At 69.1% G+C, this 55831-nt stretch carries 55 protein-coding genes and 1 tRNA gene (2 of these 56 running past the window's edge); 24 read left to right on the top strand and 32 right to left on the bottom strand.

Annotated features, from left to right (window positions below):
- Positions 1-223, bottom strand: the beginning of a protein-coding gene (locus QWY84_RS14885; RefSeq protein WP_290203607.1) for a hypothetical protein. 413 nt of this gene lie to the left of the window's left edge; 223 of the gene's 636 nt are visible here — the first part of the coding sequence; it begins with the start codon at positions 221-223; the stop codon falls past the left edge of the window.
- Positions 224-384: 161 nt separating this feature from the next.
- Between QWY84_RS14885 and QWY84_RS14880 the strand changes: the two genes are divergently transcribed.
- Positions 385-2730: a helicase-related protein gene (locus QWY84_RS14880; protein ID WP_290203606.1), complete on the top strand. Its 2346-nt coding sequence runs from the start codon at positions 385-387 to the stop codon at positions 2728-2730.
- Between the two features lie 117 nt (positions 2731-2847).
- The gene (locus QWY84_RS14875; protein WP_290203605.1) at positions 2848-3906 is read left to right on the top strand and encodes an EAL domain-containing protein; all 1059 of its coding nucleotides are present in this window, start codon (positions 2848-2850) and stop codon (positions 3904-3906) included.
- 129 nt (positions 3907-4035) lie between these two features.
- Here the strand turns inward: QWY84_RS14875 and QWY84_RS14870 are convergent, their stop codons facing one another.
- From QWY84_RS14870 to QWY84_RS14855, 4 genes are all read right to left on the bottom strand, one after another.
- Positions 4036-4410, bottom strand: coding sequence for a phasin family protein (locus tag QWY84_RS14870; RefSeq protein WP_290203604.1), 375 nt, complete (start codon positions 4408-4410; stop codon positions 4036-4038).
- Between the two features lie 154 nt (positions 4411-4564).
- On the bottom strand, positions 4565-5551 hold the full coding sequence (locus tag QWY84_RS14865) for an NADPH:quinone oxidoreductase family protein (protein WP_290203603.1): 987 nt from the start codon (positions 5549-5551) through the stop codon (positions 4565-4567).
- A complete protein-coding gene (locus QWY84_RS14860) occupies positions 5548-6603 on the bottom strand; it encodes a tRNA-queuosine alpha-mannosyltransferase domain-containing protein (protein WP_290203602.1) in 1056 nt (351 codons plus the stop codon). The genes QWY84_RS14865 and QWY84_RS14860 overlap by 4 nt, the downstream gene beginning before the upstream one ends.
- Complete coding sequence (locus tag QWY84_RS14855) at positions 6600-7808, bottom strand: ABC transporter substrate-binding protein (RefSeq protein ID WP_290203601.1); 1209 nt, start codon at positions 7806-7808, stop codon at positions 6600-6602. Before QWY84_RS14855 ends, QWY84_RS14860 begins: the two co-directional genes overlap by 4 nt.
- A gap of 230 nt (positions 7809-8038) precedes the next feature.
- Here QWY84_RS14855 and QWY84_RS14850 point away from each other — a divergent pair, with 230 nt between their 5' ends.
- The 5 genes from QWY84_RS14850 (at position 8039) to QWY84_RS14830 (ending at position 12645) form a co-directional block, all read left to right on the top strand.
- The gene (locus QWY84_RS14850) at positions 8039-8704 is read left to right on the top strand and encodes a cysteine hydrolase family protein (RefSeq protein WP_290203600.1); all 666 of its coding nucleotides are present in this window, start codon (positions 8039-8041) and stop codon (positions 8702-8704) included.
- Between the two features lie 133 nt (positions 8705-8837).
- The gene (locus QWY84_RS14845) at positions 8838-9668 is read left to right on the top strand and encodes an ABC transporter ATP-binding protein (protein WP_290203599.1); all 831 of its coding nucleotides are present in this window, start codon (positions 8838-8840) and stop codon (positions 9666-9668) included.
- Positions 9649-10356, top strand: a complete 708-nt coding sequence (locus QWY84_RS14840; RefSeq protein ID WP_290203597.1) for an ABC transporter ATP-binding protein — start codon at positions 9649-9651, stop codon at positions 10354-10356. Before QWY84_RS14845 ends, QWY84_RS14840 begins: the two co-directional genes overlap by 20 nt.
- A 3-nt stretch (positions 10357-10359) precedes the next feature.
- A complete protein-coding gene (locus tag QWY84_RS14835; protein ID WP_290203596.1) occupies positions 10360-11424 on the top strand; it encodes a branched-chain amino acid ABC transporter permease in 1065 nt (354 codons plus the stop codon).
- A gap of 6 nt (positions 11425-11430) precedes the next feature.
- Complete coding sequence (locus QWY84_RS14830) at positions 11431-12645, top strand: branched-chain amino acid ABC transporter permease (RefSeq protein ID WP_290203595.1); 1215 nt, start codon at positions 11431-11433, stop codon at positions 12643-12645.
- 83 nt (positions 12646-12728) lie between these two features.
- On the opposite strand, the gene QWY84_RS14825 is transcribed toward QWY84_RS14830, so the two are convergent.
- Together QWY84_RS14825 and QWY84_RS14820 are read right to left on the bottom strand one after the other, a co-directional pair.
- The gene (locus QWY84_RS14825) at positions 12729-14057 is read right to left on the bottom strand and encodes an ABC transporter substrate-binding protein (RefSeq protein WP_290203593.1); all 1329 of its coding nucleotides are present in this window, start codon (positions 14055-14057) and stop codon (positions 12729-12731) included.
- 188 nt (positions 14058-14245) lie between these two features.
- Positions 14246-15535 carry an aspartate aminotransferase family protein gene (locus tag QWY84_RS14820; RefSeq protein WP_290203592.1) on the bottom strand — a complete coding sequence of 430 codons (1290 nt, stop codon included), beginning with the start codon at positions 15533-15535 and terminating at the stop codon, positions 14246-14248.
- A 332-nt stretch (positions 15536-15867) separates the two neighbouring features.
- On the opposite strand from QWY84_RS14820, the gene QWY84_RS14815 reads away from it, so the two are divergent.
- The 4 genes from QWY84_RS14815 to QWY84_RS14800 are packed head-to-tail and all read left to right on the top strand — an operon-like array spanning position 15868 to position 19026.
- Positions 15868-16527 (top strand): AbiTii domain-containing protein, encoded by a 660-nt coding sequence (locus QWY84_RS14815; protein ID WP_290203590.1) that lies wholly within the window; start codon positions 15868-15870, stop codon positions 16525-16527.
- A gap of 39 nt (positions 16528-16566) precedes the next feature.
- The gene (gene bluB / locus QWY84_RS14810; RefSeq protein ID WP_290203588.1) at positions 16567-17253 is read left to right on the top strand and encodes a 5,6-dimethylbenzimidazole synthase; all 687 of its coding nucleotides are present in this window, start codon (positions 16567-16569) and stop codon (positions 17251-17253) included.
- Positions 17243-18268 carry an ABC transporter ATP-binding protein gene (locus QWY84_RS14805; protein ID WP_290203586.1) on the top strand — a complete coding sequence of 342 codons (1026 nt, stop codon included), beginning with the start codon at positions 17243-17245 and terminating at the stop codon, positions 18266-18268. The genes bluB and QWY84_RS14805 overlap by 11 nt, the downstream gene beginning before the upstream one ends.
- Complete coding sequence (locus QWY84_RS14800) at positions 18265-19026, top strand: ABC transporter permease (RefSeq protein WP_290203584.1); 762 nt, start codon at positions 18265-18267, stop codon at positions 19024-19026. Before QWY84_RS14805 ends, QWY84_RS14800 begins: the two co-directional genes overlap by 4 nt.
- Before the next feature lie 60 nt (positions 19027-19086).
- Here the strand turns inward: QWY84_RS14800 and QWY84_RS14795 are convergent, their stop codons facing one another.
- Positions 19087-19668 (bottom strand): YceI family protein, encoded by a 582-nt coding sequence (locus tag QWY84_RS14795; protein WP_290203583.1) that lies wholly within the window; start codon positions 19666-19668, stop codon positions 19087-19089.
- 17 nt (positions 19669-19685) lie between these two features.
- Positions 19686-20258, bottom strand: coding sequence for a cytochrome b (locus tag QWY84_RS14790; protein ID WP_290203581.1), 573 nt, complete (start codon positions 20256-20258; stop codon positions 19686-19688).
- A gap of 248 nt (positions 20259-20506) precedes the next feature.
- On the opposite strand from QWY84_RS14790, the gene bfr reads away from it, so the two are divergent.
- From bfr to QWY84_RS14770, 4 genes are all read left to right on the top strand, one after another.
- On the top strand, positions 20507-20995 hold the full coding sequence (bfr, locus tag QWY84_RS14785) for a bacterioferritin (RefSeq protein ID WP_290203580.1): 489 nt from the start codon (positions 20507-20509) through the stop codon (positions 20993-20995).
- Between the two features lie 222 nt (positions 20996-21217).
- Entirely contained in the window at positions 21218-21505 is a 288-nt protein-coding gene (locus QWY84_RS14780; RefSeq protein WP_290203579.1) for a hypothetical protein, read from the top strand.
- Positions 21506-21539: 34 nt separating this feature from the next.
- Positions 21540-22226, top strand: a complete 687-nt coding sequence (locus QWY84_RS14775; protein ID WP_290203578.1) for a response regulator transcription factor — start codon at positions 21540-21542, stop codon at positions 22224-22226.
- Entirely contained in the window at positions 22223-23566 is a 1344-nt protein-coding gene (locus QWY84_RS14770; RefSeq protein ID WP_290203577.1) for an ATP-binding protein, read from the top strand. The genes QWY84_RS14775 and QWY84_RS14770 overlap by 4 nt, the downstream gene beginning before the upstream one ends.
- On the opposite strand, the gene QWY84_RS14765 is transcribed toward QWY84_RS14770, so the two are convergent.
- Positions 23538-24146, bottom strand: coding sequence for a gamma-glutamylcyclotransferase (locus QWY84_RS14765; RefSeq protein WP_290203576.1), 609 nt, complete (start codon positions 24144-24146; stop codon positions 23538-23540). The genes QWY84_RS14770 and QWY84_RS14765 overlap by 29 nt on opposite strands.
- A 173-nt stretch (positions 24147-24319) precedes the next feature.
- Between QWY84_RS14765 and QWY84_RS14760 the strand changes: the two genes are divergently transcribed.
- The 4 genes from QWY84_RS14760 (at position 24320) to QWY84_RS14745 (ending at position 27724) form a co-directional block, all read left to right on the top strand.
- Entirely contained in the window at positions 24320-24496 is a 177-nt protein-coding gene (locus QWY84_RS14760; RefSeq protein ID WP_290203575.1) for a PLDc N-terminal domain-containing protein, read from the top strand.
- A 4-nt stretch (positions 24497-24500) separates the two neighbouring features.
- Positions 24501-24998 (top strand): hypothetical protein, encoded by a 498-nt coding sequence (locus tag QWY84_RS14755; protein WP_290203574.1) that lies wholly within the window; start codon positions 24501-24503, stop codon positions 24996-24998.
- 122 nt (positions 24999-25120) lie between these two features.
- Positions 25121-26302: an acetyl-CoA C-acetyltransferase gene (locus tag QWY84_RS14750; protein ID WP_290203573.1), complete on the top strand. Its 1182-nt coding sequence runs from the start codon at positions 25121-25123 to the stop codon at positions 26300-26302.
- Positions 26303-26497: 195 nt separating this feature from the next.
- Positions 26498-27724, top strand: a complete 1227-nt coding sequence (locus tag QWY84_RS14745) for an ATP-grasp domain-containing protein (RefSeq protein WP_290203572.1) — start codon at positions 26498-26500, stop codon at positions 27722-27724.
- 13 nt (positions 27725-27737) lie between these two features.
- On the opposite strand, the gene QWY84_RS14740 is transcribed toward QWY84_RS14745, so the two are convergent.
- The 6 genes from QWY84_RS14740 to QWY84_RS14715 all read right to left on the bottom strand — a co-directional run bounded on the left by QWY84_RS14740 (position 27738) and on the right by QWY84_RS14715 (position 33920).
- A complete protein-coding gene (locus QWY84_RS14740) occupies positions 27738-29741 on the bottom strand; it encodes a hypothetical protein (RefSeq protein ID WP_290203571.1) in 2004 nt (667 codons plus the stop codon).
- A 170-nt stretch (positions 29742-29911) separates the two neighbouring features.
- Positions 29912-31321: a hypothetical protein gene (locus QWY84_RS14735; protein ID WP_290203570.1), complete on the bottom strand. Its 1410-nt coding sequence runs from the start codon at positions 31319-31321 to the stop codon at positions 29912-29914.
- A gap of 236 nt (positions 31322-31557) precedes the next feature.
- Positions 31558-31830, bottom strand: a complete 273-nt coding sequence (locus QWY84_RS14730) for a DUF2845 domain-containing protein (protein ID WP_290203569.1) — start codon at positions 31828-31830, stop codon at positions 31558-31560.
- A 136-nt stretch (positions 31831-31966) separates the two neighbouring features.
- Positions 31967-32929: a sensor domain-containing diguanylate cyclase gene (locus tag QWY84_RS14725; protein WP_290203567.1), complete on the bottom strand. Its 963-nt coding sequence runs from the start codon at positions 32927-32929 to the stop codon at positions 31967-31969.
- Positions 32926-33558 carry a chemotaxis protein CheC gene (locus QWY84_RS14720; protein WP_290203566.1) on the bottom strand — a complete coding sequence of 211 codons (633 nt, stop codon included), beginning with the start codon at positions 33556-33558 and terminating at the stop codon, positions 32926-32928. The genes QWY84_RS14725 and QWY84_RS14720 overlap by 4 nt, the downstream gene beginning before the upstream one ends.
- On the bottom strand, positions 33555-33920 hold the full coding sequence (locus QWY84_RS14715; protein ID WP_290203565.1) for a response regulator: 366 nt from the start codon (positions 33918-33920) through the stop codon (positions 33555-33557). The genes QWY84_RS14720 and QWY84_RS14715 overlap by 4 nt, the downstream gene beginning before the upstream one ends.
- Before the next feature lie 417 nt (positions 33921-34337).
- Between QWY84_RS14715 and QWY84_RS14710 the strand changes: the two genes are divergently transcribed.
- From QWY84_RS14710 to QWY84_RS14695, 4 genes are read left to right on the top strand one after another with little or no spacing between them, the layout of a single operon-like run.
- On the top strand, positions 34338-35411 hold the full coding sequence (locus QWY84_RS14710) for a Leu/Phe/Val dehydrogenase (protein ID WP_290203564.1): 1074 nt from the start codon (positions 34338-34340) through the stop codon (positions 35409-35411).
- Between the two features lie 40 nt (positions 35412-35451).
- Complete coding sequence (gene pdhA, locus QWY84_RS14705; protein ID WP_290203563.1) at positions 35452-36531, top strand: pyruvate dehydrogenase (acetyl-transferring) E1 component subunit alpha; 1080 nt, start codon at positions 35452-35454, stop codon at positions 36529-36531.
- Positions 36528-37505, top strand: coding sequence for an alpha-ketoacid dehydrogenase subunit beta (locus QWY84_RS14700; RefSeq protein ID WP_290203561.1), 978 nt, complete (start codon positions 36528-36530; stop codon positions 37503-37505). Before pdhA ends, QWY84_RS14700 begins: the two co-directional genes overlap by 4 nt.
- Positions 37502-38617 (top strand): dihydrolipoamide acetyltransferase family protein, encoded by a 1116-nt coding sequence (locus QWY84_RS14695; RefSeq protein ID WP_290203560.1) that lies wholly within the window; start codon positions 37502-37504, stop codon positions 38615-38617. The genes QWY84_RS14700 and QWY84_RS14695 overlap by 4 nt, the downstream gene beginning before the upstream one ends.
- 19 nt (positions 38618-38636) lie before the next feature.
- On the opposite strand, the gene QWY84_RS14690 is transcribed toward QWY84_RS14695, so the two are convergent.
- The 6 genes from QWY84_RS14690 to QWY84_RS14665 form a co-directional block, all read right to left on the bottom strand.
- On the bottom strand, positions 38637-39494 hold the full coding sequence (locus QWY84_RS14690; RefSeq protein WP_290203558.1) for an ABC transporter ATP-binding protein: 858 nt from the start codon (positions 39492-39494) through the stop codon (positions 38637-38639).
- Positions 39495-40568, bottom strand: a complete 1074-nt coding sequence (locus QWY84_RS14685) for a FecCD family ABC transporter permease (RefSeq protein WP_290203557.1) — start codon at positions 40566-40568, stop codon at positions 39495-39497.
- Positions 40565-41608 (bottom strand): FecCD family ABC transporter permease, encoded by a 1044-nt coding sequence (locus QWY84_RS14680; protein ID WP_290203556.1) that lies wholly within the window; start codon positions 41606-41608, stop codon positions 40565-40567. The genes QWY84_RS14685 and QWY84_RS14680 overlap by 4 nt, the downstream gene beginning before the upstream one ends.
- On the bottom strand, positions 41605-42522 hold the full coding sequence (locus QWY84_RS14675) for an ABC transporter substrate-binding protein (RefSeq protein ID WP_290204049.1): 918 nt from the start codon (positions 42520-42522) through the stop codon (positions 41605-41607). The genes QWY84_RS14680 and QWY84_RS14675 overlap by 4 nt, the downstream gene beginning before the upstream one ends.
- 5 nt (positions 42523-42527) lie before the next feature.
- Positions 42528-43349, bottom strand: coding sequence for a siderophore-interacting protein (locus QWY84_RS14670; protein WP_290203555.1), 822 nt, complete (start codon positions 43347-43349; stop codon positions 42528-42530).
- A gap of 65 nt (positions 43350-43414) precedes the next feature.
- A complete protein-coding gene (locus QWY84_RS14665) occupies positions 43415-45454 on the bottom strand; it encodes a TonB-dependent receptor domain-containing protein (RefSeq protein ID WP_290203554.1) in 2040 nt (679 codons plus the stop codon).
- 141 nt (positions 45455-45595) lie between these two features.
- Here QWY84_RS14665 and QWY84_RS14660 point away from each other — a divergent pair, with 141 nt between their 5' ends.
- Positions 45596-46642: a helix-turn-helix transcriptional regulator gene (locus QWY84_RS14660; protein WP_290203553.1), complete on the top strand. Its 1047-nt coding sequence runs from the start codon at positions 45596-45598 to the stop codon at positions 46640-46642.
- Positions 46643-46724: 82 nt separating this feature from the next.
- Here the strand turns inward: QWY84_RS14660 and QWY84_RS14655 are convergent.
- The 10 genes from QWY84_RS14655 to nuoG all read right to left on the bottom strand — a co-directional run.
- Positions 46725-46801 (bottom strand) — tRNA-Met (locus QWY84_RS14655).
- A gap of 78 nt (positions 46802-46879) precedes the next feature.
- On the bottom strand, positions 46880-47200 hold the full coding sequence (locus tag QWY84_RS14650; protein WP_290203552.1) for a DUF2818 family protein: 321 nt from the start codon (positions 47198-47200) through the stop codon (positions 46880-46882).
- A 3-nt stretch (positions 47201-47203) separates the two neighbouring features.
- Positions 47204-48649, bottom strand: coding sequence for an NADH-quinone oxidoreductase subunit NuoN (gene nuoN, locus QWY84_RS14645; RefSeq protein WP_290203551.1), 1446 nt, complete (start codon positions 48647-48649; stop codon positions 47204-47206).
- A gap of 72 nt (positions 48650-48721) precedes the next feature.
- Positions 48722-50236 (bottom strand): NADH-quinone oxidoreductase subunit M, encoded by a 1515-nt coding sequence (locus QWY84_RS14640; RefSeq protein WP_290203550.1) that lies wholly within the window; start codon positions 50234-50236, stop codon positions 48722-48724.
- Between the two features lie 78 nt (positions 50237-50314).
- Positions 50315-52303, bottom strand: a complete 1989-nt coding sequence (gene nuoL / locus QWY84_RS14635) for an NADH-quinone oxidoreductase subunit L (protein ID WP_290203549.1) — start codon at positions 52301-52303, stop codon at positions 50315-50317.
- Positions 52304-52306: 3 nt separating this feature from the next.
- Positions 52307-52612 carry an NADH-quinone oxidoreductase subunit NuoK gene (gene nuoK, locus QWY84_RS14630; RefSeq protein ID WP_290203547.1) on the bottom strand — a complete coding sequence of 102 codons (306 nt, stop codon included), beginning with the start codon at positions 52610-52612 and terminating at the stop codon, positions 52307-52309.
- Positions 52613-52616: 4 nt separating this feature from the next.
- Positions 52617-53264 (bottom strand): NADH-quinone oxidoreductase subunit J, encoded by a 648-nt coding sequence (locus QWY84_RS14625; RefSeq protein WP_290204048.1) that lies wholly within the window; start codon positions 53262-53264, stop codon positions 52617-52619.
- Between the two features lie 52 nt (positions 53265-53316).
- A complete protein-coding gene (nuoI, locus tag QWY84_RS14620) occupies positions 53317-53805 on the bottom strand; it encodes an NADH-quinone oxidoreductase subunit NuoI (protein ID WP_290203546.1) in 489 nt (162 codons plus the stop codon).
- A 12-nt stretch (positions 53806-53817) separates the two neighbouring features.
- A complete protein-coding gene (gene nuoH, locus QWY84_RS14615) occupies positions 53818-54840 on the bottom strand; it encodes an NADH-quinone oxidoreductase subunit NuoH (protein WP_290203545.1) in 1023 nt (340 codons plus the stop codon).
- 117 nt (positions 54841-54957) lie between these two features.
- On the bottom strand, positions 54958-55831 hold the end of the coding sequence (gene nuoG, locus QWY84_RS14610) for an NADH-quinone oxidoreductase subunit NuoG (protein ID WP_290203544.1). The gene runs 1535 nt beyond the window's last position; 874 of the gene's 2409 nt are visible here — the last part of the coding sequence; its start codon lies off the right edge, out of view; it ends in the stop codon at positions 54958-54960.

Raw genomic sequence — 55831 nt, 5'->3', positions numbered from 1 at the left:
CGCCGAGCAGCAGCAGCGACCCCAGGGCGAGCTCCCGCAGCAGCGCGTTGATGGGCTGAAGCGTCTGCAGCCAGGCGACCGCCGTGCCGTCGAACGTGCGCGGAACCAGCAGGACGAGCACGGCGAACAGGAAGCTCACCGCGGCGAACGGCCAGACCCGGGCGATGACCGCCCGCAGGAAGGCCCCCGGCGGCAGGCGCGCGATATCCGGTGTCGACAGCATGCAATCCTCCCTGGGAAACGCGGCGCAGCGGGATCCCCCCGGCCGTGTACGGAGTATGCCCGGCCCTGCCTTCCCGGGCCAAGCACAACCGACGGCGCCGCGCACCCGGACCGGGGTGTGTACACTGGCCAGCCGCCCGGCAGGCTGTGTAGCCTTCCCGCATGACCTCGACGTCATCATTGCCCATCGACGTCCTCCGCGACGCCTTCGACGAGGCCGGCCGGCACGGGCACGTGGTGGTCACCGCGGCCACCGGCACCGGCAAGTCCACCCGTCTTCCCGTCTGGGCGGCGGCGCACGGGCCCGTGCTGGTGGTGGAGCCGCGGCGCATCGCCGCCACCAGCCTGGCGGCGCGGGTTGCCGGGGAGCTGGGCTGCCGCCACGGCGGCCGGGTGGGCCACGCCGTGCGCCTGGACAGCTGCCACGACGACACCACCGAGATCCTGTTCGCGACACCGGGCATCGTTCTCAACTGGCTGGGCGCCGGCAGGCTTGCCGCTTACCGTACGGTGATCCTCGACGAGTTCCACGAGCGGCGGTGGGACACGGACCTGCTCCTGGCGCTGCTGCGCGACGCCGGCGAGCACTCCCTGGTGCTGACCTCCGCCACGCTGGACGGCGAACGCCTGGCGGAGCACCTGGATGCGCGCCTGCTGGAAGCGCCCGGGAGCAGCCATCCCGTGACCGTTGAGCACACCGGAACGAGCCCCCGGGACATGCCCTCGTCCAGGGACCTGGAGCAGCGGATCGCCCGGGACGTGCACCAGGTGCGGCAGCGAACCGACGGCGACGTGCTCGCGTTCCTGCCCGGACGCCGGGAGATCGCCGGCACGGCGCGCCGGCTGGCGTCGGAGGATGCCGACGTGGTGTGCCTGCATGGCTCGGCCCCCGTCGCGGACCAGAAGCGGGCGCTGCACCCGGGCGACCGGCAGCGGGTGATCCTGGCCACCAACGTGGCGGAGTCGTCACTCACCGTGCCCGGGGTCACGGCCGTGGTGGACAGCGGCCTGGAGCGCCGCACGCTCCAGCGCAACGGCCGCACCGTGCTGGCGCTGCAGCCGGTCTCCCGCGCCAGCGCGGAGCAGCGCAAGGGCCGGGCCGGCCGCACGGCCCCGGGCCTGTGCCTGCGGCTGTGGGGCGGCCAGGCGCCGCTGCAGGCCAGTACGCCGCCGGAGACCCGGCGCGAGGACCTCACCGACCTGACCCTGGCCGCCGCCGTGGCCGGACGGCCCGTGCGCGCACTGCAGTTTCCCGACCCGCCGCGGGAGGAGAGCCTGAGCCGGGCCGAGCGCTACCTGCGGGCGCTCGGCGCCATCGACGCGGACGGCCGTGCCACGGCAACGGGTCAACGACTGTTTGCCCTGCCGGTGGACACGGCGTTCGCCGCCCTGATCCTGGCCATGCCGGACGCCGAGGCCGGGGGGTTCATGGCCGACCTGGCCGCTGCGCTCACGACAGGGCGGGGACTGGTCCACCCCAGCGGGGAGGAGGATGCGCGCGCGGAACTGACCGAGGCGCTGGGCCGGCGCTGCGACGCCACGCTGCTGGTCGCCGCCCTGCGGGGCACGCGGCTGCCCGGCGTCACCGTCGCCGACGGCCCGCGGCGGGAAGCGCTGCGCCTGGCGGCCCAGGTACGCTCCCTGGCGCAGCTGCCCGCGGTGCCCGCGACACTGGCCACCGGTACCGCCGACCGCGCCCTGGCCGCGGCGGCAGCCGCCGCTCCTGCCATGGTGTTCGTCCGCCGGGAGAAGCGGCGGCAGGCCCTGGCGAACGGCCGGGCGGAGCTCGTGCCCGGACGGCAGACGCTGTTCGGCGCCGACGACGAGGCCGCCTTGGTCCTGGACGACCACAGCGTCCCCGGCCGGGGCACCCGCGAGACTGTGACCGTGGCCACCTGCATGGCGCCGCTGGCCCCGGAGACCCTGATCACCTGGGAGCTGGCCCGGCCCGGGGACGACAACCCGGCGGTACGCGACGGGCGGCTGGTCTGCCAGCGCGCCTGGCGGTACGCCGGGCGCGTCCTGCACCGGGAGGAGGTCGAGCCGGAGGGCGCCGCGGCCCGGGAGGCGGCCGCCGCGCTGATCCTGCAGGATCGTCTGCTCGCCCCGGCCGGCGCCCGCCTCCGGGACGATATCGAGGCCTGGACGCTCTACCAGGAGCTGCACGGGTACAACGAGCCGGTGCCCGAGCCCCATGCCTGGCTGGTGGAGCGGCTCGCCGCACTCGGCGTCGGGCACGGTGACGACCTGGCGCTCATCGAGCCCCCGGATCTGCGCTTCGAAGGCATCCCCGCGTGGGAGCGCGAACGGTTCGACGAACGTTATCCGCGGCGCTGGAGCCTTCCCGGGGTCGAGCTGCGGATCCACTACGACGTCCACCGCAAGCGGGTGACCGCCGAGCCCATGGACGGCTCCGGCCAGCGACAGCCGAAGCGCTGGGAGCTGCCCGCATGGCCCGGGTGGCGCGTGCGCTTCCGCAAGGCCAGCCGCGAGGTGGACATCCGCTGAACGCCGCGCACGGAGAACGCGCAACGGCCCGGCGCCGGCACGGACTGTGATCCAGTCCATTGTCCCGGGCCGCGGGAACGCGCTACGTTTCCGCGCAACGAATGAGGACCCTGATCGATGGCATGCCCCGGCTGTGAAGTCGTTCCCACGCTCGAGACGAATGCGAGCTCCCTGTATCTGGCGCCGAAACTCGCCCATACGCGGACCATGGCGGTCCGCCGGCTGCGCGAGCGCGGCTGGCGGGTCGACGAGCTGGAGGGCCAGGTCATTTCCGTGACGGTCGCCGACGGCGACGCCGAAACGCTGCTGGACGACCTGTCGTCGATGCTCTCCCGGCCGGAACAATCCAACTGCCCCGCCGTGCTGCTTCCCGAGCAGGCGGAGTTCAGCGTCCGCCACCTCGGTGCCATGGAGCCCCTGGGCGTGCTGGTGGCGCGCCAGGAACACATCTGGCTGAGCGATCTCCTCCGCCGCGAGCGCCTGCAGATGCACTTCCAGCCCATTCTCCACGCCGACTCGGGCTCCCGGATCTTCGCCTTTGAATCGCTGGCCCGCGGCATCGGCGAGGACGGCCGGGTGATCAGCCCGGGACAGCTGTTCCCGGCGGCGCGGGCCACAGACCTCATGTTCCACCTGGACCGTGCCGCACGCGTGGCGGCGATCCGGCAGGCCCACGAGCACGGGATCAGCGAGAACGTCTTCATCAATTTCAATCCGACCTCGGTCTACGACCCCGCGTTCTGCCTGCGGACCACGTTCGACGAGGTCGCCCGCCTGGGCGCGTCACCGGCACGCTATGTCTTCGAGGTGGTGGAGACCGAGCTCATCGAGGATCCCGGGCACCTGGAGGCCATCCTGCGGGAGTACCGGCGCCACGGCTTCCGGGTAGCTCTGGATGACCTGGGGGCGGGCTACGGCTCCCTGGACCTGCTGCAGAACATCCGGCCGGACTTCGTCAAGCTCGACCGGGGCATGGTCGACGGGGTAAGCGCCAACAGCTACCTGGCGTCCATCACCTCGCGGCTCGTCGACATGGCCCGGGAGCTCGGCGTCCAGATCATCGCCGAGGGCATCGAGACCCGCGAGGACTGGCACTGGCTCCGGGAGCACGGCGTCGATTTCGTCCAGGGCTTCTACTTCGCCCGCCCCGCCGCGGTACCACCCCGGCCCGCCTGAACCGGGCGGAACCGGACAGCGGACAGGGCGAGCCTTTCAGACAACAAAAAACCGCCAGCCCCCGAAAGGGGTTGGCGGTTTTTCCTGACCGGAGCAGCGCCTCCGGGACGCTGCGCCCCGGGGATCGCCTTACTTGGACTTCGAGGCCGACTTGGCCGCGCCCTGGACGTTCTGGGCGCTCTGCTGGGTCAGCTTCTGGGCTTCCTCGGCGAACTTGCGGTTGAGCTCGACCACCTTCTCGGCGTCACCCTTGACGCGCTCGCCGAGCTCCTTGGCGACTTCCTGCTGCCCCTGGACGTAGCCCTGCACGTCCTGCGGCGCCTTGATGTCCAGCGCCGAGCGCGCCTGGCGCAGGCCGAGATCGGTGTAGGCCTTGGCGGCCTCGATCTGCGTGTCCACCAGGGACTCCGCGTGGTTGATGCTCAGATCGGCAAAGGCGCGCGCCGGGCCGCCAAAGAACTTCTCGATCTGCTCGTTGAACTGGTTGATGGTCGGATTCGTCATGGTCGTAACCTCCGTCTTGCGAATCGGCAGCAAGGTGTGGAGCCCTTCTCCAACCTTGTTGCGTCGCATCATAGCAGAACGGATTGTGCAATGCAACATTGCCTGGACGATCTTCCCCCGGACGCCCGCATCATGGACCGGCGGTCCGGACGGCTCAGGGAATCAGCACGATCCGGCCGACGACGGAGCGCTGCTCCAGGGCATGCAGTGCCTCAGCGGCCCGGACCAGTGGGTAGCGGGCATGAATGCGGGGTTTCAGGTGGCCCTGCCCGGCGAAGGCGAGCAGGGCCTGCAGCCCTTCACGCGCACGGGCCGGATCCCGCCGTCCCGCCTCGCCGGCGCGCACGCCCAACAGGGTGTAGCCGTGCTGCCGGGCATGGTCGGCCGGAAACGCGGGGATGTCACCGCTGGCGAAGCCGATGATCAGCATGCGCCCGCCGGGCGCGAGCAGCCCGGTGCTTGCCCGGGACAGGTCGCCGCCCACCGGGTCGTAGACCACATCGACGACGCCGCTGCCGCAGGCGGCGACTGCCTGCTGCAGATCCTGCGTGCGGTAGTTGACCACGGCTTCCGCGCCGCGCTCCCGGGCGGCGGCCAGCTTGTCGTCGCTGGAGCCGACGGCGATCACCCGGGCGCCGAGCAGGCTCGCCAGCTCCACCGCCGCCAGGCCGACGCCGCCGGTGGCTCCCAGCACCAGCAGGGTTTCCCCGCGAGCCAGGCCCGCCCGGTCCACCAGCGCGTGCCAGGCGGTCCGGGTCGCCACGTGGAACGCCGCACCGTGCTCATAATTGAACGTCTCCGGCAGACGCACGACGGCCGCTTCCGGGACCACGACTTCCTCGGCATAGCCGCCGTGGCGCATCAGCGCGATGACGCGCTCCCCCGGGTGCACCTGCGTTACTCCGGCTCCCGTGTCCAGGACCTCGCCGGCCACTTCCATCCCCGGCGTGAACGGCGGTTCCAGACGCAACTGGTAGGCACCGCGGGTCATGAGCAGATCCGGGTAGTTCACGCCGGCGGCCCGCACGGCCACCCGCACTTCCCCCGGCCCCGGCCGGCGGGCGGGTTCGTGCGCCACGGCCAGGGCATCCGGGCCGGTCAGCGCCCGGCATTGGATGATGCGATAGTGCGCGCTGCTCACGCCGATGATCCCAGCAACAGCGAATGCCATCTTTCCGCGACCCGGGGTGTCAGCCATGAGACGACGTCCACGGCGGGAGGACGCCCCCGGTCGAGCCATTCCGCCAGGCGCCGGGTCAAGGCCGCGGCGTCCCCGGGCGGATACCGGTACGTTGCGGGATACTGCTCGGGATAGCAAAGGGCGTCCGGCACCAGGGGAACGGCCCCGGCGGAGCAGGCCTCCAGCACGGCCAGCCCCTGGAACTCGTGGATGGCCGTGCTGACCACGATCCCGGCGCGGCCGACGATGTCGCGGTAGGCAGCATCGTCCACGCGGCCGTCGGCGACGATGTGCCCGGGCAGTGCCTCGCGCAGGCGCTCCAGCGCCGCCGGCGGCGTGCGCGGGCGACGTCCCAGCAGCGCCAGCCGGAAGTCGTACCCGGCCGCCGCCAGCGCCACAACGGCCTCGGCGAACACCTCCGGCGCCTTGTCGTACTCCCAGCGATGATTCCACAGGATCAGCCCGGGGTCCTTGCTGTCGGCGGACGGCATCGGTTCCACGGGGACCGGGCACAGCCGGCACCGGGACACCAGGCGCTCGCGGACACCGGCGGGAACGGCGTCGGGCATGCGGCCGAGCAGGCCGTCGACCCCCTCCAGGAAGGAGTCCCGGTTGAAGGCCGAGTTGAAGATCAGGCGCTCGGAAGCCAGGGCGCCGTACAGCTGAACGATCTGCGGCTCCACGGAACGGACCTGGCGCGAGCTGACCGGATAGGCGAACTGGTTCTCGTGGAAGTAGTAATCCACCGGGACCCGGGCGAGCCCCGGATGCAGCCCCTTCAGGGTGGCCACGTCCACCATGGAGGTGGCCAGGATGCGATCCGGGGGGGCCGCCGGCAGGCCGTCCAGCCACGACAGGGGGTTGCCCCGGATGCGCCAGCGGAAATGGCGCCCGGGGAGCTCCCGGACATGCCACTCCACACCGGCCACATTGGCCACCAGCCAGTCCGCCCAGACCGCGTGGCTGTCGGCGCGGTAGGCGGACAGCAGCCAGTAGCGGGGCCGCGTCGTCATTGCGTCACATGCGGACAGTTGCCCTCCTCCAGGGGTCGGTAGGCCTCGTCACCGGGAATGGTCCGGACGTGCTCCAGGTAGTCCCCGGTTCCCGTGCTCTCCGAGGCCGACTTGACCTCCATGAGCGCCATATCATGCACCAGGCGCCCGTCTTCGCGAATGAACCCGTTGCGGGCGAAGAAGTCATCGACCTCGCGGCCGTGTAGCTGGTCGGCCACCGCGGGCCCATCATCCGTACCGGCATCGGCGACGGCGTCGAAGTAGTGCGTCAGGGACGAGTAGACACCGGCCTGGACCATGGTCGGCGGTAGCCCGTTGCGCCGGCGGAAGCGTTGCGACCATGCCCGCGTGCGATCGTCGAGATCCCAGTAGAAGCCGGTGGTCAGCTGCAGGCCGCTGGCCACGTACAGCCCCAGGGTCCGGATCTCGCTCAGGAAAAGCAGCAGGCCGGCCAGCTGATGGCCCTCGGAGGAGAGCCCCAGCTCGTAGGCCTGCCGTACGGCGGTGACGGTGTCACCGCCGGCGTTCGCGAGCCCGATCACATCGGCACCGGAAGCGCTGGCCTCCAGGAGCTCGCTGGTGAAGTCGGCCCCCTTGAACTCGTGCCGGACCGCGCCCAGGACCTCGCCTCCGGCCTCGCGCACGAACTCGGAGGTATCCGCCTCCAGGGCGTGGCCGAAGGAATAGTCCGCGGTCAGGAAGTACCAGCTGTCGCCGCCCTCCTCCACCACCGCGCGGGCGGTGCCGGCGGCCAGGGAGTAGGTGTCGTAGGCCCAGTGGAAGCCGGTGGGCGAGCACTCCTCGCCGGTGAGGCTGGAGGAGGCGGCGCCGCTGATCAGCGTGACCACTTCCTCTTCCCGGGCGATCTCCTGCACCGGCAGGGCCACGCTGGAGCTGACCAGCTCCGCGAACACGTCCACGCCCTCCTCGTCGATCAGGCGGCGCGCCTCGCGCCGCGCCACCTCGCCGTCGCTCTCGTGGTCGACGACGATGAGCTCGATGGGGACGCCGTCGACCTCGCCGCCGCGGTCGTTGATCGCCATCTCCGCGGCGATCACCGCGCCCTGGCCGGCGATGTCCTTGTACACGCCGGACAGGTCCGTCATCAGGCCGACGCGGACGGCCTCATCACTGTACTGCGCGAACGCGGGGCTGCAGGCCAGCAGCGCGGCGGCGCCGCAGGCAATCCGGGATCGTCTGTGCATGCTTGTCTTCTCCTCGCGGCCGGCGTGTTCCCGAGCGGGCGCCGGTTCCGTTGGTATTGTCGAGCGCGGCGCTTGCGCGAAGCGCCGCGCCCATGCTGGCAAGCGAGGCCGGCACCGGTGTTGAACGCGATCACAGGTTGTCATGCGCGGTAGACTGTCGAGCGCCGCGCTGACGATCCACGGTCTCCGGCGCCCTTCGCCGGACCATCCAAGGCATACAGGAGTCCGCCATGCACTACCGCGACACCGCCCTGGTCCTCATCGACCTGCAGAAGGAGAGCGACTTCGGTCTCCGCGGTCTCGACACGGTGGTCGCCAATGCCGGGCGGCTGCTGCACGAGGCCCGCGCCCGGGGCATCCCCGTGATCTACACCCGGCAGGTGAATCGCGCCGACGGCGTCGGGCTGTCCCTGGACGAGCCCGTGGACGAGCACGGCCGCCCGCAGCTGTACTGCAGCGGCTCCGGCGACGAGGAAATCATCGACGCCATCGCCCCCGAGGCCGGGGATATCGTCATCGACAAGCAGCGCTGGAGCGCATTCCACGCCACCAACCTGGACCTCACCCTGCGCAGCCTGGGCACCAAGCACGTCATCATCGGCGGCCTGGTCACCGACGGCTGCCTGATGACCTCGGTGTTCGACGCCTATTTCCGCGACTACCGCGTCCACCTGGTCAAGGACCTGTGCGCGACGTCCAACGAGGGCGCCCACATGGCCGCCATTCTCATGATGGCCAACTGGGTCTACGGCATCGAGATCTACGATACCGACGAGGTGGTCAGGCGCCTGCGGGGCGAGCCCAGCCGGCACTGGCGCTCCCCCGGCGTGGATACCATGCAGTTCACCCCGGAGACCATGCGGCAGGTGTACGCCGGGCTGGACCGGCCGCGCTGACGGGCCCGGGGCGGCGCGCTGAGGGCGCGGCAAGCCGCTGCCGGCAAGCTCGACACCCCTGCGCGGCTTTGCTACCGTCAAGCCTGGGCTGCGGCCGGGCACGCGCGGCCACGCCGAACGGGAGCCGGACTCGATGACAGGTACCTCCCCGGAGAACAACAGCAACAACGCAACCGCGTCGGCGTCACCTCTGCTGGAGGTCAGGAATCTCACCCTCGATTTCGGCGGGTTGCGCGCGCTCAACGGCGCCTCCCTGCAGGTCCGGCAGGGCACCATCACCGGGCTGATCGGCCCCAACGGCGCCGGCAAGACATCGCTTTTCAACGTCGTGGCGGGCTACTTCGCCCCCAACGCCGGGCGCGTGCTGGTGGACGGCGAGGACATCACCGCCCTGCCCCCGCACCGCATCTTCGAGCGCGGCATCTGCCGGACCTTCCAGATCCCCCGGGAGCACGCCAGCATGTCCGTGCTCGAGAACCTCATGCTGGTGCCCACGGGTCAGTCCGGGGAGGGCTTTTTCGCCAGCCTGTTCCGCGGGGGACGGGTACGGGCGGAGGAACAGGCGCACCGGGAGCACGCCGAGCAGGTGCTGGAGTTCCTGAATCTCTCCCACCTGGCCCACGAGTATGCGCGCAATCTCTCCGGCGGCCAGAAGAAGCTCCTGGAGCTCGCCCGCACCCTCATGGCGGAGCCCAAGCTGGTGCTGCTCGACGAGCCGGGCGCCGGGGTCAATCCCACGCTCATGGAGCGCCTGCGCGAGAACATCGAGCGTCTCAACCAGGAGCGCGGCATCACTTTCCTCATCATCGAGCACGACATGGACCTGATCATGCGCCTGTGCAACCCGGTGATCGTCATGAGCGAGGGGCGCCACCTCATGGAGGGTCCGCCGGAAGCTGTACGCAATGACAAACGGGTGCTCGAGGCCTATCTGGGGGGCCAGTATGCCGCTGCTGAAGGTTGACGACGTCACCGCGGGCTACGGCGACATGGAGATCCTGCGGAACGTCCGCATGGAGGTCGCCGAGGCCGAGGTCGTGGCGCTGATCGGACCCAACGGGGCGGGCAAGTCCACGCTCATGAAGACCGTCTTCGGCCTGCTCCATCCCAAGTCGGGAACCATCACGTACAAGGACCGCCCCATCCACGGCCACGAGCCCCACGACATCGTCGGCCTGGGCCTGTGCTACGTGCCCCAGGTGGACAACGTCTTCACCACCCTCACGGTCGAGGAGAACCTCGACATGGGCGGCTATCTGCTGCCGGACAGCCAGCTGCCCGAGCGCCGGGAATGGGTCTACGAGTTCTTCCCGCGCCTGCGGGAGCGGCGCCGCCAGCGCGCCGGCAAGATGTCCGGGGGCGAGCGCCAGATGGTGGCCATGGGCAGCGCCCTGATGCTGGAGCCGCAGCTGCTGCTCCTGGACGAGCCTTCCGCCGGGCTGTCGCCGAAACTGGTCGACGAGATCTTCGACAACATCCAGAACATCAATCGCGCCGGCGTCGCCGTGCTCATGGTCGAGCAGAACGCACAGAAATCGCTGGAGATGGCCCACCGCGGCTACGTGCTGGCCAACGGCGAGAACCGCTTCGACGGCACCGGCCGGGAGCTCCTGGCCGATCCGGACGTGGCGCGGCTCTATCTGGGGGGTTAGTCAATGGCCGTACCGGGCACGGACCACGAACAGCCGGCAGCCGAGGCACAGCGCCTGGGCGAGCGCCTGCGGGAGATGACCCGCACGCGCACGTTCCTGATCGCGACGCTGATCGTCATCCTGGCGCTCATGTACCTCTTCGGCGCGCTCAGCGGCGCCGGTTCCCGGCTGATGTCCCTGACCGCCTGGGGGCTCATGCTCGGCGGCGTCATCGCCCTGGGCAGCATCGGACTGACCCTGGTCTACGGGGTCATGAAATTCCCCAACTTCTCCCACGGGGCCCTGGTCACGCTGGGGGCCTACGTCACCTACACCGTGCTTCCCCTGCTGCCGGACGGCCCCACCCTGTCGCCCCTGTCGTTCGGCTACGAGTTCCTGGTGGCCATGGTCGTCGCCATGCCGGTGGTCGGAGCGGTGGCGATCGCGCTGGACCGGGCGGTCTACCGCCGGCTGCGCCGCACCGGCTCGCACCTGGTGCTGTTCGCCATGGCGTCGCTGGCCATGGCGTTCTTCCTGCGCAGCCTGATCTATCTTATCTGGGGCCCGGATTTCCATTTCTACTACCCGGGCCAGCCGAACCCGGCCTTCCGGCTGCCCCTGAACATCCGCGTGCAGGGCGACCAGGTATTCATCCTGGTCATGGCCTTCGTCTTCGTCGCCGGCGTCTCGGCCCTGCTGGAGTGGACCAAGATGGGCAAGGCCATGCGGGCCACCGCGGACAACCCGGACCTCGCCGGCGTACGCGGCATCAACACCGAGCGGGTGATCGCCTGGACCTGGGGGCTCGGCGGCGCTCTGGCCGCCTGCGGCGGCGTCATGTACGGGCTGAGCTCGCAGCTGCGCCCGGAGATGGGGTTCTGGCTGCTGCTGCCGATGTTCGCCGCCACCATCATGGGCGGCATCGGCAATCCCTATGGCGCCCTCATCGCCGCGCTGATCATCGGCATCTCCCACCAGGTCTCCACCTCGTTCCTGGATCCGACCTACGGGCCGGCGGTGGCGTTCGTGCTGATGGTCATCACCCTGCTGATTCGCCCGCAGGGCCTGCTGGGCCGGGACGGAGGCTGACGCGCCATGTCGCAGGTGATCTTCATCAAGGGACTCATGCTGGGCATCGCCCTGGCGTTCATCCTGCCGATCCTGCTGCCGCCCGGGCGTCCCTGGCGGGTTCCGGGCGGCATCGTCCTGGGCCTGGCCACCGGGCTCATCCTGGCGGCCCTGATTCCCGGCGGGTATCTGTCGTACGTGATCAGCTTCCTGATCATGGCGTCGATCTACGGCCTGCTCAGCCTGGGCCTGAACACGCAGTGGGGCTACACCGGCCACCTGAACTTCGGCGTCGCCGGGTTCTTCGCCGTGGGGGCGTTCACCTCGGCGCTGATGACCATCGAGGCGCCCACCGGCGTCGCCGCCCAGTACACCCAGGTCCTGTTCGGGCTGGAGATGCCGTTCCTGGTCGGCGTGGCCACGGCCGCCGTGGTCTCCGGCGTGGTCGCCCTGATCGTGGCGGTGCCGGTGCTGCGCCTGCGCATGGACTTTCTCGCCATCGCCACCATCGGCGTGGCGGAGATCATCCGGCTGATCTTCCAGAACGAGCGCTGGCTCGCCAACGGCCCACAGCCCCTGCGCGGCATTCCCCAGCCCGCGCGCTGCCTGTTCGAGAGCGAAGGCTGCGCCTGGCTGCCCGAGGGCATGGCCTGGATCATCGAGCCGCTGACCACCCGGGACTACAGCGCCTTCTACCTGATCGTCGTGGCGGCCTTCCTGGCGCTGCTCTACCTGATCATCGAGCGCGCCTGCCGCTCCCCCTGGGGTCGCATGCTGCGGGCGGTGCGCGACGACGAGGCCTCCGCGGCGATGAACGGCAAGCACGTGACCTACGCCCGCGTGCAGTCATTCGTGGTGGGGGCGGTGGTCATGGGCATCGCCGGCGCCCTGTACGCCCACTACACGGTGGCCATCGACTACAGCCACTTCCACGCGCTGTTCGCGACCTTCATCGTCTGGATCATGCTCATGCTCGGGGGCAGCGGCAACCACCGGGGGGCGATCCTGGGCGCCATCATCATCTGGGCGGTATGGAGCGGCACCTCGTTCATCGCCAGCGGCCTGGAACCGGTGCTCGCGGCCATCCACGAGGAGCTGCCGGGACGGGCGCAATACATCCGCTGGCTGCTGGTCTCGCTTCTTCTTGCCGGAATCGTTCTGTTCCGGCCCCAGGGCGTGCTGCGCGAGGAGATGCGGGTGTCCAACTACCTCCGCAAGGACGGCGGCAGCCGCGACGGATAGCGCTCCCCGAGCCGGCACGGGAGACGATCAAGAAACGAGGGGGCCCGTGGGCCCCCTCGTTCCGCCGATACCACCGCGGAGATCTACTCCTCCGGGATCTGCTCCGGCGAGCGGATCTCGATGGTCTCGGTGCCGTCCTCGGTGAACTGCCAGATGGCGATGGGCGTCAGCACGTCGCCGTTGTCATCGAAGTCCACCGGCCCGGCGGCGCCGGTGTACTGGACGTCCTCGCCGTTCATGATGGCCTCGATGCCCGCTTTCAGGCTGTCCATGTCGCCCGCGGTAATGGTCTGCCCGGGGCCGTTGGCCACGTCGCGCAGGCGGTCGCGCAGCACCGTTCCGGTGATCTCGTCGGCACTCTCGTGACCGTCGGCATACGCCTTGACGGCGGCCAGCCCGACCACGATGGCGGCATCGTAGGCGGACTCGGTGAACGGCGGGATCCGGTCGTGGCCGAACTCGCCCTCGAAGGCCTCGGCGAAGTTCTCGAAGCCGGCGATGCTCGGATCCTGTCCCGGAGCCGTGCCGTACATCCCCGCGACGGTCTCGGCGCCGAGGGCGTCGATGACCTCGCCGGACTTGTTGCCGTCGACGAACTGCCACGCGCCCGAGTCGAACTGGTCACGGGCCTCCTGCAGGAACGTGGCGGAATGCCCCGGGTAGCTCGCCGCGAAAAGCAGCTCCGGGTCGTTCTGCAGCGCCGAAGCCAGCTGCGACGTGTACGTCGGCTGGATCTCCTCCGGGTGGGGCACCTGGGCGTGCACGGTGCCGCCGCGCATCTGGAACGAGCGCGCGAAGGCGTTGGACAGGCCCTGCCCGTAGGGATTGTTGACGTAGATGGTCGAGGCGCTGTCGAACTCGTAGCCGTCGATGATCTCGCCCGAGGCCATCTGCGCGGCCACCACGCCCTGCAGCGCATCCGATGCCGTGGTCCGGAACAGCAGGTCGGCCTCCCGGTCCTCGGGCAGCACCGAGATCAACGGCGAGGTGGAGCCGTTGGAGATCTGCAGCACCTCGGACGGAATGGTCACCGAGGTGGCCACGGCCACCGTCACCCCGCTGGACCAGCCGCCGATGATCGCCGGCACGCCCTCGACCTCGATGAGCCCGCGCGCCGCCTCGATGGCCGGGTTCGGCAGGGTGTTGGTGTCCTCGGCGATGTGCTCGCCGATGACGGGTCCGCCGAGGACCTCCTCGGCCGCGGCATTGATGTGCTGCACCCCCAGTGCGGCACCGTCGCGGTAGTACTCGCCGAACTCCGCGCCGGAGCCGGTGAAGGGGGCAAGCTGCCCGAGTGTGATCGACGGCGGCTGCGCCGTCGCCGCCGTGGAGCCAAGCCCGAGCGCGAGCGCCGTGATTCCGGCCACGGCCAGGCCGGTGCTTGAAGAGCCGCGAAGGTTTATTGGTGTCATAACGTTCTCTCTCCTTCCTGGCTACACCAAGATTGCATGCAGCGGTGAAACCGGCGGCATCCGCCCGGGACCCCGCCGGCGTTACCGGGTGCCTCCCACCCGGGAGACTTCGATGGTCTTCCTCCAACCCTTGTTAAAAATAGTGCATTGCCCCGGATCCTGCACAAACCGGGTGCGGGCCGCCGGCCTCACGCGCCGTCCCGCAGCGCCGCCTCGATGGCGGCAATCCCCTGGTCCGCCTCGTCGCGGGTCAGGGTCAGCGGCGGCCCGATGCGCAGGACATTGTTGTACAGCCCGCCCTTGCCGATGAGCACGCCCCGCTCGCGGGCCGCCTCGATGGCGCGGGCCGCGGCGGCGGGATCCGGCTCGCGGGTCCCGGGGCGGACCAGCTCGATGCCGATCATCAGCCCCTTGCCGCGAATCTCCGCCACGGACGGCAGGTCCGCGGTACGCTCCCGCAGCGTCGTCAGCATGTGACCGCCCACCCGACGTGCATTGCCTTGCAAGTCATGTTCCAGGGCGTAGCGCAGATTGGCCAGGGCGCCGGCGCAGGACAGCGGATTGCCGCCGAAGGTGGAAATGGAGTTGGCCGTCACCGCATCCATGAGCGCGGGACGGGCCACGACGCCGGCGATGGTCAGCCCGTTGCCGATGCCCTTGGCGAACGTGAGGATGTCCGGGGTCACGGCATGGGCCTGGATGCCCCAGAAGTGCTCCCCGGTCCGTCCCCAGCCCGTCTGGACCTCGTCGGTGATGTAGAGAATGCCGTGGCGGTCCAGGACCTCCTTCATGGCGCCGAACAACCCGTCCGGCGGCGTCGCGAAGCCGCCCACGCCCTGGATGGGCTCGGCGATGAAGCACGCCACGTCGCCCGCGGTCTGGGTGGCGATGACGTCCTCCAGGTCCTCCACGCAGGCATCGATATAGGCACGGTCGTCCAGGTTGCGGAACGGCGAGCGATAGCGGTAGCCGCCGTGGACATACTTCACGTCCACCGGCGACAGCGCCGAGGCCGACCAGCCGCGGTTGCCGGTAATCCCCATGGTGGCGAAGGAGCGGCCGTGGTAGCTGTTGCGCAGCGCCAGCACCTGGTGGGAGCGGCGCTCGGTGCACGCCAGCAGCAACGCCAGCTCGTTGGCCTCGCTGCCCGAGGTGGTGAAGAACACCTTGGCCTCGTCCATGGGCGCCAGGCGGGCGATTTCCTCGGCGAGCTCGATCTGGGGCTCGATGAGATAAAGCGTACTGCTGTGCAGCAGCCGCCCGGCCTGGGCCCGCACGGCCTCGACCACCTGCGGCAGGGCATGCGCCGTCATGGTGGTCAGAATGCCTCCGAACAGGTCCAGGTACGCATTGCCTTCGGCGTCCGTGACGTGCCGCCCGGAGCCGTGCTCCAGGGCGATGGGCTCGTCGTAGTACAGGGCGAGCCAGTCCGGCAGCACCGCTTTGTGGCGGGCAAGAAGATCGGCGTGCTTGGCCATCGCTTGGTCCTCGCTGCTGATGAGATCGGTGGGGCGGCGCCGCAGACCCGCAGCAAGGGCGCGGCGGTGACTGGCAACGAGTATGTGATCGCGCCCGGAACCGGTCAAACCGGGCCCGGGCCCCGGGCATGCCAACCCGTTTCCGGCGCGGCCGACGGCGGGCTTGAGCAAACTGCGATTGGTATCACGGTCCGCCGCGTTTTCCGGGGCGTATTGTGGCCATTACACAAGAACGCCTGAGCCGAAAGGCGCGAACCGCGGACCGACAAGCAATCGCTGTCGCCACTGCCGCCCCGGGGTGCACGATGCACTCGCGGGAGGAGGAGAAGACCATGGGATCCGTCATCCAGACCCTCCACGAGCAGGCTGCCGAGGACGTCGCCAGCCTGAGCGATCTCCTCGACAACGCCCTGTTCTACGCCACGGTGCTGCAACAGAAGCCCGTCACCAGCTGGCTGCGGAAGGAGCGCGACGGCTACGGTGACGACGACGCGCTGCCGGCCTACCGGCAGAGCGAGGACGCCGTGCTGATCGCGTGGCAACCGGGCGCCGGCTGGATCGAGGCGCCGATCAGCGATTCCCAGTCACTCGGCGTCACCCACATCGACATCCGTACCGACATCGCCGGCCTGCTGCGGGAGCGCAAGGAGACCCGCAAGGCCGGCATGCGGCGCATGGACATCGACGAGGCCCACCAGAAGGAGCTCCGCGCGAAGATCAGCCTGGACACGCGCCTCGCGCTCATGGTCCCCGCCGGCGCCTACCAGCGCGTCCTGGACACGGTCCGGCTCGCCATCGGCATCTGGGCCGCACGCATGCTGGACGCGGGCATCCAGGGGCACGGCTCCGCCTTCACCCGCGAGGAGAAGGAGCTGGCACGGCCGGTGAGCGACGAGCTCGACAGCATCATCGAGGAGGCCTGCGCGCGGCAGGCCGAGCTCCCGGAGCCCGAACGCCCCGGCCTGCTGGGGCGCCTGCTGGGTCGTTCCTGAAGCAGGGCCTGGCAGGGCCGGTTGTGCTACCCTGACGCGATGACCGAGAGCACCCCGGCCGGCTCCGCCGGCTCCCGAGAACACGCGTTTTCCGCCCCGGAGATCGACGCGATCTACCGCGTCATCCGCTGCCGCCGGGACATGCGGCATTTCCGGCCCGACCCGGTGGACCCGGCGGTCCTGCAGCGGCTCCTGGCGGCGGCCCACTGTGCACCCAGCGTCGGCTACATGCAGCCGTGGCGGTTCATCCGCATCGCCGATCCGGGATTGCGGCGGCAGCTGCACGCCCTCGTCGACGAGGAGCGCCGCGCCACGGCGGACGCCCTGGGGGAACGCGGCAGCGAGTTCATGCGCCTGAAGGTGGAAGGCCTGCGTGAGGCCGGCGAGGTACTGGTGGTATCGCTGATGCCGGACCGCGACCCCTACGTTTTCGGGCGGCGGACGCTGCCGGACATGGACCTGGCGTCGGTGGCCTGCGCCATCCAGAACGTCTGGCTGGCGGCCCGGGCCGAGGGGCTGGGCATGGGCTGGGTGTCGCTGTTCGATCCCGAGGCGCTCCGGGATCTGCTCGGCATCCCCGAAGGCGGCCGGCCGGTGGCCATCCTCTGCCTGGGGCATGTCGAGGCCTTCTACGATGCCCCCATGCTGGAACAGGAAGGCTGGGACACGCGCAGGCCCCTGGAAGAGCTGGTGTTCGAGGACGGCTGGGGACAGCATGATGGATGACGGCACCGCGGTATTGCGGGACACCGACACCGGAGCGGGAACGGTCGCAGAGGCGGCGCCGCAGCCCGACCGGGCGTCGCAGCGCCCCGGGTCGGCCCTGCACATCACCGGTCTGAACAAGCGCTACGACTCGGGTTTCCGGGCGCTGGAGGATGTCGACCTGGACATCCGCCACGGCGAGATCTTTGCGCTGCTGGGTCCCAACGGCGCGGGCAAGACCACGCTGATCAGCATCGTCTGCGGCCTTGTCACCGCCTCCGGCGGCACCGTGGCGGTCGACGGCCACGACATCGAGCGGGAGTTCCGCGCCGCCCGCTCGCGCATCGGCCTGGTTCCCCAGGAGCTGGCCACCGATGCCTTCGCCAAGGTCCACGCCACGGTGACCTACAGCCGCGGCCTGTTCGGCAAGCCGCCGAGTCCTGCCATCGTCGAGCGCGTGCTGCGCGACCTGAGCCTGTGGGACAAGCGCGACGAGCGGCTCATGAACCTCTCCGGGGGCATGAAGCGCCGCGTCATGATCGCCAAGGCCCTGGTCCACGAGCCGCGCATCCTGTTCCTGGACGAGCCCACGGCGGGCGTGGACGTGGAGCTGCGCCGGGAGATGTGGGAGCTGGTCCGCCGGCTGCGGGACGACGGCGTCACCATCATCCTGACCACCCACTACATCGAGGAAGCCGAGGAGATGGCCGACCGCGTCGGCGTCATCAGCCAGGGCCGCATCATCGTCGTGGAGCACACCACGGAACTCATGCGCCAGCTCGGCCGCAAGCAGCTGACGCTGCACCTGCAGCACGCCCTGGAGGCCGTCCCGCCGTCGCTGCACGCGTTCGGGCTGGAGCTCTCCGGCGGCGGCCGGGAGCTGACCTACACCTACGATGACACCAGCGACCGGGCTCACATCCCCGAGCTGCTGCGGGCGCTGGACGCCGCCGGCATCGTCTTCCGGGACCTGCACACGCAGCAGAGCTCCCTGGAGGACATCTTCGTCCGCCTGGTGAGGGACTCGAACCCATGAACGTCCATGCCGTGCGCACGATCTACATGTACGAGCTGGCCCGGGCGTGGCGCACGCTGTTCCAGAGCGTGGTGTCGCCGGTGATCTCCACGTCGCTGTACTTCGTCGTCTTCGGTGCCGCCATCGGCTCCCGCATCACCGAGGTGGACGGCGTTGCCTACGGGGCGTTCATCGTTCCGGGGCTGATCATGCTCATGCTGCTCACCCAGAGCGTTTCCAACGCCGCGTTCGCCATCTACTTCCCGAAGTTCAACGGCACCATCTACGAGCTGCTGTCGGCGCCGGTGTCGTCGTTCGAGATCGTACTCGGCTACGTCGGCGCGGCGGCGACCAAATCGGTGATCCTCGGGCTGATCATCCTGGCCACCGCCAGCTTCTTCGTGCCGCTGCAGATCGCGCACCCGCTGTGGATGGTGGTCTTCCTGGTGCTCACGGCCGTGACCTTCAGCCTGCTGGGGTTCATCATCGGGATCTGGGCGGACGGCTTCGAGAAGCTGCAGTTCATCCCGCTGCTGATCATCACGCCGCTGGCCTTTCTCGGCGGGACCTTCTACTCCATCGACATGCTGCCACCCGCATGGCAGACGGTCACCCTGTTCAACCCGGTGGTCTACCTGATCAGCGGCTTCCGCTGGAGCTTCTACGGCCTCACGGACGTCAGCATCCTGGCCAGCCTGGTGACGGTCAGCGCTTTCCTCGCGGCGTGCCTGGCGGCGGTGTGGTGGATCTTCCGGACGGGCTACCGGCTCAAGGCCTGACGGCCCGGGGCGGGCTCGTAACGGCGACCGGGGAAGGCACCCCGGCCGCCGCGGCCGGTATCAGTCCTGGCGAACGCCTTCCACGGACAGGTACAGCTCGACTTCCTCGGCCTCCTCGCCGAGATCGTAGTCGATGCCGAAGTCCGAGCGATCAAGGGTCACGGTCCCCTCGAAGCCGCGGCGGTAGCCGCCCCAGGGATCCTCGCCCGCCCCGAGCTGGTTGACGTCGATGGTGATCGGGCGCGTGGTTCCGTGCAGGGTCAGCTCGCCTTCCAGGGTGGCCTCGCCGTCGCCGTGCTCCTCGAAGGAGGTGGAGACAAACCGCGCCTCGGGGTACTCGCTGACGTTGAGGAAATCCTCGTTGCGCAGATGCCGATCCCGCTCCGAATCATCCGTGTCGATGCTTGCGGTGTCGATGGTGACGCTCACCTCCGAGTTGGAGGGGTTGTCCGGATCGTAGGTGAACTCGCCGTCGAAGTCGTTGAACTGGCCCACCATGGTCGCGAAGCCCAGATGGCTGACGCGGAACTCGATGAAGCTGTGCCTCGGATCGAGCTCGTACTGCTCGGGCTCCGCCTGGGCGATGCCCGCGACCAGGGAGAGGCTCAGGGCACTGGTTGTTGCGATGATCAGCTTGCGCATGATTGCGTTCCTCCGTTTCACGATTGACGTGGTTCACGCCGGCGCACCGGGCGAACCATGCGGACCAGGGTGCGATTGCGGTCCCGGAAATGGTGCTTGAGCGCCCCCAGGGTGTGCAGGCCCACCAGGCCGGCCAGCAGCATGGCGAGCCAGTAGTGAATGGCCCCGGCCAGATCCTCCAGGTTGTCGCCGCCGGAGTACAGCGACGGCACACTGAGGAGATCGAAGACCTCGATGCTGCGGCCGTCCACAGTGGACAGCAGGTAGCCGGCGGCAATGATGGCGAACAGCAGCAGGTACATCGCCCAGTGGACCACGACCGCCGCGACATGCTCCCAGCGGCGGATGCCCGGCTCGGGCGCCGGCGCAGGGTTGAGCGCGCGCCAGATCAGGCGCAGGCCCAGCAGCACGAACAGCACGACGCCGAAGGAGCGGTGCAGGTCCGGCGCCCGGTTGTACCAGGGATCGTAATAGTCCAGGCCGGTCATCCACAGGCCGGAGACGAACAGACCCGCAGCCAGAACGGCGGCAAGCCAGTGGAACAGGATCGCCACCAGCCCGAAGCCGGAACGGGTATTGCGCAACGCCATTAGTATCTCCGGTGTTCTATCCGACGAAGGATAGTCCAATATCGTACTATCAATATTTGTAGTTGATCCCCGGAGAGAATGCAAGTCACCCCCGGCAACCGCCGCGGGCCGGCACCGTCGGCCAACACCCGGCGGTGAGCGTCGCCGTGCTGGCTGCTCCCCAGGGAAACACTCGGCAACTCCCTAGCCAAAGGCGGCATTTCCGGCGATAATCATGGGATCCACGAGGTACAGTATAAGGAGGCAGGATGAAGGGTGACGACAAGGTCATTGAATATCTCAACCGCGGCCTGCGCAGCGAGCTCACGGCGATTCACCAGTACACGCTCAACGCGCGGCTGCTTGAGCACTGGGGCCTGAACACCCTTGCCCGGAAGCAGGAAACGGAGGCCCGCGAGGAGATGGGCCACGCCGACCGTTTCATGCGGCGGATCCTGTTCCTCGGGGGCAACCCCAACGTCCAGGACATGGACACCGTGCGGGTCGGCGGCAACGTCAAGGAGATCCTGGAATGCGACCTGGCCGCCGAGGGCGAGGCGCTGACCCTGTACCGGGAGGCCATGGGCTACTGCGAGAAGGTCCGCGACTACGCCAGCCGCGACCTGTTCGGCGAGCTGCTCGCGGACGAGGAAGGACACTACGACTTCCTGGAGACGCAGCTGGAGCTCATCGACCGCATCGGCATCCAGAACTACGAGCAGTCCGCCATGGACGGCTCCCCCGGCGGCGAGGAATAGCCGTCCCGGGCCGCGGGGGCCCGCCCGCGGCCCGGCAACTCCCTACCAGCGACGGCACCGCCCCTGCATTGCAAGCCCGGGCGGGCCGAACGATGCCCGGCTCCGGGCGCGACAGTAATACCCACGCCCGCCGATCGCCGCGGTACCCGCTGCCGCATTCAGGACGCGTTCAGGCGCGGGCAGGTACACTCCCGCATGCACGGGCAATGAATCGGACGCAGCATGGACCGACCGCAACGTCATCGCGCGCCCCGGCGCAGCGGACCCTGGTACCGGATCGTGATCGCCGCGGTCCTGCTGGCGCTGGTTCTGCCCGGCGCATCATCGGCGCGGGCGGATGACGGGCGGCTGTCCCGGAATGAGGCCGTCGAGCTGATCCGCGAGCGCACCGACGGGCGCGTCCTCGGCGTGGACGCCCGCAACGGCGCGCGGTTCATCGTGCGGGTGCTGGTCCGGGAAGGGGAGGTGCGGGTCTACGAGGTCGACCGGCGGACGCGCGAGGTCCGGTAGCCCCCGGCCGCCGCGAAACCGCGGGGAACAAGGCATGCGCATACTCATCGTCGAGGACGAAGCCGCACTGCTCGCCCAGCTGGCGCGCGAGTTCCGGGCCGCGGGCTACGTGGTGGACACGGCGGACAACGGTGACGACGGCCTGCACCTGGCCCGGGACTACCCCCTGGACCTGGCGGTCGTCGATCTGGCGCTGCCGGGCCGCTCCGGCCTCGACCTGCTCCGGGAGCTGCGCGCCCGGGGAAGCCGCCTGCCCGTCCTCGTGCTCACGGCGCGGGACGGCTGGCAGGACCGGGTGCAGGGCCTGGAGAGCGGCGCCGACGACTACCTGACCAAGCCGTTCCACGTCCCGGAGCTGCTGGCGCGCGTCAACGCGCTCCTGCGGCGCAGCGCGGGCTGGGCGCATCCGGTGCTGCACTTCGGGCCGTACGCGCTGGACACGGCCCGCAAGGCGGTCAGCCGCGACGGCACCGCGGTCTCGCTGAGTGCGTTCGAGTACCACCTGCTGGAGTATCTCGCGCTGCACCCCGACCGCGTGGTCTCCAAGCAGGAGCTGACCGAGCACCTCTACCCGGACGACGCCGACCGGGACAGCAACGTCATCGAGGTCTTCGTCCGCCGCCTGCGCCGCAAGCTGGATCCCGAAGGCGACTGCAGCCCCGTGGTCACCCACCGCGGGCTCGGCTACAGCCTGCGCCACGCCCCGGAGCAGGCAACATGAAGCACCGCTCCCTGGGACGGCGGCTACTCCTGGCCGCCTGCGCGGCCACCGTGGTCTTCCTCGGCGCCACCGGCGTGGCCCTGGACCTGGCCTTCCGCAGCAGCCTCCAGCAGGCCGAGCGCGAACGGCTGCGGAACCACGTCTACACGATGCTGGCGGGAGCCCGTCTTGAAGACCAGGGGCTCACCGTCCCCGCCGCGCTCCCGGACGCCCGCTTCGGTGAGCCCGGCTCGGGGCTGTACGGGCGGATTCTGGATGACGACGGCACGATCCTGTGGCGTTCCGGCTCCCTGGACGGCCTGCAATGGTCCGGCACCGCAGCCCTGCCTCCGGGCCGTCTCCGCTACGGGCAGACGACCCTGAACCGGGACTCCGCCCGGACCCTGGCCTACGGCGTGCGCTGGAGCGGCCCCGGGGCGGGCAGCGGGCGCTTCACCGTGGAGATCGCCGAATCGCGCCTGGACAGCCAGGCGCAGCTCGCGGCATTCCGGCGCACGCTCTGGGGCTGGCTCGGTGCCGCGGGCCTCGGGTTGCTGGCCACCCAGCTGCTGCTGCACTACTGGGGGCTGCATCCGCTGCGGCGCACGGTCCGCGAGCTCCAGGACATCCGCCGCGGCCGCAGGGACTACCTCGGCGACGACACCCCGGAGGAGCTGGCCCCCCTGGCCCGGGGCATCAACCGGCTTCTGGACGCAGAGCGCGAGCGCCGGCGCCAGTACCAGAACAGCCTCGCCGACCTGGCCCACAGCCTGAAGACGCCTCTGGCCGTTCTCCGCGGGGCTCTTGCTGCCGGCGCCGATCCGAGCCAGCAGCAGGAAGCGCTGGACCAGGTGGATCGCATCGATACCAGCGTGCGCTATCACCTGGCCCGGGCGGGCCGGAGCCGGGAGCGCTTCGGCCAGAGCACGCCGGTGCGCCCGGCGGCGGAACGGCTGCTGCGCACCGTCGCCGCCCGGCGGCAGCCACTGCCGGAGCTGGCCCTGGAGTGTCCCGCGGCGCTCCGGTTCCCGGGCCCCGAGGACGAGCTCATGGAAATCCTCGGCAACGTACTGGACAACGCCGCGCGCCACTGCAGCGGGTGGATCAGGCTACAGGCACTCGCCGGCGAGGATGACCGCACGCTGACCATGATCATCGACGACGACGGCCCGGGGATCGCTCCCGGTGAGCGCGACCACGTCCTGCAGCGGGGAGGCCACGGCAGCAGCGGGCCGCACGGTACCGGCATGGGGCTGGCCATCGTCGCCGAGCTGGTCGCCGCCTACGACGGAACCATGGCCATCGAGACCGCGGCCACCGGCGGCGCGCGCATCAGGCTGACGTTTCCCCTGCCCCGCTGACGGGATCGCCGCTGCCGGACTCCCAGGCCAGCATGGCCGCCTCCAGTCCGAACACGTGCGGATCGTCGGCACCGAGCTCGCGCAGCACCCGGGCCACGCCCAGCAGGTAGTCGCGATTGGGGCCGCTGGGGCCGCGGGACCGGGCCACGTGCCGGGCCATCTCCTGCATCGGCGCCTCCCCCAGGAAGGCGGCGTTGTCCTCGGTGGCGATATACACGAGGCCCTCGGCCGTTCCGCCGTCGGTGAACGCCAGTTCCGTGGTGAAACGCAGGTAGCCGTTCTTCTCGCGCACGTCCAGGGGCTCGAGAACATCGGGGGTGATGCGGTAGGCCATGCCCGTGCACACGGATTCCGGGGCGCGGATCAGGGTCGCCACCCGCCCGGGGGCCTCGGGGCTTCCCCGGTGGTCGTGGGATCCCTGCCAGAAGCGCCGCACCCAGCCGCGGATCCGTGCCGGCCGGCACTCCAGGAAGGGGAAATCCGCCTTGTAGAGAAGCGATCCGTAGCCGAACAGCCACAGGCTCTCCTCGCCCGCGAACGCGTTGCTGCGGCGATTGATCGCAACCGTGTCGACAACCATGTGCCCCCTCCTGTTCGTCGCACCGATAGTATATCGCCGGATGCAAGCGCTCGTACGCGCATGCCGCCCCGCCTCTCACGCAGGGCGGCAACGTATCCGCACCCGAGCTGCCCCGCCCCCGGCCGATGGGTTATGATTCGGCATTCCCTGAAACGCCGACTAGGAGACAGGCGATGGGCATCGAAATCAGCGGCGTGCTCGGCCTGATCTGGTTGTTTATCGTGATATGGGCCATCATCCGCACCGCCCAGAGCCCGGCCGGCCCCGTCGTCAAGGCGTTGTGGATCGTCATCCTGCTGGTGGTGCCGGTGATCGGGCTGATCGCCTGGCTGCTCCTCGGTCCGAAGTAGACCCATGGCTGTCCGGTTCTACGCGCTGACGCGCTTCATCGCGCCGGACTTCCGGCTCCTCGTTCCCGACTGGACATTCGGGGCCGTCACGGACGACTTCGTCTCGGGAACCTTCGCGTACCAGGGGCCGGTCTACATTCTCCTGACCCCCAGGGACGTGGCGGTGCTGGTGAACGTGAGCCCGGAGGGCGCGCCGGATGCCGTCGACATCATCGCGCGCACGCCCCATCAGGGGCGCATCAACCACGCGCCCGCGACGACGCGGGTACGCGAGGCGACCCTGGCCGAGGCGCGCAGCTGCCTGGCCCGCCTGGCCACGGACCGGGGCGGCACCATGGACGAGCTGCGGCCGATCGCCTCGGTGTGGGTGGCCCGGGACCTGGCCTTCAGCATCCTCGACGAGCCGCACCGGGTGGCGTTCTTCCGGCTGGACGGGACACGCTGCCGGGACTGTGTCGCCCTGGGGGACGAGCATCGGATCGATCCGATTCCCGAGGCCTAGCCCGGCCATGCGCTGGTGCGCTGGGCCGACGATTTGCGGTAGGGTTGCCGTAACAGTGCTATCAGCCTTCCACCGGTGACCGGGCCACCCGGTGCCGCAGCGATACGGAGACCGAGCCCCCCATGAATGAAGCCTACATCGTCGCCGCGACCCGCACCGCCGGAGGCCGCAAGGGAGGCCGCCTGTCCGGCTGGCACCCGGCGGATCTCGCCGCCCAGGTCATCAACGGCCTGCTGGACCGCAGCAGCGCCGACCCTGCGCTGGTGGAAGACGTCATCATGGGCTGCGTCAGCCAGGCCGGGGAGCAGGCCATGAACGTCGGCCGCAACGCCGTGCTGGCCTCGAAGCTTCCGGAGTCCGTCCCGGGCACGTCCGTGGACCGCCAGTGCGGCTCCTCCCAGCAGGCGCTGCACTTCGCCGCCCAGGCAGTGATGGCCGGATCCATGGACGTGGTCATCGCCGCCGGCGTGGAGAGCATGAGCCGCGTGCCCATGTTCTCCACCATCAAGCTGCCCCAGAAGGCCGGCATGGGCCACTACATGAGCCCGGCCATCCGCGAGCGCTACCCGGACGTGGGCGAGTTCAGCCAGTTCACCGGCGCCGAGATGATCGCCCGCAAATACGGCCTGGAGAAGGAAGAGCTGGACCGCTACGCCCTGCGCAGCCACCAGCGCGCCATCGCAGCCGCCCGGGAGGGCCGCTTCGAGGCCGAGATCTTGCCGGTCGAGGCGCGCAGCCACGACGGCGGCGGCGACGGCCAGCTGCATACCGTCGACGAGGGCATCCGCTTCGACGCCACGCTGGAAGGCATCGCCGGCGTCGATCCGCTGCAGGAAGGCGGCTACATCAGCGCCGCCAACGCCAGCCAGATCTGCGACGGTGCCAGCGGCGTCATGGTGGTCAGCGAGCGCGGCCTGAAGGCCCTGGGAGTCGAGCCCGTGGCGCGCATCCACCACATGACCCTCATCGGCCACGACCCGGTGGTCATGCTGGAGGCGCCCTTGCCCGCCACGGAGCAGGCCCTGCGGAAAGCAGGCATGGACGTCGACGACATCGACCTGTTCGAGGTCAACGAGGCGTTCGCCCCGGTGCCCCTGGCCTGGCTGCAGGCCACCGGGGCCGACCCGGAACGGCTGAACGTCCACGGCGGCGCCATCGCCCTGGGGCATCCGCTGGGCGCCTCGGGCACCAAGCTGATGACCACGCTCCTCCACGGCCTGAAGCAGGGCAACGCGCGCTACGGGCTGCAGACCATGTGCGAGGGCGGCGGCATGGCCAACGTGACCATCGTCGAGCGGCTGTGACACGCGGTAACGGCTCCCTTCGTGGACCGGGAAAGCGGCCGGACCCGGCCGGCGCGGCTTTCGGAACCTCCCCGGCGGGCGTGCTAGGCTTACCCTAGATGTCCCACGTGATCGGGATCTCGCTTGTTCCGGCTGTAGGCCCGTCGGGAGATGCAGGTCGCCGCACCGCTACAGCGTCCCGGGAGGACCCTGCTTATGACCGAAAAGAACCCCGACAAGGGCTATGTCGCCATTCTCGGCTGGAGCATCAGCTGCATCGACGCGCTGGAACGCTTCGACCGGCGCTACGTCATCGTGGCCCCCGAGTGGGCCGAGGACTATGCCAAGGAGCACGGCATTCCCCACATCACCTGGGACTTCGAGCGCCTCAACGACCGCTCCATGGAGATCGCCGAGCGCCTCAAGGACGAAGGCGTCGACGTCGCCATCCCCCTGTTCGAGGAAACGGTGGAATGGGCGGGTGCCATCAATGCCGTGCTCATGGGCAACCCGCGCCTGCACGGCCAGGCCGTGCTGTTCCGCGACAAGGCGCTGATGAAGCGGCGCGCCCAGCTGGGCGGCATCCGCGTGGGCATCTTCGAGGAGGCCCACGACAAGTCCGACGTGATCCGCTTCCTCAAGCGCGTCAACCAGACGCTGCTGAAGCTCGACGGCGACCCGGACGACCCGATCCACCTGAAGGCCTTCGACAAGGCCGGCTGCCTCGGACACCGGGTCATCCGCCACCCGGACGAGATCGACCTGATCCCCGAGGAAGAATACCCGCTACTCATGGAAAGCCACCTGGACGGCTGGGAGTTCGCCGTCGAGGCCTGGATCCAGAACGGCAAGATCCGCTTCCTGAACATCTCCGAGTACGTGACGCTGGGCTACTCCGTGTTCGTGCCGGCGACCCCGGAGCTGGAGAGCTGGCGCAACCTGATCACCAAGGAGATCGAGAAGCTGATCAAGACTTTCGACATCGACTTCGGCTTCATCCATCCCGAGTACTTCGTCACCAGCGACGGCACCATGTACTTCGGCGAGGTGGCCTACCGGCCGCCGGGCTTCAAGGTCTTCGAGCTGCTGGAGCGGGCGTACGGGTTCAACGCCTACCAGGGCATGGTGCTGTGCTTCGACCCCAAGACCACCGAAGAGGAGGTCGAGGCCTTCTTCCCCCGGGAGGTGGTGGATGCCAAGGGGCACGCCGGCTGCTTCGGTGTCTATCCCCGTCGGCGCGTGGTGTCGAAGCTCGAGATCCCGGAAGAGACCGAGAACCACGAGTACTTCGAGTACCACGAGCTGACGCCGCCGCTGGAGGAGACGGTCACCAAGCGTACGGCATTCGGCACCCACTGGGGCCTGGTCTACTTCTTCGGGGACAACCCGCACAAGCTGCGGGATCTGCTCAAGCACCAGGAAGAGCTGGACTTCTACGTCTAGCAGCGGCAAAAGCTCAGGCGCCGGCCTCCGGCGCCTGGCGCCCGGCCGCCCAGCTGCCCACCGCCATGGCACGGATGCGGGCGACGGCCTCCTCCGGGACATCCACGTCCCGCGCCTCGTCCCTGGGATCGAAATGGAAGATATACAGCCGCGAGACGAACGCTTCGAACGGCAGTGACGACTCGCCGTAGTACTCCCCTGCCCCCTCCGTGGAGACCACGACGCCGTTGCCCCAGTCCTGGGTGCTGTCGTTGTTCGGGTTGAAGAAGTACACCCGCATCAACCCCTCGGGATCGAAACCCACCCGCTCGATGGAGATGGCGTGCCAGCCCACGAAGCGGGCCGTGGAGTCGGTGACGGCAACGCCGGCCGGCTGTGAATGGATGACCGGGTTGTTGCCGTTGAACAGCGGGTGATAGCAGGCATAGAAACGCCGCGCGAAGCCGTCGAAATCCACCAGGTTGCCGCTGGCCACATCCACCACGATGGCGAAGCCGCGTCCCACCCACCAGCCGTGGAACTCCGGATTCACCCACTTGTGCGGATCCTCGCCGCGGCCCACACACAGCCGCCCCATCTCCATGTACAGGTCGTCGAGGTGGGGCACGGCGACCGCGGAGACGGGATCCACGTCGCCCAGCGGGACCGGCTGCTCGCGCGCCGCCAGGGCCGCCGACGACAGGGCGCGCCCCTCGAAATGGGTGATCACGTCGTTGTCCCGGGCGGCCCAGGCAACCACCTGCAGGAGATAGTCCGGGTCGTTGGTGGACCACATGGACAGAGCGCGGGCCGACTGGCACGTGGGATTGTTGCCCTGGCCCATGCCCAGCGGCCGGCCGAGGACGTTGATCACGCCGGCCAGAAGCCGCGTGCGGGGCGCCACCGCCCCGCCCTGGGAACCGGCATCCAGCAGCCGCACCGCCTCCGAGCACAGCTCCAGATGGATCTGGCGCCACAGCGCCGGCGGTACCGGGCCGCTGTAGAGCACGCCCCGCTCCAGCAGGCCCGCGAGGCCGTAGACGGCATCCGCCGTCTCGGGCCACACGGCTTCGCGGATGAGCGTGTGCACCAGGGTGCTGTAGCAGGCCAGCACCTCGATCCCGGTGCTGCTGAGCCCCAGGGTGGACGGCACCAGATCCGGGGCCTGGTCCAGGATGAAGCGAAGGAATACGGCGTGGTACGGGGACACCAGGCCGGTATCGTGCATGGCGCGCCCGAAGCCGAGGGCCTCGTTGCGCAGGGTCTGCTCGTCCATGCCCTGCAGGCGGGTGGCGAACACCTCCAGGCCCGGATCCTCCTGGCAGCCGCGGGTGGGCCCGTAGAGCGCGCTGATCAGCCGTTCCGCGCCGCGCGTGCTGGTCATGGCCACGCCGGACTCGTTGCTGTTCAGGTAGGCCGCCACGCTGGTAATCATGGCCTTGACGTGATCCAGCTGGATGGGGCGTTGCTGGAGAATCCGCCAGATCTCGCCGATCAGCTCCTCGACCACGGCGTCGAAGCCGATGCGCTCGAGGATGAACTGCTGGTGGGAGCGCACCAGATCGGCATTGCGGCCGAGGCGGACACGTTCCGCCTCGCCCAGCTCGCCGAAGATCAGCTGGATATTCAGCGCCAGGACCCGGGCCAGGAAGGCGCGCGCGTCATCGGAGGACAGGACCGTGGACTCCAGCGTCCCCTCCGCAACGGAGGCCATCCACAGCTCGCTCAGGCACTCCAGGACCAGCGTGTGGCCGGTGCTCAGCTTGAGCGTATTGGCCGCCATCTCCGGCTGGAGCTGGTGCGGATTCTCCCAGTCACTGCCGGAGAAGATCCCGGCCGCCTTCAGCGCACCCATGCGCTCGTAGACCGCCGCCACCCCGCCGGGCTGGTCCATGAGCCGGCGGGCGGCCTCCAGGACCTGGGCGCTGTGCGTGAACTTGGCGAAGCTCGAAGTCTCCGCCAGACGGTGGCAGGCCTGGTCCAGCCGCTCCGCGAACCGGATCAGCGAAGCGCCGTGTTGCTCATTGCCATCCGTCATTGTCTCTCCATCCCCGGTGCCCCGGAGAGGCCCGCTGCGTGTCGGATCGACCCCGGGGCATAGTGGCCTCCGGGGCCGATTTTGTCCACTGGCCCCGGGACCATCGTCCGCGGCGCGGGCAGCGATCGGCAGGCGCAACGGAGACGTTCCGGGAGGAAGAGCTCGGCGTCCTATGCCGAATCAAATCCCAGCAGGCGGCGCTCGATGATGGCCTGGGCCACGGGCTCGGGAACGGCCTGCTCCCAGGTGCCGCGTCCCGCTCGCAGGCCGGCCAGGACCTCACCCGCGTCGATGTCCAGGCAGCTGTCGTCACAGGGGTCGATGGCCTGCAGCTTGCCGTTCTCGACCAGGTGGGCCAGCAGGTGCCGCAGGTGTGACGGCACCCGGGCGTTGTGGAGGGTGGTGGTTTCCGTCTCGTCGGGCCGGCGCGACGGGTAGACATAGACCTGGGTATTGTCCGGGAACAGCTTGCCGAACGCCTCCAGGATGCCGCCCTCGACGCCCTCGTAGTAGCGCTCGTCGAACAGCGTGCCGAAATCGCGGACACTGAGCACGATGCCGATGGGCCTCTGCGTGTACCGCCGCAGGTAGGCGCGCAGCCGGAAGAAGCGCACGTAGTCGGAGATCATGACGGTATAGCCCAGCGCCGCCAGCAGGTCCGCCCGGGCGAGGAAATCGGCGTCGTCGGGCACCTCTTCGACCGCAGGCGCGTTCATGGTGATCTCCGCCAGCGATACCGTCTCGTCCGCATCCACGCCGCCGAGCTGGCGGAAATGCTGCTGGCCGGACAGCATCATGTCCGCATTCACCCGCGTCACCGGCTTGAACAGCCCGCGGATGACCAGCACCGGCTTGCGGTAGAACAGCTCCCCCGGCACCACCACCTGCCCGTCGGGATTGAAGATCACCGCGCGGGTCAGCCAGCTGCGGATCAGCTGCAGGTTCATGTGCCGGTTGTCCACTTCCTCGAAGTACGGCCCGGAGAAATGGATGCAATCCACCTCGATGCGGTCGGAGCCCAGCTCGTCGCGCAGGCCGGCGACTACCTGCTCCGGCCAGTTGTGATGGAAGAAGGCACCGTAGATGAGATTCACGCCCAGAATGCCCAGGGCATCCGCCTGCTGGGCGTTGTCCTGGTCGAGCATGCGCACGTGCAGCACGATGTCGCTGGGTTCCGCTCCCGGGTGAAACTGCGCCCGGATGCCTACCCAGCCATGGCATTCATTGCGCTGCTTGAAGCTGCGGGCCGTGACCGTGGCCGCGTACGCGAAGAAGGTGGAGTTCCGCGGCCGCACGTCCGTGAGCCGGTTGACCACCTGGCTGAACTCCTTGTCCAGCATCTGCATCAGACGGGCGCGGCTGACATAGCGGTCCACCGGGCCGTAGATATCGTCGCTGACCGCCATGTCGTAGGCCGACATGGTCTTGGCAATGGTGCCCGCCGCCGCGCCGACCTGGAAGAAACGGCGCGCCACCTCCTGACCGGCGCCGATCTCCACGATGGAGCCGAACTTGAACTTGTCCAGGTTGATGGTCAGCGCTTTCTGGTCGGTGCTCAGCTCCGGTTCCCCTGCAGCCATGGTGCCCCTTCCTGCCGATCGTTCATTCCTGCCGATGCCCCGGCCTGCGCCGAGCTACCCCGCCGCCCGCGTCGCCCCGGGCAGGCGGGCCAGGAACTCGCTGTCCCGGCGAAGCTGCGGATGGATCACGAAACCCGTTGTCATGCGTCCCTCGAGGATCCGGCGAGGCGGGCCGCCGATGGTATCAGACGCCGTGCACCCCTGCGGCGTACAGAAGCACCCGGGAAGCGCTGGCCCTAGCGGATCCGCTCGATGGCGACCACCCGGTCGTCCTCGTAGGTCACGCTGTGGCGCGGGCGGCCGTAGCCCGTCTCGTAGACTTCGCGCGTGCCCACCCGGGCACCGAACCGGTTCTCGATCTCGGTGGTCTGCACCGGCTCGCCGCAGACCTCGTGGACCTCGGTGACATGGTCTCCCGGAAGAATCAGCGCGTTGCCGCAACGCATGGAATCCGCGCTCGCCGGCAGGCTCGCCAGCAACAACGGTGCCACCGCAATCAGCCGTTTCATGCCCGTTCTCCGATCGTTCAACGATACGGAAATGATGCGCGATCCCCGGGCGGCGGACAAGGCATGGGCCGGCGTTCGCACGACAAGCATCAGCCCGGGCCTCGCCGGCCCCGCTTGCGACCGCGGGGATCGAGGCTCAGGCCTCGTCCTCGTACAGGAACACCCCGTTGCGGCCACCCGCCTTGCCGCGGTAGAGGGCCTGGTCCGCCCGGTTGAGGAGTGTTTCGTGGGTCGCGATATCCGGATGGCGCCGACAAACGCCCAGGGTGACCGTAACGTCAACGGCACCGGCGGAGGTGACGATCGGGCGGGCCGCGATGCAGTGGCGCAGGCGCTCGGCAACAACCCGCGCCGCCGCCAGGTCGGAGTCCGGCAGCACGACGGTGAACTCCTCGCCGCCGTAACGACCGAAGACATCCTCCTTCCGCAGCGCCCCCGCGACCCGGTTGGCCACCTCGCACAGGACTTCGTCGCCTGCCATGTGGCCGTGGAGGTCGTTTACCCGCTTGAAATGATCGATGTCGAACAGTATGACCGACAGATCGCTGTCGTGCCGGTGACTGCGCGCGAACTCGTCGCGGAGCCGGGACTCGATATGGCCGCGATTGAAAATGCCGGTCAACGGATCACGCGCACTGCTCTTTTCCAGGCTGTCCATCGCCTCCCGGAGCTGTATCTGGTAGATGCACGTATCGGTTGCATCCATGATGGTAATGCATACGTGGGTGACGTGATTGTCGCCATCCTTGATGGGAATGAACGTGCAGTCCTGGCGCATGCAATCCACGACGGCCGTCGTAGCGGGCCGATTGTGCGGAAACCGGAACAGGTAGGGACGCTGCTCCCAGGAGGTGAAGGCGTAGTTCTTGAGAAGGAACACACCGCGCAGTTTCTGGGTCAGCCATCGGCGCGGGAGGTCCGGAAAGACGGTGAACAAGTCGCGACCGAGCACGTCGTCCGCCGCAAGGCCGCTGTGCATGGCCATGAACCGGTTCCACCGGACCACGGTGTAGTGCGCATCGACGACGAGCACACCGACGTTCACGCGATCGACGATCGACTCCAGCAGGTCCCTGGAGTCGCCGTCCGGGTGGTTCACAACCCCTCCAGCATCGCATCCAGGCCCCGGCGCATGAACTCGATGGACTCTTCCGGCATCAGCAGCACCAGGTGGCAGGAGAAGCCGGGAGCTTCCAGGCGGAAGTTGACCTCCACGAGCAATGCGTAGTCCCAGCCCAGCGCTTGCGCATCAAGCAACCGGTTCACCGGTTGCCTCATGGCCATCAGCGTGGGGGCGGAAAACGCGAAGTCCGTATCCAGCTGCTCGGCAACGCCGTTCAGCACCGCCCCCGAGAGGATGTTGCTGACTTCCAGCAGCAGCTCCCGGTCGATCTCGTCCTTCTCCAGGGCCTGCTCGTGCCCCATGAGATCGGCGAGGCTGTTGCAGCCTTCCGTCCCGAACAAGGCGATGGATTCACCGCGCAGACTGTTGAAGAACCCCTGGCGGACAGCCGTCACGTCCCCCGGATCGCCGTCCTGCGCGCTCGCAATCATGGCCTGCACGGCGTCCGCCACGCCGTCCGCCGACACGATACGCACCCGGGGCACCGACAACGCCACGTAGACGTCGAGAACCTGCGCCAGCGCCGCCCCGGCCTGGCCCATGGCGATGTTCACCACCTCCTGCAGGGCGTCTTCCTGATCCGGCGTGTATTCCTGGAAGGTCATAGGAAGCCGTACTCCCGGAGAACGCCGTGCAGCGCGTCCGCCTTGACCGGCTTGCGCACGAACGCCATGGCTCCAAGCTGGCGCGCCTGCTCTTCGGCCTTCGGCTGGACGTCCGCCGACACCACGACGGCGAAGCAGTCCAGACCCCGCCGCCGGATCTCGGCGAGCACGTCGAAGCCGCTCATTCCCGGCATGGTGAGATCCAGGAACACCACGTGCCCCAGGCCCCGCTCGATCGCATCGAGAGCCTCCTGGCCGCCCGAGGCCTGCGAGACCTCCACGTCCCAGTCACCGGGAAACGCCCGGATGGTGAGCTTCCTGGACATGGAGGAATCATCCACAACGAGCACGGGCAACGGCATGCAATACTCCCTCGACTGCAGCTCCTGGAGGCTTCATTACGAACATTACAGTGCGACTGTTTATCAACGCGCGGAATCCTGTCACACCTCATCGACACCGACTCCCGATGCGAGTCGGCCGCTGCGCAAGCGTCCGACGAAGCGTAGCCCCCTCCAGCTACCTTCGATTCCGTGCTGACGAAGGCCACGCCGTGCTTTGCCGCTGGACCAACAGGCACCCTCCCAACCCGGATAGCGAGGTTCTAAACTGTGACTAGGGGCCCGGACAACCGGCGGGCCCCAGAGGCCGGGATCCGGCCTACCGACGTCGGCGCCATCCGGCGCGACGCCGTGCGCTCCGACCAGTCCGGCGCCCATCCGGCGCGGGCGGGCGGAAGCGACACCTCGAAGACGGCCAAAAGCTGGAGGAGGTGCATCATGGCGTTCTTCGATCACCCCGACTTCGATGGGCACGAGCAGGTCGTGCTCGGTCACGACCGCGCATCCGGGCTCCGTGCCATCATCGCCATCCACGACACGCGCCGGGGCCCCGCACTGGGCGGCTGCCGCACGTTCGCCTACGCCGACGACACGGCGGCGCTGAGGGACGTGCTGCGGCTGTCGCGCAGCATGACCTACAAGGCCGCCATGGCCGAGGTGCCCTACGGCGGGGGCAAGGCCGTGATCATCGCGGACCCGCGGCGCGACAAGCACGCCGGGCTGTTCCGGGCGCTGGGGCGCATGATCGACGGCCTCGGGGGCCGGTACATCACCGCCGAGGACGCGGGGACCACGGTCGACGACCTGCAGGATGTGGCCAGGGAGACTCCCTGTGTGGTCGGTGTCCGCCGGCGACCGGACATCGACGGCAACATGGGCACGGGCGACCCGTCGCCGGCAACCGCCTACGGCGTGCTCATCGGCATCCGGGCGGCCGTGGCCCACCACCTCGGCGCCGACACGTTGACGGGGTTGCGCGTGGCCGTCCAGGGGCTCGGCAACGTCGGCTGGAAACTGGCCGCCCGCCTGCATGCGGCGGGAGCGCAGCTGTGGGTGGCCGATACGGACGGCGAGCGCGCACGGGAAGCCGAGCGTGCGTTCGGCGCCACCGCCGTGGCGCCCGACCGCATCGTTGACGTCGCGGCCGATGTGTTCGCCCCGTGCGCGCTGGGCAGCGTCATCGACGACGTCACCGTCGACCGCCTCAAGGCCGCCGTCGTCGCCGGCTCCGCCAACAACCAGCTGGACCGCCCGGAACACGCCGAGCAGCTCCGCCAGGTGGGTATCGCCTATGCCCCGGACTACGTCATCAATGCCGGCGGGCTCATCGACGTCAGCTACGAGCGCGACGCGCTGGACGATCCGCAGCGGGTGCGCACGCATATCGAGCGCATCGGCCCGACGCTGACGCAGATCTTCCGGCAGGCCGACCGCGAGGGCGTGCCGACGGACCGGGTGGCGGCGCGCATGGCGGAAGAGCGCCTGGAGCAGCGGCCGTCCCGGGTGGCCTGAGCGACGCCGGCGACCTGCCCACTGCACGTAGGGGGTAGACATGAAAGAACGCTACGAATTCACCGTTGACGGACATACCTACCTCGGCGCCGACGGCGTTCCGGTGCGGGACCTGCCGGCCCTGGCGGACGACACGGAGCGCGTGCTCGCCGGCTACCGCAACATGGTGCTCGCCCGCACCTTCGACGCCAAGGCCATCGCCCTGCAGCGCACCGGCCAGTGCGGCACCTACCCGTCCGTGCTCGGCCACGAGGCCATCGGCTCCGCGGTCGGGCAGTGCATGGCCGCGGACGACGTGCTGGTACCGTACTACCGGGATCACGCCGCGCAGTTCCTGCGCGGCGTCACCATGACGGAGTTCCTCCTCTACTGGGGCGGCGACGAGCGCGGCAGCAACTATCGCGACTGCCCCGAGGACCTGCCCGTCGCCGTGCCCGTCTCGACCCAGTGCTGCCACGCGGTGGGCGTGGCCTCGGCCTTTCGCGTCCGCGGCGAGCGCCGGGCCGTGCTGTGCTCCGTGGGCGACGGCGGCACCTCCAAGGGGGATTTCCTGGAGAGCGTCAACGTCGCCGGCGCCTGGCAGCTGCCGGTGGTGTTCGTCGTGCAGAACAACCAGTGGGCCATCTCCACGCCGGCGCGCATCCAGAGCGGCTCCCGCACCCTGGCCCAGAAGGGCATCAGCGGCGGGCTCCCGAGCCACCGGGTGGACGGCCAGGACTACTTCGCCGTGAGCGCAGTCGTGGCCGAGGCGCTGGAGCGCGCCCGCACCGGCAAGGGGGCCAGCGTCATCGAGGCGGTGACCTACCGCTACGGCGACCACACCACCGCCGATGATGCCACCCGCTACCGCAGCGCCGACGAGCTCCGCAGAGCCTGGGAGCAGGACGGTGTCAAGCGCCTCCAGACCTGGCTGTACCGCCAGGGGCACTGGGACGAGGAGCGGGAGCAGGCCTGGCTGGCGAAGTGCAAGCAGCAGGTGGATGGGGCCGTCAGCGACTACCTGGCCACGGAGCCGGAACCGCCCACCGCCATGTTCGACTACCTCTTCGAGACCCTGCCCGCGGAGCTGATCCCGCAGTACCAGCGGCTGCAGCGCAAGGCCGAAGGGGGTGATCGATGAGCGAGGTGACGCTGGCGGAAGCGGTCAACATGGCGCTGCATCACGAGATGGCCCGGGATGACGACGTGGTCGTCCTGGGCGAGGACGTGGGCACCAACGGCGGCGTCTTCCGGACCACGGCGGGGCTGAAGGAGCGCTTCGGCTTCAAGCGGGTCATGGACACGCCCCTGGCGGAGACGCTGATCGCGGGAACCGCCGTGGGCATGGCCGTCCAGGGCCTGCGCCCGGTGGCGGAGTTCCAGTTCATGGGCTTCATCTACGCGGGCATGGAGCAGATGATCAGCCACGCCGCGCGCATGCGCAATCGCACCCGCGGCCGGCTGACCTGCCCCATCGTCTACCGGGCGCCGTTCGGCGGCGGCATTCACGCCCCGGAGCACCACTCCGAGAGCACCGAGGCGCTGTTCGCCCACATCCCGGGCCTGCGCGTGGTCATGCCCACCTCGCCCCGGCGCGCCTACGGCCTGTTGCTGGCGGCGATCCGCGATCCGGACCCGGTGGTCTTCCTGGAGCCCAAGCGCATCTACCGGGCCGTGACCCAGACCGTGGACGACGACGGCGCGGCGCTGCCCCTGGACACCTGCTTCACCCTGCGGGAAGGCGACGACGTCACGCTGATCAGCTGGGGAGCGGCGATCACGGAGACGCTGCAGGCAGCGGCGCGCCTCGCCGACCAGGGCCTGTCGTGCGAGGTCATCGATGTCGCCACCCTCAGCCCCATGGACCGGGAGACGCTGCTGTGCTCCGTGGCCAAGACCGGGCGCGCCGTCATTGTCCACGAGGCCTGCCGGCACGGCGGTCTCGGCGCCGAGGTGGCCGCCTCGCTGGCCGAGGCCGCGCTGCTGGACCTGCAGGCGCCCGTGGTGCGGGTGACCGGATACGACACGATCATGCCCTACTACCGCAACGAGCAGGCGTACATGCCGCAGGTCGCCGATATCGTCGAAGCCGTGGAACAGGTGGTTGCGCTATGAAGACGTTCAAGCTCCCCGATCTGGGCGAAGGGCTGGCGGAGGCGGAGATCGTCCAGTGGCACGTTCGCGAGGGCGATGCGGTGGCCGCCGACCAGACCCTGGTCGCCGTGGAGACCGCCAAGGCCATCGTCGAGGTGCCCTCCCCGTGGGACGGCACCATCGCCAGGCTGTACGGCCAGGCCGGCGACATCATCCACACCGGCGAGCCCCTGGTGGCCTTCGAGGGCGAGGACGAGGATGCAGGCACCGTGGTGGGTGAGCTCGAGCGCTCGGACACCGCGCCGCAGGAGGACCGGTTCGTCATCGGCGCCCCGGAATCCAGCCAGCGCGCCCGCCGGCAACGGGCGACCCCCGGTGTCAGGGCGCTGGCCGAGCGCCTCGGGGTGAACCTGGAGCGGGTCACCGGCAGCGGCCCCGGCGGCCTGGTGACCCGCGACGACGTCCACCGGCAGGCCAGCCGCCAGCAGGCCCTGACGGATGCCCAGCCCCTCCGGGGCGTGCGCCGCACCATGGCCCGCAACATGGCGTACGCGCATGCCCGGGTGGTGCCCGCCTCGCTGTTCGAGGACGCGGACGTGCACGCCTGGGAAGCGGGCACGGATATCACCATGCGGCTGGTCCGGGGCCTGGCCTCGGCCTGCGAGGCGGAGCCCGCGCTCAACGCCTGGTTCGACGGCGACGGCCTGACGCGCCGCCTCATGGACGAGGTGCACGTGGGCATCGCGGTGGACACCCCGGACGGGCTGTTCGTGCCCGTGCTCCGCGACGTCAATCATCGCGACGGCGCCGACCTGCGCCGGGGGCTGGAAAACCTCCGCGCGGCCGTTGCCAGCCGGGAGATTCCACCGGAGGAGATGCAGGGGGCCACCATCACGCTGTCGAACTTCGGCCCCCTCGCCGGCCGGTACGCCAGCCCCGTGGTGTCGCCGCCCCAGGTCGCCATCGTGGGTGCCGGACGGCTCCGCGAGGAGGCGGTCGCTCACCGCGGCGAGATCACGGTCCGCCGGGTTCTCCCCCTGTCGCTGACGTTCGACCACCGTGCGGTGACCGGGGGCGAGGCGGCGCGGTTCCTGGCGGCGATGATCGAGGCGCTGACGCCCGGGCAGGGTTGACGGCGCGGCGGGGCGACGACTACGGCGGTGTCCCCTTCTCCGATGTGCAGGCGGCCACGCCGGCGTCCGCCGACGATTCCTCTGCATCCCCGCCTCGCCCCGCCCGTTCGTGCCGGGGCACGACGACAGGCGCACCGTCGCCCGGCGCCGCCAGGATGTCGGCATCGACGCCGTAGAGCGTGCGGATCAGCGCGGGCGTCACCGTTGCGCGGGGCGGTCCGTGATCGACGATGCGACCGTCGCGCATGGCTACCAGGGTGTCGGCGTAGCGTGCCGCGGTGGTCAGGTCGTGCAGGACCATGACGACGGCGCGGCCGCCCGCCGCCAGATGGCGGATCACGCCGAGCACTTCCACCTGGTGTCCGAGGTCCAGCATGCTGATGGGCTCGTCCAGCAGCATCACGGGCGTGTCCTGCGCCAGCGCCAGCGCCAGCCAGCACCGCTGGCGCTGGCCGCCGGACAGGCGGTCCAGCCGCCGGTCCGCCAGGTCGGTGATGCCGGCGTCCGCCATGGCCCGGGTCACGGCGGCTTCGTCCCGGGACGACCACTGGCGCAGAAGCCCCTGGTGCGGATGGCGCCCGAAACGGACCAGCCCTGCGGCGGTAATCCCCTCCGGCGCCTCCGGTACCTGGGGCAGCAGCGACACGCGCCGGGCGACGGCGCGCGGGCGGAGCCGCCAGACATCCGCTCCGCCCACGCGCACGCAACCGCCCGCAGGCCGGTGCAGCCGCGCCATGCACCGCAGCAGCGTCGACTTGCCGCAGCCGTTCGGGCCCACCACGACGGTCACCTCACCCTCGCGTACGCCCAGGCTCACGTCACGCACCGCAGTATGCCCCGGGTATCCGGCCGTGAGGTTGTCCGCGACGAGATCCACTCACCCCTCCCTGCTGTTCGACAACAGCACCCAGATCAGAAACGGGCCGCCGACGATGCTGGTGATGGCGCCGGCAGGAAGCTCGGCCGGAGCGACGACCACCCGGCCGACGGTGTCCGCGCCGAGAACCAGCAGCGCGCCGATCAGCCCGGACACGGCCAGGGGCACGCCCGGCCGCCCGGCCAGCCCCCGGGCGATGATGGGCGACGCCAGGGCGATGAAGCCCATCGGCCCGCCCACCGGGCCGGCGATACCCACCGCCAGCCCCGCCAGCACGACGGCGAGCAGCAGGGCGATCAGCTGGCACCAGCGCACGTCCAGGCCCAGCGATGTCGCCGAGTCCTCGTCGAACTGGAGCAGGGCCAGCCGGCGCGCGAGCAGCCAGGCCGTCACCAGCACGACGCCGAGCAGGACCATGCCCGGCCCGGTGACCGCATCCCCGCGGGCGTTCAGGCTGCCCATGCTCCAGATGTAGACGGCGCTGGCATGCTGCAGCTCGCCCCAGGATAGGCCCAGCTCGGCCGTGGAGCGCAGCACCGCCGACAGCGCCAGACCGATCACCAGCACCCGGTAGCCGCGGGAGCCGATATCCCCGGTGAGCACCAGCAGCAGGGCCATGGCCGCAAGCGCCCCCAGGGGAGCGGTCCACCACGGCCCCAGCGCGTCGGTGCCCGTCACAAACACCGAGAACATGACCGCCAGCGTCGCGCCCTCGTTGACGCCGAGGATGGCGGGCGTGGCGAGACGATTGCGGGCCAGCGTCTGCATCAGGCAGCCGGCGACGCCCAGGGCGAGCCCGCCGGCCACCGCGGTCAGTACCCGCGGCAGGCGGAGCTCCAGCACCAGCAGGCGCTCCGTCGGGCTGCCCTGCCCGACCAGGGCCGCCACCGTCGCGGCCGCGTCCAGCCCGCCCGGCCCCAGGGCGATCACGAACGGCAGCGCTGCCGTCAGCACCGCCAGCAAAACGACCGCGGCAGCCAGGGGGCGCAGCCGCCACCGCAACGAGTACGCCCCCAGCCGGATGCCTCCCTCCCACGTACGCCCGCCGGCGGCGCCTCTCCCGGCACCAGTCACGGTCCGCCTCCGGAGGTCGTCAGGCGCAGCAGGCGGTTGGAGCGCACCACCCAGATCATCACCGGCGCACCCAGCAGGGCGACCAGAACGCTGGCAGGCACCTCGAACGGCGGCACGACGACACGCGCCACGATGTCCGCGCCCAGGAGGACGGCCGCCCCGACCACGCCCGACAGGACGCACTGGACACCCAGCCGGGGCCCGGCAACCGCGCGGGCGGCATGCGGTGCGAGCAGGCCCAGGAACGCGATGGGTCCGGCCAGGGCCACCGCCGAGCCGGCGGCGAGGGTCGCCGCCAGGGCCACCCAGGCGCGGATCACGCGCGGATGATGCCCCAGCGCCCGGGCGGCATCGTCGCCGAGCAGCAGCGCCGAAAGCGGCCGCGTCACCAGCAGGGCCAGGGCGACGCTGGCGGCCACGGCCGGCATGATGAACCACAATGCACCCGTGTCGACGCCGGAGAGCGTCCCCAGGACCCAGAAGCGGTACTGATCGTAGCTCGCCTGATTGCCGAGCAATACCGCCGCGGTCAGCCCGCTGAAGGTCGACCCCAGGGCAATGCCGGCCAGGACCAACCGCAGCGGCGTCGCCGCCCCGGCGTTGGCGAGCAGCAGCACCAGGGCGCTGCCCGCGAGGGCCCCGGCGAAGGCCCACACCAGATAGGCCGCTCCGGTCCCGGCGCCGGCGTAGGTAATGCCGAGCACCACCGCCAGCGCGGCCCCGGCATTGATCCCCAGAATCCCGGTCTCGGCCAGGGGGTTCCGTGTGAGCGCCTGAAGTAGACAGCCGGCAACACCCAGGGCGATGCCCACCACGACGGCGGCGGCGGTACGTGGCAAGCGGAGCGTGCGGATCACCGTGTCCGCGGTGGCCGCGTCGGGCACCGAGCCGGCGCTCAGGAGGTACCGCAGGCTGCCGACGGGCCCGGGCTCGCCCGCCCCCGTCACCAGCGACAGGACGACGAGGGCCGGCAGGACCAGCGCGACCAGGGCGCCGGCCAGCAGGCGCGCGCTGCGGCCCTCGTGCCGCGGCGCCGTCACCGCGGCACCATTGCCTGCTCGATATCCTCCAGCACGGCGAGCGCGGCGAGCGGGCCACCGAGGCTCGTCCACAGCGAGCCGTCCACTTCGACCACGCGGCCGTTGCGTACGGCCCGCAGACCGCGGAACGCCGGCATCTCGCGGGCCCGCTCCAGGGCACGCCGGGCGTCGCCCTCCCGCCGCAGCGTGCCGAGAAACAGCCAGTCACCGTCGATGCGCTCCAGCGCCTCGAGGCTGAGCGGCGGCGAGTGGGCAACGCCGGGCTCCTGCTGGGCGGCGGGCCGGGCGAGCCCCAGGTCGCGGATCACCGTGCTGGCGAATGCGTCATGCTGCATGTACATGGGGCCCCGGGGATTCCAGCGGACGATGCTCACCGTCGCGTCGGCGTCGGCCCCGATGGCCGCCCGCAGGTCCGCGACGCGTTGCCGATATCGCTCCAGGAACGCGCGGTAGCGTTGCTCGCGTCCCAGCGCCTCGGCGGCGTTGCGGAAGGCGCTGCGCCAATCGTCGTCTGCGCGGTAGGTCACCACCGTCGGTGCGATGCGCCGCAGGCGTCCGATCAGCTGCGCATCGGGCAGGCCGCCGGCGAGAATGAGATCCGGTTGCAGCTCGACGAGACGACCCAGCGACGGCTGCATGAAATGACCCACGATGGGGACGTCATCGGCGCGCTCGCGCAGGTAGCCGGGCACGTCGTTCTGGCCGCGGCCGCTGGTGGTCCCGGCGGGGTCCAGCCCCAGGGCCAGCAGCGCATCGAGATCGCGCTCGCTCAAGGCCACGACCCGCTCCGGCTGCTCCGGGACGGCCACCTCGGCGCCCGTTACGTCGGTCATCGTGCGTGTCTCCGCGGTCAGCGCAGGCGTCGCCGCGCCCAGCAGCACAACGCCCGCGAGCAGCCGCGCCCAGCACATCATCGTCGTCACCCGTGTTCCCCCCGGTCTGGTTGTCGTGGCGCATCGGCGGCGAGCTCATCCATGATGCGGTGGCGCTCTTCGTGGAACGCCTCCTCCGAGAGCGCGGCGCGCCAGTATGGAATCGCGTAGAGGTTGCGCCGGTCGAAGCCGCGCACCGTACGCAGGTGGTCACGGATCGCGACGACCGCGGAGCGCTCGCCCGCGACCCATGCAGAGCACGGCGCAACGGGCCACTCCAGGCGTTCCACCCACGCCGCCAGCCGGCGCCCGCCGAGCACCGGATCGCGGCAGTGCAGCCAGCTGACGGCGACACCCTCGGGGTGGTCCAGCGGCTGGACGTCCGCGCTGTCGGGAACCTGGATCAGGGCCTGACCATGTGCCGATGACGGCAGCTTCTCCAGCAGCGCACCGATGGCCGGCAGGGCGGAGAGATCGCCCGCGAGCAGGTAGAACGACGCCTGCCCCAGCATCGGGTCCGGCCCGCCGGGGCCGGCGATGCCCATGCGATCGCCCGGCCGCGCCTGCCGGGCCCAGGCCGATGCGATGCCGTCGTCGTGGAGCACGAAATCCACGTCCAGCAGCCCTGTATCCGGATCGTAGCGCCGCACCGAGTAGGTACGCGTCACGGGGCGTTGTTCCGGCGGAGGCCAGACCGGGCCGTTCGCCCCCGGCTCCGGCAGGACCGGCTGCGCCTGTCCGGGCCGGGGCAGGAAGACCTTGATGTGGGCTCCGTCCCTGCCCGCGGGAAAGCCGTCCAGCTCCCGGCCGCCGAGGCGGATGCGGCGCATGTGCGGGCTCAGCTCCAGCACCTGCTGTACTTCCAGCATGCGCGGGGGCGTTCTCGCCCGGTGCCCTGCCCCTGTCCCGGACCGGCTCATGACCGCCTCCGCGCTCAGAACCGGTAGGCCGCGGTGAGCTTGACGTTGCGCCCGGGCTCGTAGTCGGTGGTCTCCAGCTGGCCGAACACCGGGTGCATCGTCGTGCCCGTGCGCGATGCATGCGATGCATAGAATTCGTCGAACACGTTGTCGACGCCGAAGGTCACGGTCAGCCCCTCCAGGCGACCCTGCGGAAGCCACTGGACGGAGACGTCGTGGACATCGTACGACGGCTTGGGATCCGAGCCGGAGGGCACGTTGTCCTCTTCGGCGACGTAACGCGAGGTCCAGTTCAGCGCGAGATCCAGGCTGCGGATGTAGTGGTCCAGCGTTACGGCATACGTGTCGCCGATCTCGCGGTCGAGCGGCTCACCCGTGTCCCGGAATTCCGACTCCTGGGCAGAGTGGGTCAGCGTCAGCGAGGTGCTGCCGACGGTGTACTTGACGTTCGCCTCGTAGCCCTCGATCTCCAGGGTACCGGCATTGACCAGGCGCGTGCTGCCGCCGACGCGTTCGGACTCGATACGGTCGTCGATGCGCGTGCGAAAGACCGTGAATCCGGCGGCGAAGCTGTCCGCGCCCAGGAGATCCTCCCGGCTGAATCGCGCGCCCAGCTCGTCGTTGCGGCCCGTTTCGGGCTTGATATCCTCGTTGGGCAGGAACGCACCGGGCTCGTTGGTAAAGGTCTCGGCAAGCTCCGGCCCCTTGAAGAGCTCGGTAGCGCTGGCGTGCAGCATGAGGGAGTCGCTCACGGCGAATTCGCCGGCCAGGGCCGCCGACCAGGCATCGAATGTGTCCTCGGTGGTCTGCGAATCCGCCTCGTACCGGTCGTAGCGCACGCCCGGGGTCAGGGCGAAGCGATCACCGAAGGCCAGGCGGTCTTCCAGATAGGCTGCGTACTCGTCGCTGCGCTCCTCGGTCAGCTCCTGTCCGTCCTCGCTGTATGTGGCCTCCTGGCGGAAGACCTCGACGCCGTAGGTCAAGCGGTGCGCCACGAAGGGCCCGTCCGCGGCGGTGCGCAAGCGCGCCCGGGCACCGCGGTTGGCCACCTCGCCCTGGACCACGGGCCGCCCCACCCGGGTCTCGTCGCGCTCGAGGGTGAGATCGTTGTAGTACGCAGTGGCATCGATGGCGGTGCCGTCGGCGGGGCTGCGCTCGTAGTTCAATGACCAGGTATCCCGGGCGTACTCCGTGGGGTACTCCAGGTCGCTGTTGGGGATGCTCTCGTTGGTCGCCCGTCCGACGTCCGGTCGATACGTGTAGTCCCCTTCGTCCCGGTAGCGATCGTAGGAGAGCTCGAGGCGATCGATCTCCGTCAGGTTCCAGCCGCCCTTGACCAGGCCGTTGGCGATCTCGCCGTCGTTGCCGATGTTCCGCGTCCCGGAACCATCCTCCGGGTTGTCGCGGTCCGTGTAGTAGGCGTAACCCATCAGGTCGACACCGCCGCCGACGCGCCCGTAGCCGGTCACGGAGCCGCGACGCTCGTCGTTGGTAAAGTACGAACCGGACACGCGGGCACCGGCGCTCTGCCCGGGGCGCAGGAGATCGTCCGGGTCCTTCGTCTCGAACGCGGTGGAACCGCCCAGGCCGCCGCGCGCCACCGAATTGCGCCCCACCCGCAGCTCGGCGGACTTCAGGATGTCCGGATTGATCAGGAGATTGCCCATGTGGTGGTACATGAACGCGTTCTGCCGGGCCCCGTCGATGGTGACTTCCAGGTCGGTATCATCGAGCCCGCGGATGTTAATGCGTTGGTTCGTGGAGTGGGTCCCGCCGACCTCGACACCGGGCTGATCCCGCAGGAGATCGCTCAGGTGATCCGGCTGCTCCAGGGTAATGTCGCCCTCGCCGAGATAGGTGGAATCACTGGATACCTGCGCGCTCCAGACATCGATGGTCTTCAGCGTCTCGACGGGATGGTCCTGGGCAGCCGCCAACGGGCTCAGCCCCAAGAGAATGACCCCGCCGAGCGTTCTCCCGGCGGTGCGTCCGCACCGGTTCCTGCCGGGCCGTGCACGGGTCGCCGGGACGCTCTCGTCATCGCGCGTTTTCATCCGCTCGACTCCTGTCTTAGAAATGGTAATGATTCGCATTTATAATATCGACTGGCAGGATGGCGTGTAAGGCGCGTCTGCTATGCGGAGACGGCAAACCGCTATGACAGCGGACCACGCGGCAAGGAGGGTTCAGCGCGAGTGAGCAACGTCACGAGACATCCCGGCACGGTCGCCGCGGCAGTGGAAGCGGGGCCTGCACGGCAGTTGCAGCGGCATGTGGTGCACCCCGGGGAGATCGCGGCCCGCGCGGCCCCAGCGGGCGCTCACTACCGCCTCGGTCGCGGCATGGAGCCCACGGGAACGGGTGTGCTCGACGGCGGGTTTCTCCTGTGGCAATCGCCGTCCGGGCTCATCGTCCACGCAAGCAGCGGCCGCGAGATACTGGACTCGACCGCGACCATCGAGCTTCCGGCACGATTCGTCGTTACGGTGGTCCTGGAGGGAACGCTCGCCTTCTCCCTGGACGGCTGTCCGTTCCGGGTGGGACGAGCCGACCGCAGCCAGCAGGCCGCGTGCCTGGGCATCACGACGACCCGCTCCAGCGTTCTGTCGCGACGAATCCACCCCGGTCAGCTCACGCGCAAGGTATCGGTGGCCGTTGACCAGCACTGGCTCGCCCGATGGTTCGGCCAGCCGCTCCCCGACGGATATGAAATCCTCGGGCACCATCTCTGCCACCGCTACTGGCAGGCATCCCCCGAGGCCGAGGCACTGGCGCTGGCGCTGCTGAATCCGCCGGCCCTGGACACGCCCCTGCAGCAACTCGTACTGGAGAGCCGCGCCCTCGAGCTGCTCAGCGTTGCCGTACAGGCCGTCCGCGAAGACCCGACCACCCCCGCCGAAGGGATCGGCCTGCCGGATACGCGCCACGACATGCAGCGGCTGAACCGCGTCCTGGATTTCATCGAGCAGCACGGCATCGGCTCACCCGGCATCCGGGAGAGCGCCCGGCACGCGGGCATGAGCGTGAGCACCCTGCAGCGGCATTTCAAGCGGGCATTCGGCGAGACCTTCCTGCAGTACACCCGGCGGAGGAACCTGGAGCGCGCCCGCACCGCCCTGCAGAAGAACGAGCTCAGCATCGGCGAGGCATCGTATCTGGCGGGGTACCGTCACGTGCCGAACTTCATCCACGCCTATCGACGCATGTTCGGCCAGACTCCCGGCGCGACCCGCGGGACATGAGTCGTTCGTCGCGCTGCGGGGGTAGGCGATGGGGGACGCTGAAACGAAAACAGGCGGCCGGAGGCCGCCTGTCCATACTGCTTGGTAGCGGGGGCAGGATTTGAACCTGCGACCTTCGGGTTATGAGCCCGACGAGCTACCAGACTGCTCCACCCCGCAATTGACGCTGCGCATGGTAGCGCTCAGGCCCCGGGAACGCAACCAGTATTCGTGCGCTATCGAGCAGCGTGCCGGGCTTCAGCGGCGCTTGCGCAAGTAGCGGCGCAGATCGTGGTAATAGATGAATCCCGGAAGCGCCATGATGGCGAACAGGCACAGGTTCACCACCCAGAACTCCCAGTCCTGCTGATAGATCTCGCCGATGGCGCGGTATTCCAGACCGGCCGCCAGCAGCCCCACCACGGCGAACATCAGGGCCCATTCCAGCAGGCGCATCCATTCGGGCTTGCCGCCGGCGGGCGGCCGGCGGATGAACAACACCCGTTCCGTGAGCCAGGGCAGGTTCGCTGCCACCAGCGCGATGAGCAACAGCGCGACGACGGCGACGGTGATGCCCACGAATCAGCCGAAGGCCGCCATGCACACCGCCACCAGCGCCCCCGGGAACAGGCCCAGAAGCAGCACGCTCAGGCCGTTGGCGGCCAGAACGAAACGAAAGCCGCCGGAGCCCGAGGGCTGCGGGCCGCCCTCCGCCTCGGGCTGATCGAAGTAGCACAGGCGCACGACGCGCAGGTAGTAGAACGCGCCGACCACGGCGCCGATGACCGCGAACACCGCCGCCCACATGACGCCGGCGTCCACCACCGAGCGGATGACCAGCCACTTGGCATAGAAGCCCACGGTACCGGGAATGCCGGTGAGAGAGACCATGAGCAGCAGCATGACCAGGGCGAACAGCGGACTGCGCTCGTTGAGCCCCTTGAAGTCTTCCAGGTTCTCGGCCTCGAAGCCCTGCCGGCTCAGGAGCATGATCACGCCGAACGCCGCCGCCACGGTGAACGAATAGGTCACGGCGTAGAACATGGACGCCCCGTAGCCCTCGGCGGAACCGGCGACAAAGCCGAGGAAGATGAAGCCGATGTGGTTGAAGGTGGAGTACGCCAGCATGCGCTTGATGTTGGTCTGCACCAGGGCCACGGTATTGCCGATGAGGATCGATGCCACGGCCAGCAGCAGCACCATGTTCTGCCAGTCGCCGTGCAGAGGCTCCAGGCCTTCGCCGATGAGCCGGATGAACAGCCCCACCGCCGCCACCTTGGAGGCCGTGGCGATGAACAGGGTCACGGCCGTGGGCGCGCCCTGGTAGACGTCCGGCACCCACATGTGGAACGGCACGGCGCCGAACTTGAACGCGACCCCCACCACGGTGAACACCAGGCCGAACACCAGCAGCAGGCGGCTCTCCGCGGCCGCGACGTCCGTAATGGCGGCGAGGTCCAGGCTGCCCGTGGCGCCGTACAGCATGGACATGCCGTACAGCAGCATCCCCGAGGCCAGCGCCCCGAGGACGAAATACTTCATCGCCGCCTCGGAGGCCGCCGGCGAGCCCCGGCGCATGGCCACCAGCGCGTACAGGGACAGGGACATGAGCTCGACCCCCAGGTACAGAACCAGCAGGCTGTGGGCCGAGATGATGACCATCATGCCGAGGGTGGAGAACAGGCTCAGGAGGTAGAACTCGCCGCGGAGCATGCCCCTCTCCCGCAGGTAGTCCCGGGAGTAGGCAAACGCCAGGAAGGTCAGCAGCAGCACGGTCACCTTGAGAACCACCGCCATGGCGTCGGCGACATAGTTGCCGTCGAACGTGGTGACATCGAGGCCCCATTGCGCCTGCACGGTGATCAGCGCCGCGCTCAGCAGACCGAGCTGGGCAACCCAGTAGGCCGGCGTGTGATCCCGGTCCCCGCTGAACAGATCCACCACCAGCACCAGGCACGCCACGCCGAGCATCCAGATCTCCGGCAGCGCCAGCGTCAGGTTCGGTATCTCGAAGGCATCCGTCGTCATAGCTTTCCTCAGAGCTCAAGGCCCAGCGGCGAATCGCGGCCGCTAGCGGCGCGACCCGCATGCGTTAACGTGTCAAAGCCCGGCGTTCACTACCTCGAGCAGGTTCGCCAGGGACGGTTCCATGATGGCGATCAGCGGCGCCGGCCACAGCCCCAGCCAGAGCACGGCCACCGCCAGCAGCCCCAGCACCAGCTTCTCGCCGGGGTCCACGTCCTCCAGGGCGCCGACGTTGTCGTTGGCCACCGGCCCGTACATCACGCGCTTGATCATCCACAGGGTATAGGCGGCGCCCAGGATCAGCGTCAGGCCGGCCAGGAAGGCATACCAGAAGTTCGCCTGGAAGGAGCCGAGGATGACCATGAACTCGCCGACGAACCCGGACGTACCCGGAAGCCCGGCGTTGGCCATGCCGAACAGCACGAACAACCCGGCGAACACGGGCATGCGGTGGGCGACGCCCCCGTACTCGCTGATCATGCGCGTGTGCATGCGGTCGTAGAGCACGCCCACGCACAGGAACATGGCCCCGGAGACGAACCCGTGGGAGACCATCTGCACCATGGCGCCCTCCAGCGCCAGCAGCGCCCCGGCCTGGTCGCCGGTGCGGGCCACCACCTGGAAGATCACGAAGAACCCCAGGGTGACGAAGCCCATGTGGGCGATGGAGGAATACGCGATGAGCTTCTTCAGGTCCTGCTGCATCATCGCCACGAAACCGATGTACACCACCGCGATCAGGGACAGCAGGATCATCAGCCAGTCCAGGTGCATGCTGGCTTCGGGGACGATGGGCAGGGCGAAGCGGACGAACCCGTAGGCCCCGAGCTTGAGCATGATGGCCGCCAGGATGACGGAGCCGCCGGTGGGCGCCTGGACGTGGGCGTCCGGCAGCCAGGTGTGCACGGGCCACATGGGCACCTTGATGGCGAACGCCAGCAGGAAGGCGACGAACAGCCACAGCTGCGTCGCCAGGGGCAGATCCAGGCCGTACATGTCCGGAATGCTGAAGCTGCCCGCCTGGAACTGGAGGTAGATCACCGCCACCAGCATGAGCACCGAGCCCACGAAGGTATACAGGAAGAACTTGATGGTGGCGTAGATGCGCTCCGCGCCGCCCCAGATGCCGATGATCAGGAACATCGGCACCAGGATGGCCTCCCAGAACACGTAGAACAGGATCGCGTCCAAGGCCGAGAACACCCCGACCATGATGCCTTCCATGATCAGGAAGCAGGCCAGGTACATGGCCGGCCGGTACTGGATGCGGGATCCGGCCGCCAGCACCACCAGCAGCGTGGCGAAGGTGCTCAGCACCACCAGGGGCATGGAGATGCCGTCGACGCCCAGGAAGTAGTTGACGCCCAGCGTCTCCACCCAGGGCCGCTTCTCCACGAACTGCATGGCCGCCGTACCCGGCTCGAACCCGATGATCAGGCCGAGGCTGAGCACGAAGGTCAGGCCGCTGACCAGCAGCGCGACCAGGCGCGCGCGGTCGGCCTTGTCGTCGCCCAGCAGGAAGATCAGGGCGCCCCCGAGAATGGGCAGCCAGATGAGCACGCTCAACAAGGGCCAGGAGGATTCCAACATCCGTTACTTCCTTACCAGTTCAAACGGGTTTCGGGCGCCGGCATCCCGGCCGCCACCGTGTCTCTTTCTGCCTTCGCGTCAGCGCAGTGCGAACATGAACCAGGTCAGCAGTACCAGCAGGCCGATGATCATCACGAACGCGTAGTGATACAGGTAGCCGGTCTGGCCGTGGCGGAGCACGGCGGCGACGCGCCCGACCGTGCGCGCGGTGCCGTTGACCACCAGGCCGTCGATCAGGCGCACGTCGCCGCCCCGCCAGAGCAGCGTGCCAAGGCCCCGTCCCCCGGCGGCGAAGACGTTGAGGTAGAGGTCGTCGAAGCCGTACTTGTTCTCCAGGATCCGGTAGGGCGTCTGCAGGCGCTGCTGCAGCTGCGCGGGGAGATCCGGGCGCCGGATGTAGAGATACCAGGCCACGGCGAAGCCGGCGGCGGCCAGGTAGATGGCCGGCGTCTTGAACGCGTGCAGCGTGAACTCGCCGACGCCGTGGAAGCCGATGGCGCCCAGGGCATCATGGCCCGAGCGCACCAGGATGCTGTCCCCGAACCAGCCGCCGAAGACCATGGGCCCGACGGTAAGCAGCCCGATGAGTACCGACGGGATCGCCAGCAGGATCAGGGGCACCGTGACCACCTTGGGGCTCTCGTGGAGATGCTCCCGGGTGTGATGATCCATACGCTCCTCGCCGTGGAAGACCAGGAACAGCAGCCGGAAGCTGTACAGCGCGGTGACGAATACGCCCAGGAGAACGCACCAGTAGGCGAAGCCGGCGCCGATGCGGTCGGAGTGGTGCACCGCCTCGATGATGGCGTCCTTGGAGAAGAACCCGGAGAAGCCGGGGAAGCCGATCAGTGCCAGGGTGCCGATGAGCATGGTCCAGTAGGTCACCGGCATGTACTTCTTCAGCCCGCCCATCTCGCGCATGTCCTGCTTGTGGTGCAGGGCGATGATGACCGAGCCCGCCCCCAGGAACAGCAGCGCCTTGAAGAAGGCGTGGGTCATCAGGTGGTACACGCCGGCGGCATAGGCGGACGCCCCCAGGGCGACCACCATGTAGCCGAGCTGGGAGAGGGTCGAGTACGCCACCACGCGCTTGATGTCCTGCTGCACCAGGCCCACCAGGCCCATGAGCAGGGCGGTGATGGCGCCGATGACCAGCACGAACGCCAGCGCGGCCTCCGAGTACTCGAACAGCGGCGACATGCGGGCGACCAGGAAGATGCCCGCGGTCACCATGGTGGCAGCGTGGATCAGGGCGGAGATCGGCGTCGGGCCTTCCATGGAGTCCGGCAGCCAGACGTGCAGAGGCACCTGCGCCGACTTGCCCATGGCCCCGATGAACAGCAGGATCGCCGCCACCGTAACCACCTGCCATTCGGCGCCGCCCAGGATGCTCATGGTCTGGTCCGGGCGCACCGCCACGGCGTTGAACACGTCGCCGTAGTGCAGGCTGCCGAAGTACATCACCACCGTGGCGATGCCCAGCAGGAAGCCGAAATCGCCCACGCGGTTGACCAGGAACGCCTTGAGATTGGCGAACACGGCGCTGGGACGGTTCATCCAGAAACCGATGAGCAGGTAGGACACCAGACCCACGGCCTCCCAGGCGAAGAACAGCTGCAGGAAGTTGTTCGCCATCACCAGCATCAGCATGGAGAACGTGAACAGGCTGATGTAGGCGAAGAAGCGCTGGTAGGCGTTGGGCCGCAGGCGGCTGGTCTCGGGCCAGTTGTGATCCTCGTCGGCCATGTAGCCGATGGTGTAGATATGCACCATCAGCGAGACGAAGGTCACCACCGCCATCATCATGGCGGTGAGCTCGTCCACCAGGAAGCCCACCTCGAACTCGATGCCGCCGGCAACCATCCACGTGTACACGGTGCCGTCGAAGGTGGTGCGGTCGCCCCACATGAAGCCGGTCAGCACGTACACCGACAGCAGGGTCGACAGGCCGACCAGCGCAATGGTGACGCGGTGGGCGCCGACGCGGCCGAGCTGGCTGCCGAACAGCCCGGCGACGATGGCGCCGATCAGCGGCGCGAGGACGATGACGAGGTAGAGAGTCTCCATGGGTCAGCCCTTCATGGTGTCCAGGTCGGCCACGTCGATGGAGTCGCTGCTGCGGAACAGCGTCACCAGGATCGCGAGCCCGATGGCCGACTCGGCGGCGGCCACGGTGAGAATGAAGAACACGAACACCTGCCCCGCCAGATCCCCCATGAACGTGGAGAAGGCGATGAAGTTGAAGTTCACCGCCAGCAGGATGAGCTCGATGGACATGAGCAGCACGATGGCATTCTTGCGGTTGAGGAAAATGCCGGCCATGCCCAGGGAAAACAGAATGGCCCCCAGGACCAGAAACTCGGATAGCTCGATCATTGGTTCACCTGTCCGGGTGCTCGTTGTCGTTCCGCCCGGTACTGGTACTACCGGACCCCCCGAAGGAACGCGCCATGCGCAGCCGATCTTCCTTGCGGACCCGCACCTGCTGTGCGACGTCCTGATGCTTGACCCCCTCGCGGCGCCGCAGCGTCAGCATGATGGACGCGATGATCGCCACCAGCAGGATGACCGCGGCAAGCTCGAAGGGATAGACATAGACGGTGTAGAGCACCCCGCCCAGGACGGTGGTATTGCCCGTCTCCGCCGGATCGGGGATGGGAAGGGTCGCATCCGGCAGCGCACCCGGGTCCACCGCGCCGCTGCCGAGCACGAGAATCATCTGCACCACGATGAGCGCGGCCACCGGCACGCCGATGTACAGATGCCGGACGAAGCCCTCGCGCAGGCGCGCCAGGTTGATATCCAGCATCATCACCACGAACAGGAACAGCACCATGACGGCGCCGACGTAGACCAGCACCAGCACGATCCCCAGGAACTCGGCGCCGGCGATGATCCACAGCACGGCACTGTTGAAGAACGCCAGCACCAGGAACAGCGCCGCGTGCACCGGGTTGCGCGCCGTAATCACCATGGTGGCCGCGAAGATCAGCACCGCGGCGAAGACGTAGAATAGGATCTGTTCGATCACGCGTTATCGCTCCCAGGCTTCGTGGTTCCGGTCCGCGCGTCGCCGCCGGCTAGCGGAACGGCGCGTCCATCGCCCGGTCCCGGGCGATCTGTTGTTCGTACTTGTCACCGATGGCCAGCAGCTGGTCCTTGGTGATGATGTTCTCGCCCCGGTTCTCCATGTGGTACTCGAAGATCCGGGTCTCGACGATGGAGTCCACCGGGCAGGACTCCTCGCAGAAACCGCAGTAGATGCACTTGAACAGGTCGATGTCGTAGCGGGTCGTACGGCGCGTGCCGTCCTCGCGCTGCTCGGAGTCGATGGTGATCGCCAGCGCCGGGCACACCGCCTCGCAGAGCTTGCAGGCGATGCAGCGCTCCTCGCCGTTGGGGTAGCGGCGCAGGGCGTGCAGCCCGCGGAAGCGCGGCGACTGCGGGCCCCGCTCGTCCGGGTACTGCACGGTCACCTTGCGCGCGAACAGGTTGCGCCCGGTGAGCTTGAGCCCCAGGAGCAGCTCCCAGAGAAAGAATGTACGGAAGAAATCGCGTACTGCTGTCATGTCGACACCCAATCAGTCGAACCAGGGCCCGAAACCGGTGAGAATCATGGCCGCCAGGACGAACAGCCACACCACCGTCACCGGAATGAGCACCTTCCAGCCCAGGCGCATGATCTGGTCATAGCGGTACCGCGGGAAGGTGGCGCGGAAGGCCAGGTACAGGTACAGGAATACCGCCACCTTGAGCACGAACCACACCAGCCCCGGCACCCAGGCGAACATCGGCCCCAGCAGGGGGATGCCCGTGAACGGCGAATACCACCCCCCGAGGAACAGGATCACCGCCAGGCCGGAAATCAGGATCATGTTGGCGTATTCCGCCAGGAAGAAGACGGCGAACGCCACGCCGGAGTACTCCACGTGGAAGCCGGCGACGATCTCGGACTCGCCCTCGGCCACGTCGAACGGCGCGCGGTTGGTCTCCGCGACGCCGGAGATCCAGTAGGTGACGAACAGCGGCAGCAGCGGCAGCCAGAACCAGTGCCAGATCGGCCCGCTCTGCGCCAGCACGATGCCGCTCATGTTCAGCGACCCGGCCGCCATGAGCACGCCCACCAGGGCGAAGCCCATGGCGATCTCGTAGGAGACGATCTGCGCCGCCGAGCGCATGGCGCCGAGCATGGCGTACTTGGAGTTGGAGGCCCAGCCGGCGATGATCACGCCGTAGACCCCCAAGGAGGTCATCGCCAGCACGTACAGCAGCCCGGCGTTGACGTCGGCCAGCACCATGCCCTCGCCGAACGGGATCACCGCCCAGGCCGCCAGGGCGGGCATGATGGACAGCAACGGCGCGATCAGGAACAGGAAGCGGTTGGCGTTGGTGGGCAGCAGCACTTCCTTGAACAGCAGTTTGAACACGTCCGCGAACGGCTGCAGCAGGCCGTACGGCCCCACGCGGTTGGGCCCGTTGCGCAGCTGCATGTAGCCGATGACCTTGCGCTCGGCATAGGTCAGATACGCCACGGACAGGATCAGGGGCCCGACGATCAGGCCGATCTTGAACAGGATCCAGATGACTTGGGTCAGTTCCGCCATGGGTTATTCAGTCCCCGCTTCCTGCACGCACGCCACCCCGGACGCGGCGCTCCCGTTCGTCGGGCCGCGCACGCGGCAGCGGCCCGTTGTTGTCAGCGGCTCGCCGTCGCTGCGCCCTCAGGCGCGTGCCAATGCGACCGGCCCGAACATGGGCCCGAGACCCGCCGTTGCCGTGAGCCCGGCGGGCACCCATACCGCGCCGTCGGCAAGGGCATCATCGATGATCAGCGGCAGCACCGTGCTGTGCCCGCCCTGCTGCACCTGCACCCGGTCCGCGTCGGCAAGCCCCTGCTGCTGCGCGGTCGCCGCACTGATCCGCACACCCTGCTCCGTCGCGTGCCGGGTGCGCTGCAGCGCCGGCGCGCGGCGCACCAGGGCATCGCCGCCGTAGATCGGCACCAGGCCGACACGGTACAGGCCGTCCTCGGCCGCCGCTTCACGGCCGGGCGCCAGCCATTCCACCCGCGCCGATGGTGTTTCCTCGCGGCAGCGCTCCGCAAGCTCGTCGGTGATGGCGTCCGGCGCATCATACTCGAAACCGTCCAGCTCCAGGACATTGCCGAGCACGCGGAGCACCTTCCAGGCCGGCCGCGCCTCGCCCACGGGCTGGGCGACCCCGGGGAAGCTCTGCCACCGCCCCTCGGCGCTGACGTAGGTCCCGGCCGTCTCGCCGAACGTGCCCACCGGCAGCAGTACCTGCGCGTACTCGCGCATGGCATCGGTGACGAACGCCGTCAGGCAGACGACGCTGGCCGCCTGCCGCAGGGCCGCCTCGGCCGCCGCGCCGTCCCAGCAGTCGCGCTCCGGCTCGGCACCGAGCACCAGGTACCCTTGCCGGGGCGCCTCGGTCATGGCGCGGGCATCCAGGCCCGGCTGCGACGCCGGCTGCCCGCCCGCATCGCGATGCGGCACCGCGCCGGCCAGCCAGGCGCCGGCCTGGTTGGGGCCGTCGGTGAGAATGCCGAAACGGCTGTCGGACAGATCCGCCACC

The sequence above is a fragment of the Aquisalimonas lutea genome (assembly GCF_030409225.1).
Lineage (GTDB): Bacteria > Pseudomonadota > Gammaproteobacteria > Nitrococcales > Aquisalimonadaceae > Aquisalimonas > Aquisalimonas lutea.
The sequence above is the reverse complement of the archived record's forward strand: the minus strand, read 5'-3'. Positions and strand labels throughout refer to the sequence as shown.

Excerpts from the sequence above, each read along its gene's own strand:
- nuoN (WP_290203551.1), bottom strand. The coding sequence starts at position 48,649 with ATGACGACGGATGCCTTCGAGATACCGAACCTGACGCTGGCGCTGCCG.
- QWY84_RS14675 (WP_290204049.1), bottom strand. The coding sequence starts at position 42,522 with ATGATGTGCTGGGCGCGGCTGCTCGCGGGCGTTGTGCTGCTGGGCGCG.
- QWY84_RS14665 (WP_290203554.1), bottom strand. The coding sequence starts at position 45,454 with ATGAAAACGCGCGATGACGAGAGCGTCCCGGCGACCCGTGCACGGCCC.
- bluB (WP_290203588.1), top strand. The coding sequence starts at position 16,567 with ATGACCGAGAGCACCCCGGCCGGCTCCGCCGGCTCCCGAGAACACGCG.
- QWY84_RS14805 (WP_290203586.1), top strand. The coding sequence starts at position 17,243 with ATGATGGATGACGGCACCGCGGTATTGCGGGACACCGACACCGGAGCG.
- QWY84_RS14860 (WP_290203602.1), bottom strand. The coding sequence starts at position 6,603 with ATGACGACGCGGCCCCGCTACTGGCTGCTGTCCGCCTACCGCGCCGAC.
- QWY84_RS14855 (WP_290203601.1), bottom strand. The coding sequence starts at position 7,808 with ATGCACAGACGATCCCGGATTGCCTGCGGCGCCGCCGCGCTGCTGGCC.
- QWY84_RS14870 (WP_290203604.1), bottom strand. The coding sequence starts at position 4,410 with ATGACGAATCCGACCATCAACCAGTTCAACGAGCAGATCGAGAAGTTC.
- QWY84_RS14720 (WP_290203566.1), bottom strand. The coding sequence starts at position 33,558 with ATGACCTTCCAGGAATACACGCCGGATCAGGAAGACGCCCTGCAGGAG.
- QWY84_RS14815 (WP_290203590.1), top strand. The coding sequence starts at position 15,868 with ATGGGATCCGTCATCCAGACCCTCCACGAGCAGGCTGCCGAGGACGTC.
- QWY84_RS14780 (WP_290203579.1), top strand. The coding sequence starts at position 21,218 with ATGGACCGACCGCAACGTCATCGCGCGCCCCGGCGCAGCGGACCCTGG.
- QWY84_RS14775 (WP_290203578.1), top strand. The coding sequence starts at position 21,540 with ATGCGCATACTCATCGTCGAGGACGAAGCCGCACTGCTCGCCCAGCTG.
- bfr (WP_290203580.1), top strand. The coding sequence starts at position 20,507 with ATGAAGGGTGACGACAAGGTCATTGAATATCTCAACCGCGGCCTGCGC.
- QWY84_RS14740 (WP_290203571.1), bottom strand. The coding sequence starts at position 29,741 with ATGACGGATGGCAATGAGCAACACGGCGCTTCGCTGATCCGGTTCGCG.
- QWY84_RS14835 (WP_290203596.1), top strand. The coding sequence starts at position 10,360 with ATGGCCGTACCGGGCACGGACCACGAACAGCCGGCAGCCGAGGCACAG.
- QWY84_RS14875 (WP_290203605.1), top strand. The coding sequence starts at position 2,848 with ATGGCATGCCCCGGCTGTGAAGTCGTTCCCACGCTCGAGACGAATGCG.
- QWY84_RS14710 (WP_290203564.1), top strand. The coding sequence starts at position 34,338 with ATGGCGTTCTTCGATCACCCCGACTTCGATGGGCACGAGCAGGTCGTG.
- QWY84_RS14745 (WP_290203572.1), top strand. The coding sequence starts at position 26,498 with ATGACCGAAAAGAACCCCGACAAGGGCTATGTCGCCATTCTCGGCTGG.
- QWY84_RS14735 (WP_290203570.1), bottom strand. The coding sequence starts at position 31,321 with ATGGCTGCAGGGGAACCGGAGCTGAGCACCGACCAGAAAGCGCTGACC.
- QWY84_RS14790 (WP_290203581.1), bottom strand. The coding sequence starts at position 20,258 with ATGGCGTTGCGCAATACCCGTTCCGGCTTCGGGCTGGTGGCGATCCTG.
- QWY84_RS14770 (WP_290203577.1), top strand. The coding sequence starts at position 22,223 with ATGAAGCACCGCTCCCTGGGACGGCGGCTACTCCTGGCCGCCTGCGCG.
- QWY84_RS14845 (WP_290203599.1), top strand. The coding sequence starts at position 8,838 with ATGACAGGTACCTCCCCGGAGAACAACAGCAACAACGCAACCGCGTCG.
- QWY84_RS14840 (WP_290203597.1), top strand. The coding sequence starts at position 9,649 with ATGCCGCTGCTGAAGGTTGACGACGTCACCGCGGGCTACGGCGACATG.
- nuoI (WP_290203546.1), bottom strand. The coding sequence starts at position 53,805 with ATGACAGCAGTACGCGATTTCTTCCGTACATTCTTTCTCTGGGAGCTG.
- QWY84_RS14830 (WP_290203595.1), top strand. The coding sequence starts at position 11,431 with ATGTCGCAGGTGATCTTCATCAAGGGACTCATGCTGGGCATCGCCCTG.
- QWY84_RS14880 (WP_290203606.1), top strand. The coding sequence starts at position 385 with ATGACCTCGACGTCATCATTGCCCATCGACGTCCTCCGCGACGCCTTC.
- QWY84_RS14730 (WP_290203569.1), bottom strand. The coding sequence starts at position 31,830 with ATGAAACGGCTGATTGCGGTGGCACCGTTGTTGCTGGCGAGCCTGCCG.
- QWY84_RS14695 (WP_290203560.1), top strand. The coding sequence starts at position 37,502 with ATGAAGACGTTCAAGCTCCCCGATCTGGGCGAAGGGCTGGCGGAGGCG.
- QWY84_RS14800 (WP_290203584.1), top strand. The coding sequence starts at position 18,265 with ATGAACGTCCATGCCGTGCGCACGATCTACATGTACGAGCTGGCCCGG.
- QWY84_RS14765 (WP_290203576.1), bottom strand. The coding sequence starts at position 24,146 with ATGGTTGTCGACACGGTTGCGATCAATCGCCGCAGCAACGCGTTCGCG.
- nuoL (WP_290203549.1), bottom strand. The coding sequence starts at position 52,303 with ATGGAGACTCTCTACCTCGTCATCGTCCTCGCGCCGCTGATCGGCGCC.
- QWY84_RS14750 (WP_290203573.1), top strand. The coding sequence starts at position 25,121 with ATGAATGAAGCCTACATCGTCGCCGCGACCCGCACCGCCGGAGGCCGC.
- QWY84_RS14715 (WP_290203565.1), bottom strand. The coding sequence starts at position 33,920 with ATGCCGTTGCCCGTGCTCGTTGTGGATGATTCCTCCATGTCCAGGAAG.
- nuoK (WP_290203547.1), bottom strand. The coding sequence starts at position 52,612 with ATGATCGAGCTATCCGAGTTTCTGGTCCTGGGGGCCATTCTGTTTTCC.
- pdhA (WP_290203563.1), top strand. The coding sequence starts at position 35,452 with ATGAAAGAACGCTACGAATTCACCGTTGACGGACATACCTACCTCGGC.
- QWY84_RS14670 (WP_290203555.1), bottom strand. The coding sequence starts at position 43,349 with ATGCTGGAAGTACAGCAGGTGCTGGAGCTGAGCCCGCACATGCGCCGC.
- QWY84_RS14825 (WP_290203593.1), bottom strand. The coding sequence starts at position 14,057 with ATGACACCAATAAACCTTCGCGGCTCTTCAAGCACCGGCCTGGCCGTG.
- QWY84_RS14700 (WP_290203561.1), top strand. The coding sequence starts at position 36,528 with ATGAGCGAGGTGACGCTGGCGGAAGCGGTCAACATGGCGCTGCATCAC.
- QWY84_RS14755 (WP_290203574.1), top strand. The coding sequence starts at position 24,501 with ATGGCTGTCCGGTTCTACGCGCTGACGCGCTTCATCGCGCCGGACTTC.
- QWY84_RS14850 (WP_290203600.1), top strand. The coding sequence starts at position 8,039 with ATGCACTACCGCGACACCGCCCTGGTCCTCATCGACCTGCAGAAGGAG.
- QWY84_RS14760 (WP_290203575.1), top strand. The coding sequence starts at position 24,320 with ATGGGCATCGAAATCAGCGGCGTGCTCGGCCTGATCTGGTTGTTTATC.
- QWY84_RS14640 (WP_290203550.1), bottom strand. The coding sequence starts at position 50,236 with ATGTTGGAATCCTCCTGGCCCTTGTTGAGCGTGCTCATCTGGCTGCCC.
- QWY84_RS14820 (WP_290203592.1), bottom strand. The coding sequence starts at position 15,535 with ATGGCCAAGCACGCCGATCTTCTTGCCCGCCACAAAGCGGTGCTGCCG.
- nuoH (WP_290203545.1), bottom strand. The coding sequence starts at position 54,840 with ATGGCGGAACTGACCCAAGTCATCTGGATCCTGTTCAAGATCGGCCTG.
- QWY84_RS14795 (WP_290203583.1), bottom strand. The coding sequence starts at position 19,668 with ATGCGCAAGCTGATCATCGCAACAACCAGTGCCCTGAGCCTCTCCCTG.